Annotated in this window: 35 protein-coding genes and 2 pseudogenes; 24 read left to right on the plus strand and 13 right to left on the minus strand. The window is 39.4% G+C overall.

All coding sequences use genetic code 11. The features are described 5' to 3' along the window. Window positions 1–397: 397 nt before the first annotated feature. The 6 genes from AVJ20_RS12925 to AVJ20_RS12950 all read left to right on the plus strand — a co-directional run bounded on the left by AVJ20_RS12925 (window position 398) and on the right by AVJ20_RS12950 (window position 6,911). Window positions 398–1,624, plus strand: a complete 1,227-nt coding sequence (locus AVJ20_RS12925) for an SfnB family sulfur acquisition oxidoreductase (protein ID WP_171319279.1) — start codon at window positions 398–400, stop codon at window positions 1,622–1,624. A gap of 11 nt (window positions 1,625–1,635) precedes the next feature. Continuing rightward, entirely contained in the window at window positions 1,636–2,859 is a 1,224-nt protein-coding gene (locus tag AVJ20_RS12930) for an SfnB family sulfur acquisition oxidoreductase (RefSeq protein ID WP_111885497.1), read from the plus strand. Then, entirely contained in the window at window positions 2,859–4,295 is a 1,437-nt protein-coding gene (locus AVJ20_RS12935) for an LLM class flavin-dependent oxidoreductase (protein WP_111885498.1), read from the plus strand. The genes AVJ20_RS12930 and AVJ20_RS12935 overlap by 1 nt, the downstream gene beginning before the upstream one ends. 64 nt (window positions 4,296–4,359) lie before the next feature. Continuing rightward, window positions 4,360–5,190, plus strand: a complete 831-nt coding sequence (locus AVJ20_RS12940) for a MetQ/NlpA family ABC transporter substrate-binding protein (protein ID WP_078194065.1) — start codon at window positions 4,360–4,362, stop codon at window positions 5,188–5,190. A 10-nt stretch (window positions 5,191–5,200) separates the two neighbouring features. After that, the gene (locus AVJ20_RS12945; protein WP_111885499.1) at window positions 5,201–6,271 is read left to right on the plus strand and encodes a methionine ABC transporter ATP-binding protein; all 1,071 of its coding nucleotides are present in this window, start codon (window positions 5,201–5,203) and stop codon (window positions 6,269–6,271) included. Next, window positions 6,252–6,911 (plus strand): methionine ABC transporter permease, encoded by a 660-nt coding sequence (locus AVJ20_RS12950; protein ID WP_078191524.1) that lies wholly within the window; start codon window positions 6,252–6,254, stop codon window positions 6,909–6,911. Before AVJ20_RS12945 ends, AVJ20_RS12950 begins: the two co-directional genes overlap by 20 nt. Window positions 6,912–7,054: 143 nt before the next feature. Here AVJ20_RS12950 and AVJ20_RS12955 read toward each other — a convergent pair whose 3' ends face one another. Next, window positions 7,055–8,755, minus strand: a complete 1,701-nt coding sequence (locus tag AVJ20_RS12955) for an NAD-dependent malic enzyme (RefSeq protein ID WP_111885500.1) — start codon at window positions 8,753–8,755, stop codon at window positions 7,055–7,057. 400 nt (window positions 8,756–9,155) lie between these two features. Between AVJ20_RS12955 and mdh the strand changes: the two genes are divergently transcribed. Together mdh and AVJ20_RS12965 are read left to right on the plus strand one after the other, a co-directional pair. Further along, window positions 9,156–10,367 carry an iron-dependent methanol dehydrogenase gene (gene mdh / locus AVJ20_RS12960; RefSeq protein ID WP_111885501.1) on the plus strand — a complete coding sequence of 404 codons (1,212 nt, stop codon included), beginning with the start codon at window positions 9,156–9,158 and terminating at the stop codon, window positions 10,365–10,367. 246 nt (window positions 10,368–10,613) lie between these two features. Next, window positions 10,614–11,576 (plus strand): alpha/beta hydrolase, encoded by a 963-nt coding sequence (locus tag AVJ20_RS12965; protein WP_111885502.1) that lies wholly within the window; start codon window positions 10,614–10,616, stop codon window positions 11,574–11,576. A gap of 21 nt (window positions 11,577–11,597) precedes the next feature. Here AVJ20_RS12965 and AVJ20_RS12970 read toward each other — a convergent pair whose 3' ends face one another. Next, complete coding sequence (locus AVJ20_RS12970) at window positions 11,598–12,779, minus strand: helix-turn-helix domain-containing protein (RefSeq protein WP_111885503.1); 1,182 nt, start codon at window positions 12,777–12,779, stop codon at window positions 11,598–11,600. 221 nt (window positions 12,780–13,000) lie between these two features. On the opposite strand from AVJ20_RS12970, the gene AVJ20_RS12975 reads away from it, so the two are divergent. Next, window positions 13,001–14,512, plus strand: a complete 1,512-nt coding sequence (locus AVJ20_RS12975; RefSeq protein WP_078194071.1) for an aldehyde dehydrogenase family protein — start codon at window positions 13,001–13,003, stop codon at window positions 14,510–14,512. A 242-nt stretch (window positions 14,513–14,754) separates the two neighbouring features. Then, window positions 14,755–15,246 carry a hypothetical protein gene (locus AVJ20_RS12980; RefSeq protein ID WP_162689767.1) on the plus strand — a complete coding sequence of 164 codons (492 nt, stop codon included), beginning with the start codon at window positions 14,755–14,757 and terminating at the stop codon, window positions 15,244–15,246. A gap of 191 nt (window positions 15,247–15,437) precedes the next feature. Here AVJ20_RS12980 and AVJ20_RS12985 read toward each other — a convergent pair whose 3' ends face one another. Together AVJ20_RS12985 and AVJ20_RS12990 are read right to left on the minus strand one after the other, a co-directional pair. Further along, a complete protein-coding gene (locus AVJ20_RS12985; protein WP_111885505.1) occupies window positions 15,438–16,043 on the minus strand; it encodes a 2-hydroxychromene-2-carboxylate isomerase in 606 nt (201 codons plus the stop codon). 50 nt (window positions 16,044–16,093) lie between these two features. Beyond that, complete coding sequence (locus AVJ20_RS12990; RefSeq protein ID WP_111885506.1) at window positions 16,094–16,837, minus strand: SDR family oxidoreductase; 744 nt, start codon at window positions 16,835–16,837, stop codon at window positions 16,094–16,096. Between the two features lie 152 nt (window positions 16,838–16,989). Here AVJ20_RS12990 and AVJ20_RS12995 point away from each other — a divergent pair, with 152 nt between their 5' ends. From AVJ20_RS12995 to AVJ20_RS13060, 14 genes are all read left to right on the plus strand, one after another. Continuing rightward, the gene (locus AVJ20_RS12995) at window positions 16,990–17,562 is read left to right on the plus strand and encodes a TetR/AcrR family transcriptional regulator (protein ID WP_111885507.1); all 573 of its coding nucleotides are present in this window, start codon (window positions 16,990–16,992) and stop codon (window positions 17,560–17,562) included. 314 nt (window positions 17,563–17,876) lie between these two features. Next, complete coding sequence (ribBA, locus tag AVJ20_RS13000; protein WP_111885508.1) at window positions 17,877–18,998, plus strand: bifunctional 3,4-dihydroxy-2-butanone-4-phosphate synthase/GTP cyclohydrolase II; 1,122 nt, start codon at window positions 17,877–17,879, stop codon at window positions 18,996–18,998. Window positions 18,999–19,009: 11 nt separating this feature from the next. Further along, complete coding sequence (ribE, locus tag AVJ20_RS13005; RefSeq protein ID WP_111885509.1) at window positions 19,010–19,480, plus strand: 6,7-dimethyl-8-ribityllumazine synthase; 471 nt, start codon at window positions 19,010–19,012, stop codon at window positions 19,478–19,480. A 4-nt stretch (window positions 19,481–19,484) separates the two neighbouring features. Beyond that, a complete protein-coding gene (nusB, locus tag AVJ20_RS13010) occupies window positions 19,485–19,934 on the plus strand; it encodes a transcription antitermination factor NusB (protein ID WP_111885510.1) in 450 nt (149 codons plus the stop codon). A gap of 20 nt (window positions 19,935–19,954) precedes the next feature. Then, window positions 19,955–20,872: a thiamine-phosphate kinase gene (gene thiL, locus AVJ20_RS13015; RefSeq protein ID WP_111885511.1), complete on the plus strand. Its 918-nt coding sequence runs from the start codon at window positions 19,955–19,957 to the stop codon at window positions 20,870–20,872. A gap of 22 nt (window positions 20,873–20,894) precedes the next feature. Beyond that, window positions 20,895–21,371, plus strand: a complete 477-nt coding sequence (locus AVJ20_RS13020; RefSeq protein WP_078194116.1) for a phosphatidylglycerophosphatase A — start codon at window positions 20,895–20,897, stop codon at window positions 21,369–21,371. A gap of 21 nt (window positions 21,372–21,392) precedes the next feature. Beyond that, complete coding sequence (gene glmU / locus AVJ20_RS13025; RefSeq protein WP_111885512.1) at window positions 21,393–22,757, plus strand: bifunctional UDP-N-acetylglucosamine diphosphorylase/glucosamine-1-phosphate N-acetyltransferase GlmU; 1,365 nt, start codon at window positions 21,393–21,395, stop codon at window positions 22,755–22,757. A 12-nt stretch (window positions 22,758–22,769) separates the two neighbouring features. Continuing rightward, the gene (gene glmS, locus AVJ20_RS13030) at window positions 22,770–24,608 is read left to right on the plus strand and encodes a glutamine--fructose-6-phosphate transaminase (isomerizing) (RefSeq protein ID WP_111885513.1); all 1,839 of its coding nucleotides are present in this window, start codon (window positions 22,770–22,772) and stop codon (window positions 24,606–24,608) included. An 827-nt stretch (window positions 24,609–25,435) separates the two neighbouring features. Then, a complete protein-coding gene (locus AVJ20_RS13035; RefSeq protein WP_228157212.1) occupies window positions 25,436–26,182 on the plus strand; it encodes a TnsA endonuclease C-terminal domain-containing protein in 747 nt (248 codons plus the stop codon). Then, on the plus strand, window positions 26,169–28,289 hold the full coding sequence (locus AVJ20_RS13040) for a Mu transposase C-terminal domain-containing protein (RefSeq protein ID WP_111885514.1): 2,121 nt from the start codon (window positions 26,169–26,171) through the stop codon (window positions 28,287–28,289). Before AVJ20_RS13035 ends, AVJ20_RS13040 begins: the two co-directional genes overlap by 14 nt. After that, window positions 28,286–29,968 (plus strand): AAA family ATPase, encoded by a 1,683-nt coding sequence (locus tag AVJ20_RS13045; RefSeq protein ID WP_111885515.1) that lies wholly within the window; start codon window positions 28,286–28,288, stop codon window positions 29,966–29,968. The genes AVJ20_RS13040 and AVJ20_RS13045 overlap by 4 nt, the downstream gene beginning before the upstream one ends. A gap of 25 nt (window positions 29,969–29,993) precedes the next feature. Next, a complete protein-coding gene (locus AVJ20_RS13050) occupies window positions 29,994–31,541 on the plus strand; it encodes a TnsD family Tn7-like transposition protein (protein WP_111885516.1) in 1,548 nt (515 codons plus the stop codon). After that, the gene (locus AVJ20_RS13055) at window positions 31,541–33,154 is read left to right on the plus strand and encodes a Tn7-like element transposition protein TnsE (protein WP_111885517.1); all 1,614 of its coding nucleotides are present in this window, start codon (window positions 31,541–31,543) and stop codon (window positions 33,152–33,154) included. Before AVJ20_RS13050 ends, AVJ20_RS13055 begins: the two co-directional genes overlap by 1 nt. A 150-nt stretch (window positions 33,155–33,304) precedes the next feature. Next, window positions 33,305–34,675 (plus strand): phosphomannomutase CpsG, encoded by a 1,371-nt coding sequence (locus AVJ20_RS13060; RefSeq protein WP_111885518.1) that lies wholly within the window; start codon window positions 33,305–33,307, stop codon window positions 34,673–34,675. 52 nt (window positions 34,676–34,727) lie between these two features. On the opposite strand, the gene AVJ20_RS13065 is transcribed toward AVJ20_RS13060, so the two are convergent. The 9 genes and pseudogenes from AVJ20_RS13065 to wzy all read right to left on the minus strand — a co-directional run bounded on the left by AVJ20_RS13065 (window position 34,728) and on the right by wzy (window position 45,409). After that, entirely contained in the window at window positions 34,728–36,170 is a 1,443-nt protein-coding gene (locus tag AVJ20_RS13065; protein WP_111885519.1) for a capsule assembly Wzi family protein, read from the minus strand. Window positions 36,171–36,363: 193 nt separating this feature from the next. After that, window positions 36,364–37,377: a UDP-glucose 4-epimerase GalE gene (gene galE / locus AVJ20_RS13070; protein WP_111885520.1), complete on the minus strand. Its 1,014-nt coding sequence runs from the start codon at window positions 37,375–37,377 to the stop codon at window positions 36,364–36,366. Then, window positions 37,370–39,042, minus strand: a pseudogene (pgi, locus tag AVJ20_RS13075) (glucose-6-phosphate isomerase). Before pgi ends, galE begins: the two are co-directional and overlap by 8 nt. Further along, window positions 39,042–40,296, minus strand: a pseudogene (locus tag AVJ20_RS13080) (UDP binding domain-containing protein). Before AVJ20_RS13080 ends, pgi begins: the two co-directional pseudogenes overlap by 1 nt. A gap of 14 nt (window positions 40,297–40,310) precedes the next feature. Beyond that, window positions 40,311–41,186: a UTP--glucose-1-phosphate uridylyltransferase GalU gene (galU, locus tag AVJ20_RS13085; RefSeq protein ID WP_111885521.1), complete on the minus strand. Its 876-nt coding sequence runs from the start codon at window positions 41,184–41,186 to the stop codon at window positions 40,311–40,313. Window positions 41,187–41,209: 23 nt separating this feature from the next. Beyond that, the gene (locus tag AVJ20_RS13090) at window positions 41,210–41,833 is read right to left on the minus strand and encodes a sugar transferase (protein ID WP_171319282.1); all 624 of its coding nucleotides are present in this window, start codon (window positions 41,831–41,833) and stop codon (window positions 41,210–41,212) included. Between the two features lie 105 nt (window positions 41,834–41,938). Next, on the minus strand, window positions 41,939–43,045 hold the full coding sequence (locus tag AVJ20_RS13095) for a glycosyltransferase family 4 protein (protein ID WP_111885522.1): 1,107 nt from the start codon (window positions 43,043–43,045) through the stop codon (window positions 41,939–41,941). Beyond that, window positions 43,042–44,142 carry a glycosyltransferase family 4 protein gene (locus AVJ20_RS13100; RefSeq protein ID WP_111885523.1) on the minus strand — a complete coding sequence of 367 codons (1,101 nt, stop codon included), beginning with the start codon at window positions 44,140–44,142 and terminating at the stop codon, window positions 43,042–43,044. Before AVJ20_RS13100 ends, AVJ20_RS13095 begins: the two co-directional genes overlap by 4 nt. 100 nt (window positions 44,143–44,242) lie before the next feature. Next, on the minus strand, window positions 44,243–45,409 hold the full coding sequence (gene wzy, locus AVJ20_RS13105; protein ID WP_111885524.1) for an oligosaccharide repeat unit polymerase: 1,167 nt from the start codon (window positions 45,407–45,409) through the stop codon (window positions 44,243–44,245). Window positions 45,410–45,618: the final 209 nt, after the last annotated feature.

Consider the following 45,618-nt stretch of genomic DNA (forward strand, 5'->3'; position numbering starts at 1 on the left):
TTCAAAAAGCCCTCATCGAAAGATGGGGGCTTTTTTATTGCAGATTGAAAAACATTTGAATCAATTTATAGCCCTTTTTTAATCTTTGTATAGCTCTATGATATTGAGCATCTATTGGAGTTCAAGCTGATTGATCACCATTAATAAAAAGTATTAAAAAAAACCGCTAAGCCCCTGTCTTAGATATATTATTTTTAAAGTTGAATATCTACAAAGTTGCTAAAACCAAATTTACATCATCAATCCTCTTGTTGTTTTTCCTACATCTATTGTTTTAAATCAAACACTTATTTTATCTAATTTGCATAATTTTTATGCAGATTAAATGCTAAAAAGACATTTTGCTAAGTTAAGAATAATCCATCATTTAAAAAATCCCGGATTTACGAGTAGCGTTTTGATATCTATTAAAGGTGTCATTATGTCTCATTTAATCTCTGAAAATATTCATCTTATTGAAAATGACTTAGAAGCAATCCATGCAGCGTATTACGTTGCAGATTTTGCTTTGGAAGGTCGAAATGAACGTGATCAGAACCGCCTGCTGCCTTTTGCAGAAATCGACTTATTCAGTCAAAAAGGTTTAGGCGGCATTCGTATACCCAAGAAATTTGGCGGTGCCTACGTATCGAACAAGACACTGGCGCAGGTTTTTCGCATTATCAACAAAGCAGATTCTAGCGTGGGCCAAATTCCACAAAACCAAATTGCCTTGCTGTATATGATTGACCTCATGGGAACGGATGAGCAAAAAACCTTTATTTTTAATGAAATTTTACAGGGAAAACGTTTAGCCAATGGTGGCCCAGAGCGCAATACCAAAGATACCAAAACCTTAAATACAACGCTGCGCATTGAAAATGGAAAGTATGTTGTTAATGGTGAAAAGTTCTATTCGACCGGCAGTAGTTTTGCAGATTGGTTGGCGATTAAAGCCGTTCACCCTGAAGGTCATGTTGTCCTGACCATCATTGATCGACATGCTACAGGCGTAGAAGTGATTGATAACTGGAATGGTTTTGGTCAGCGCACAACATCAAGTGGCACCGTCAAACTAAACCATGTGGCAGTAGACCCCCTATTAATTTTTGATGAACGTAAGCTTTCTGCAGGGCCAACGTATCGAGGTGCCTTTTCACAATTGATGCAAGTCGCGATCGATGTCGGGATTGCGGAAGCTGCCTTTGCAGACACCCTTTCTGCGGTACAAAAAGCCCGTCCGATTGTGGATGCACAAGTTGAGAAAGCCAGTTTTGAGCCCTACACCCTACAAGAGGTGGGTAAATCTGCAGTTTTATTGGATGCTGCGATTTTACTTTTAGATGAAGCCGCAGATTACCTCGATGAATTAGATCAGCTTGATCAGGTGAGTGAACAACAAGCCGCTCTAGCTTCGATTCGTGTCGCTGAAGCTAAAATCTATGCCAATGATGCAGCTTTACAGATCTCTGAAAAACTCCTTGAATTAGGCGGCAGCCGTGCAAGTTTGAGTGTCCATAACCTTGATCAACACTGGCGCAATGCCCGAGTACACACCTTACATGATCCTGTGCGCTGGAAGCTGCATACCTTAGGCGACTATTACTTAAATCATAAATTACCTGCACGCCATGCGTGGATTTAAGGAGAATTCTGATGACCTCATTTCCAAATATTAATTCGCTACAGGCCATATCAACAACACCTGCGCATATTATTCAGTCCGATGCAGAAGCACTTGAAATTGCAAAACAATTAGCCGAACAATTTAGAAAAAATGCGGTGCAACGTGATGCCGAACGCATACTGCCGTTTGATGAAATCGAGGCCTATAGTCAATCTGGTCTCTGGGCAATCACGGTTCCCAAGGCATTTGGCGGTGCCGAAGTTTCAAGTTATACCGTGGCGCAAGTGATTGCGCTTATGAGTGGTGTAGATGGCTCAATTGGGCAAATTCCACAAAACCATTTTTATGCATTGGAAGTATTACGAAACACCGGCACAACTGAACAAAAGCAAAAGCTTTATGCCGAAGTGCTTGCTGGCGCTCGTTTTGGCAATGCCTTAGCCGAGTTTAAAACCAAAACCGCTGCGCAAAAACAAACGTCGATTCGCCCTCATGACAATGGTTTTGTGGTGAATGGTGAAAAGTTTTATTGCACCGGCAGTTTATTTGCACATCGTATTCCCACATTGGTCAAAGACCAAGATGGTTGTGAATATTTAGCCTTTATTGCACGTGAAAGTACAGGTTTAGAGCTGATCGATGATTGGACAGGGTTTGGACAGCGCACCACGGGTAGCGGCTCTGTAAAATTTCACCAAGTTGCAGTTCCTGCCATAGATGTCATTCCCTTTGATCGGGCATTTACGGAGCCGACATTGGTTGGGCCATTTGCGCAAATTATGCATGCTGCGATTGAAGTTGGTATAGCCCGCGCAGCCTTTGAAGAAAGTTTGAGCCGCGTACACCAAGCTCGACCATGGATTGATTCAGGTCTTGATCTTGCAAGCGAAGATCCTTTAACCAAATACGAACTCGGTCGCATTGCCGCAGATGTTCGCGCCAGTGAGGTCTTGCTGAAACAAGCTGCTCGCTCCATCGATGCTGCTCGCCCACAGCCCAATGCCGAAAACATCGCAAAAGCCTCATTAAATGTAGCGAAAGTGCGTGCGCATAGTACTGAAACTGCACTGAAAGCGGCTTCAAAATTGATTGAGCTTGCAGGCAGCCGTGGCAGTCAGCGTGAAGATGGTCTAGATCGATTTTGGCGTAATGCACGTGTCCATACCTTGCATGATGCAGGGCGTTGGAAATATTTCTTCATTGCCAATTACCTCCTAAATGGCGTATTGCCCCCACGTCGAGGGACCTTGTAATGAGCCAAATCACCACAGCAGATACCCAATCACATTCTGCCAAGAAAATTTTACTGAATGCCTTCGACATGAACTGTGTCGGCCATATCAATCATGGCTTATGGACCCATCCACGCGATGAGTCACACCGCTTTAATGAACTGAGCTATTGGACGGATCTTGCCAAAACCTTGGAGCAAGGGCTGTTTGACGGGCTATTTATTGCAGATATCACCGGGGTCTATGATGTTTATGAAGACAATATCGATCTCACACTTAAAGAGTCGATCCAACTGCCGAGCCATGACCCCAGCACCCTGATTTCTGCAATGGCTGCGGTCACTGAAAACTTAGGTTTTGGTGTAACAGTCAATTTGAGCTATGAAACGCCTTATCAATTTGCACGTCGATTTGCCAGCCTAGACCACCTGACCCAAGGTCGAATCGGCTGGAATATCGTGACGGGATATTTAGATAGTGCAGAACGCCTCATTGGGCAAAAAGGCTTGAAAGATCATGACCTACGCTATGAACAAGCTGAAGAGTTTTTGCAGCTTTGCTATAAGTTTTGGGAAGGCTCTTGGGAAAATGATGCGGTTCAAAAAGATAAAGCAAATCGCATCTTTAGCGACCCCAAAAAAGTACATGCCATTCAACACCAAGGCAAGTTCTATCAAAGCCAAGGGGTATTTCAAGTTTCTCCATCGATTCAGCGCACCCCTGTGTTGTATCAGGCCGGTGCTTCACCACGTGGTTTAGCTTTTGCGACACAACATGCAGAAGGCATGTTTATCGGTGCGGACAGCGCTGAAAAAGTCAAAAATCAGGTACAAAAAATTCGCAGCCAAACCGCAGCGCAAGGTCGTGACCCACAAGCCGTGAAACTCTTTGTTGGCATTACGGTAGTGACCGCAGAGACCGATGAGCTCGCCCAAGAGAAATTGGCTGAATACATTCGCTATGCCAATCCTGAAGCGGGACTGGCACACTTTTCCAGTTCGATTGGGATGAACCTCGCCAATTTTGCAGAAGATGAAGCCATTCCGTATCAGCAGACCAATAGCATCGCATCGGTCAATCAAAAATTTAAAGAGCAAAAAATTACTCGCCAAGATTTGCGTGCTCAGCACGTTCTAGGTGGGCGTTATCCGCTCTTTGTCGGAAGTGGCACCAACGTTGCAAAGCAGTTGATTGATTATTTGGATGAAACTGGCATCGATGGATTTAATCTGACTCGCACCGTTGCACCTGAGTCACATCAAGATTTTATCCGTTTGGTCATTCCTGAATTACAGCAACGTGGTCGCTATAAAACTGCATATGACACCGGTAGTTTGCGGCAAAAACTGTTTCAACAAGGTGACCATTTAGCCACGACACATCCTGCTCATCGCTACCGATGTCCCACTTCAGACACGTCATCTCAGGCAGCGCTTAAAAACGTTGAAACAGCATAAGCTGCATTTATAAAACAACATGTTAGACAAAAAATTTAATTATTTGGAAATATAGAGGTGTGCTATGGCACAAACAGCAAAATCTAAATTCACACTGATTGGTGTAATCGTGGCCATATTGGTGATTGGCTTAGTTATTTGGAATCAACAAAAGAAAAGTCATCAAAGTGAATTGGTGATTGGGATTAGCCCATCTTTTGCTAAACCCTTACAAGTCGCCGCAGATGAAGCCAAGCAGCAAGGACTGAACGTGAAATTGGTGGAATTTTCGGACTGGAATACCCCGAATATCACCCTAAACCACGGCGATATTGACGCGAACTTTTTCCAACATCAGCCGTTTCTAGACAATGCAAAAAAAGAAACGGATTTTAAAATCAAAGCCTTTGATGTTGGTGCTGCAACCCATGTTGGGCTGTATTCCAAAAAGTATAAAAACTTTGCTGATTTACCCCATAAAGCCAAAGTGGTGATTCCGAATGATCCGGTCAATCAGGGCCGTGCCTTACAACTGTTACAGCAAGCCAAGCTCATTGAACTGAAACAGCCAGATAACTTTTTATCGACTTTAAATGACATTGCAGCGAATCCTAAACAGCTTCAATTTATTGAGGTGGAAGGCCCTCAAACGGCACGTGCGATTGATGATGTCGATCTGGCTTTTGGCTATCCACATTATTTACGTCTAGCAAAAACTGCCGATCCTGAAAATGCCTTACTGTTTGACTCCAATACTGATAAGCGTTTTGCGATCTTATTTGCCGTACGTGATGACTATGTAGATCATGATGATAAACTGCGTAAATTTGTCGATATTTATCAAAACTCACCTAAAGTTAAACAGGCATTGGACGCAGATTTTGGTGCAAAACTGTGGTTCCCTGGTTGGAAATAAGGAGTCACTCATGGTGAGTTTCGGTTCATCGGTTGAATTTGCCGTCCCCCATATCCAAATCAAAAATTTAAATAAATTTTATGATGTGCAAGGACAGCAGGTTCATGCCTTAAAAGATATCAATCTGAATATTCCACAAGGCAAAATATTCGGCATTATTGGGAAAAGCGGCGCGGGTAAATCTTCGCTGATTCGAACGCTGAATGGCTTAGAACAAATCAGTGATGGCAGTATTCACATCCATCAACAGGAATTATCAAGCTTAAATCACGCAGAGTTGATAGCCCTACGTCAGCGTATTGGGATGATTTTTCAGCATTTTAATTTGATGTCTGCCAAAACCGTGTATGACAATATCGCGCTGCCCCTTAAAATCGCCAATTTCAGTCAAGCCGATATTTCTCAGCGAGTGAATGAAGTGCTGAAGTTGGTAGGTCTTGAAAATAAAGCAGCGCACTACCCTTCTCAACTTTCGGGCGGGCAAAAACAACGTGTTGGGATTGCACGAGCGTTAGTTCATCATCCAGAAATTTTACTCTGTGATGAAGCGACTTCTGCACTCGATCCAGAAAGTACTTCTGTTGTGCTGTCTTTGCTTAAAGAAATTAATCAAAAGCTCGGTATTACCATTGTGTTGATTACCCATGAAATGCAGGTCATTCGCGAGATTTGCGATCAGGTTGTAGTGATCGATCAAGGCGAAATTGTAGAAGCAGGACAGGTTTGGAAAGTGTTTTCTACGCCTCAACAGCAGATCACACAAGAGTTACTCAACCTTGAACAACTTGATTTACCAAGCGACATTCAGCCACAACCGTCAGATTCAAATGATCAAATCATTTTAAAATTACGATATGAATCGACACTACAACAGTCGCCTGACTTAAAGTTTATTTTTGATCAATTTCAGGCGCCAGTACATCTGTATCAAAGTCATATCGATAGTATTCAAGGGCATTTAATTGGCTCGTTGATTGTTGCTGTGGACCACAGCCATTTAGAGATCAACGCCTTATCTGAACAACTTAAACACCATATCGCACAGATTGAGGTACTTGGCTATGCACGACCAACTCATTGATTTACTGATTAGTGGAACCATTGATACTTTACTGATGGTCGGCGTTTCAGCTTTTGTGGCCTTTCTGATCGGCCTGCCTTTAGCAGTCGTATTGGTGTGTAGTGCTGAACACGGGATTTATCCTTCAAAAAGCCTAAACCATACGCTAGGTTGGTTGGTCAATATTACCCGTTCGGTGCCTTTTCTGATTTTAATGGTGGCGCTCATTCCGCTCACGCGCTTTATCGTGGGCACCAGTTATGGCGTTTGGGCTGCCGTCGTGCCTTTAACCCTTGCGGCCACGCCTTTTTTTGCACGCATTGCAGAAGTGAGTTTACGTGAAGTCGATCAAGGTCTGATTGAGGCCGCTCAAGCCATCGGCTGTAATCGCAAACAAATCATTTGGCATGTGCTGCTCCCTGAAGCGCTTCCTGGCATCGTCGCGGGCTTTACTGTGACCTTGGTGACCATGATTAATTCTTCTGCCATTGCAGGGGCTATCGGTGCAGGTGGTTTGGGGGATATTGCTTACCGTTACGGTTATCAACGCTTTGATATGCAAATCATGCTGGCAGTGATAGTGGTGTTGGTCGCGATCGTGATGCTGGTTCAAGCCTGTGGAGATCACATTTCCAACCAATTGGATAAACGCAAAATTTAAAGATTTAAAGTGCCCCGCTCGATAATTTTTCGTATTTCTTAAAAAAATATGCCTCTATACATAAAAAATACCCTAATCTGGATTAGGGTAATTTTCGATTAGATGCAAAATCGATTCTGTTCAATCAGCATCTTTAGACCAAATTAATAAGTCACACGGACATAATCACGATATTCAGGTTTCCAGAAATTCGCTTCAATGGCCTGTTCTAGTACTTCAATGCTGACATTTGGCGCAACACCATCAGCAATCGCAGCCAATGCCACTTTCAATGCGATTTTCTTCGAAATATCCTGTAAATAATCCAAACTTGGCAATAAATCCGCATTTGGATCTGCCAATTTTGGTGAACAGTCTGCCAACGCCGTACTCGATGCCATCAGCATATTTTCCGTCACACGTTTCGCCCCAGATGCAATCACACCGAGACCAATCCCCGGGAAAATATAGGAGTTATTACACTGTGAAATCTGATGAATCTTGCCATGATAATTCACTGGTGCAAATGGACTGCCAGTCGCAATCAGGGCCTTACCTTTGGTCCACTCGATAATATCTGCAGGCACCGCTTCGACACGCGATGTTGGATTAGACAGTGGCAACACAATAGGCTGTTCACAATTCGCAGCCATCGTTTCAATGACCTCTTGGCTAAACAGCCCCGGTTGTCCCGAAACGCCAATCAATACAGTCGGTTTAGCATGTGTAACTACATCCAATAGCGAAATGACTGAATCTGCATTTGCCCAATGAGCAACGTTATCCGGTGCTTGCGCAAGTTTGCGTTGGAAATCTAAAAGATTCGGCTGATTTTCAGTAATTAAACCAAAGCGATCGACCATAAACACCCGCGCACGCGCTTGAGCATCGGTTAAACCTTCCGCCACCATTTGCTTGATGATCTGTTCTGCAATCCCGCAACCTGCTGAACCTGCACCTAAGAATGTGACGATTTGATCTTTGAGCTGCTTGCCTGCTGCACGTGATGCCGCAATTAAACTTCCGACAGACACCGCTGCTGTTCCTTGAATATCATCATTAAAGCAGCAAATTTTATCGCGATATTTTTCCAATAAAGGCATCGCATTTTTTTGTGCAAAGTCTTCAAATTGAATCAGCGCTTTTGGCCAACGTTGTTGAATGGCTTTAATCACGTCATCGACAAATTGATAATATTCTTCACCACTGATGCGAGGCTGACTCCAACCCATATAAATCGGGTCATTCAAGAGCTGTTGGTTATTGGTTCCGACATCTAAAGTAATCGGCAGAGTATAGGCTGGACTGATGCCACCACATGCGGTGTACAGTGACAACTTACCAATTGGAATCCCCATCCCGCCAATGCCTTGGTCACCTAGGCCAAGAATACGTTCACCGTCCGTAATAACGATCACTTTCACGTTCTTTTTATTCACATTATGAATAATTTGGTCAATATGATCACGGTCAGGATATGAAATAAAAATCCCACGATGACGACGGTAAATATCTGAAAAGCGCTGACAAGCTTCACCCACTGTTGGTGTATAGATGATCGGCATCATCTCACTGAGGTGGTTTTCAATTAAGTGATAGAACAGCGTCTCGTTGGTGTCTTGAATATTGCGCAGGTAGATATGCTTATTGATATCACTATTAAATGCACAATATTGCTGATAAGAACGCTGACTTTGTTCTTCAATGCTTTCTGTGACATGTGGAATTAAACCGTGCAAATTAAAGCTTTTACGTTCATCTTCATTAAACGCAGAACCCTTATTTAAAAGTGGGAGTTCTAAAAGTGTATTTCCGGCATAAGGAATATATAAAGGTCGTTTCGTTTTCAAATTTTCACTGGGCATTATTTAACTCGTTTAATTAATCTTTTGTTTCGCACTGCAAAAAGCGAAATGCACAAAAGTGACTATCTCGTTATTTGTTATAGCCTATCCTGATTCGAGCGCTTTGGGGCATTTAGTAAATTGATAGTAGTTTTAGTTAGATTTTATAATCTGATAACTCGATCATGCATCCAATCATCGCAACGCCTATTTTGGCTTAAATGTATACGACTTTTAGCGAATCTTAGAAAATAACAAAAATAATTAATGATTAAATTTCAATCAATTAAATAAATTCAAAACAAAGCCATAATTTTGGTAGGTCTTTGGTAGGTGTGAATTTAAAACATCCCTCGCAATACTCAGTTTAGGTGAGTATCACCCATAACAAATGACAATGAATGGTAGAAGGAATCGCACCATGGCTTTTAAAAATATTGCAGATCAAACAAACGGTTTTTACATCCCTTGTGTTTCACTTTTTGGTCCCGGCTGCGCTAAAGAAATTGGCGCAAAGGCGCAAAATCTTGGCGCTAAAAAAGCGCTCATTGTGACCGATGCCGGTCTATACAAATTTGGTGTGGCAGACACCATTGCCGGGTATTTAACTGAAGCTGGCGTAGAAAGTCACATCTTCCCGGGCGCAGAACCCAACCCAACTGACACCAACGTACATAGCGGTGTAGATGCCTACAATGACAATGGCTGTGACTTTATTGTCTCTCTCGGCGGCGGCTCTTCTCATGACTGTGCCAAAGGCATTGGCTTAGTGACTGCGGGTGGTGGCCATATTCGTGACTATGAAGGCATCGATAAAAGTACAGTCCCAATGACTCCACTCATTGCGATTAATACCACCGCAGGTACGGCATCAGAAATGACCCGTTTCTGTATTATTACCAATACCGACACCCACGTTAAAATGGCGATTGTCGATTGGCGTTGTACGCCTCTTATCGCCATTGATGACCCGAAACTAATGATTGCAAAACCTGCGGCGCTCACTGCAGCAACCGGTATGGATGCATTAACGCATGCGGTCGAAGCTTATGTTTCTACAGCAGCTAATCCCATTACCGATGCTTGTGCTGAAAAGGCCATTGCAATGATCAGTGAATGGCTCAGCCCTGCCGTCGCCAATGGCGAAAACCTAGAAGCACGTGATGCGATGAGCTATGCACAGTACTTAGCAGGGATGGCATTTAACAATGCATCTTTAGGTTATGTCCACGCGATGGCGCACCAACTTGGCGGCTTCTACAACTTGCCACATGGCGTATGTAATGCCGTGCTGCTACCACACGTTTGCGAATTTAACCTGATCGCCTGCCCTGACCGCTATGCACGTATCGCACAGCTCATGGGTGTGCCAACCGACGGTTTAACGGTGACTGAAGCCGCTTATGCAGCGATTGCAGCAATCCGTGAACTCTCTGCTTCGATTGGCATTCCATCGAGCCTTTCTGAACTCGGTGTGAAAGAACAAGACCTCAGCATCATGTCTGAAAATGCACAAAAAGATGCCTGTATGCTCACCAACCCACGTAAAGCAACTCATGCTCAAGTGGTTGATATTTTCAAGGCAGCGCTTAAAGCCAATGCCTCTGTGGTCGACTTCAAAGCGGCCGTTTAAGTTAAGCCCTTAAAGGTCTTCATGTTTAAGTGACCTAAGTGCCTACATTATCCTTTGAGTCTGGTGATGTAGGCTCAACTGAATCCATTTCACCTTTTATTTCAGGAAAGCGACTATAGATTGGTCGCTTTCATACTGAGGTCACTCTTTTTTAGTCCGCATAACAGCATCGATTATTCATTTGACAAAAGCTTATGGCTCATCAAGGATAAAGCATAATGTCCAATAATATTGATGAGTATAATAATGAGCCATTCACATATTCAGTATCAGCCTGACATTTTGGGCGCAGGCTATGAACAAGCCACGCTGACCTTCCCGGATGATTATGAAGGCCCAGTGGTTGCCACACTGGTTCGCAAAAAAGCCACGGCTCCTACCTCCAAAGCGGTGCTCTATATCCATGGTTTTATCGATTATTTTTTCCAAACCGAAATGGCGGAACGCTTCAATCAGCACGGTTTCGACTTTTATGCCTTAGATTTAAGAAAATATGGTCGCTCAATCCGCCCGCATCAAAAATACTATAATGTGCATGCACTGTCTGAATACGATGCCGAAATAGATCAAGCCCTAACGATCATTGCTGATGAAGGTCATGATGCCTTGCTGCTCTGTGGTCATTCTACCGGTGGCTTAACCACCACTTTGTATGCAGCCCATCATCCAAATCATCCTTTAATTCAAGCCCTTTGGGTTAATAGCCCATTTTATGATTTCAACATGAATCCGGTGAAACGCGCACTGGGTATTCCACAGCTGAGTAAATTGGCAAAGACTTTTCCAAATTTAAAATTCCCAAGTGAACTAAATAAATGGTACACCGCCAGCTTACACCGTGAACTCAAGGGTGAATGGGACTTCAATTTAGACTGGAAAAAGACCCGCTATCCAATGGTGTATTTAAGTTTTGTACGGACAATTTATGAGGCTCAAAAGGAAATTCATCAAGGTGTGACGATTGATGTACCGGTATTAGTGATGCATTCACATCAAACTAAAAATCCCAAAAAATGGGGTAAAGCAGTGCAGACCAGTGATGTGATTTTGGGTGTAAAAGATATCCAAAAATATGCCAAGAAAATTCAAGGCGATGTCACCATTCAAAGCATTCACAATGGCTTGCATGATTTAGTACTTTCGGAAAAAACCGCGCGAGAACAAGTCTATACCCAGCTCTTTCAATGGCTGGCCAATAAAGGTCTTTAATAGCCTGAATTACATTGCAACTTACTGTTTTAATTTCAACAAGGTCTGATGTACGGGATGCGATCTCGGCATCAGCTCAATCAGGCGTTCAACCGCATCAATGGCTTCAGGAAAACGCGCGACATGCTTGAGCAGAACATCTGTTTCCTTGGCATTAAAAATCGCTTGGCTTAATCGTGACTCAAGACAATCACGCCATGCCCCTAAAAATGGGCTTTCAGTTTTAGCCAAGAAAACCCCTGAACACAGTTTTAATGCAGAATCGAGATAACCTGCATCTAAAGCTTGCTCGGCTTGTAAAAAGTCGGCTTCGACTTGCGCCAATAAGCGATAGGGTCTTGAGCCTAACATGCCACCCAAAATATCGCGTAGCTGCGACATTTCCGCTTTTAAAGTCCCAACACTCACCTTACGTTCACCATATAAGGCTTGATGCAAAGTATCTAAGGTCATGCCTTGCGGACATAGCGCCAAGATGGTCAAAATTTCTATTTGCCGCGGGGTCAGCACCATCACTTTGCCATTAAATAACACTTGTGGCACAGCAAAGGCCCGAATATACAAATGCTGTTTTTGAAAATCGAGTAAAGCCGATTGAATAATCGAAGCGCAGCGTTCAGCCGCAAGTAGCCCTAAACTATTGTGGTTTTTCCACACGGTGGATAAATCAACCACGCCCAAAATTTGCTGCGTATGTGGATCGATAATCGGTGCTGCATAGCAGACCCATTCATGTACTGATGGCATGTAATGTTCATTTGAAAACACACAACTCGACTGTTGGGTTTTTAAAGACAACGCTAATGCATTGGTTCCGACCAATTCTTCGCGCCATTGCCCACCTGCAATAAAATGCACACTTTCCGCAGCACTTTGCATTTGCCGACTCGACGCACTCCAAATAATCGTGCTCCCCACATCGCCTACGGCAAGTACCATCGACGATTGTTCGGCAATGTGTTTTAAATCTTCGGCACAATGTTGCAACGCGTGATGCAATGCCGACTGCTGTTGACTCTGAGGACTTAAATTCACCAAAGGCGCAGCACTCCGGTTTTCCGGAATTTCCGCCTGCGCCGATCGCTGCCAAGAACTCGCAATGCTCTCATTCAATTGCGATGTTTGCTGCTTTGACAGACTCATGCCCTGCCTTAACCGTTCGACATTCTGTCGTTTTTCAGATAAATCCTTCTGTATTATCATTCATTATTCTCACAACAATTCATGACTAAAAATCCGTTTCCCGGCTTTTGTTTTTAAGACTGAAAAAAAATATTGTAAACCTTCTTGTCTCCAACCTTTTTCCAACCTTATACAGGCTATGCTAATCAAATAATGTACAAAAGTACCTTATACCAAAGCTGTAGATTGCCACAGATGGGCAGCCCAACAAGATCATAATAAACAAGCAAAGGAAAATTCATATGCGTTATGTCGATCCTAATCAACCCGGTTCAAAAGTTCAGTTTAAAGCTCAGTATGAAAACCTGATTGGTGGCCAATGGGTCGCGCCAGTGAAAGGTGAATACTTTGAAAATATCTCCCCTGTAGACGGTAAAGTTTTTACCAAAGTGCCACGTTCTTCTGCTGAAGATATTGAATTGGCTTTGGATGCAGCGCATAAAGCCAAAGCCCAATGGAACGCCTCTTCCCCAACCACACGCTCAAATATTTTATTAAAAATTGCCGATCGACTTGAAGAAAACCTAGAGCTCCTTGCGGTCGCAGAAACCTGGGACAACGGTAAACCGATTCGTGAAACCTTAGCCGCTGATATTCCACTGTGTATTGATCATTTCCGTTATTTTGCCGGCTGTATCCGTGCCCAAGAAGGCGGCATTTCTGAAATTGATGAAAATACTATTGCTTACCATTTCCATGAACCACTTGGTGTGGTCGGTCAAATTATTCCGTGGAATTTCCCAATCTTGATGGCGGCTTGGAAACTTGCTCCAGCATTGGCTGCGGGAAACTGCATCGTGTTGAAACCTGCGGAGCAAACGCCTGTCAGCATCTTGGTCTTGGCTGAACTCATTCAAGACCTACTCCCACCGGGCGTGCTGAATATTGTGAATGGTTATGGTGTTGAAGTCGGTCGCCCATTGGCGACCAATCCACGCATCTCAAAAATCGCCTTCACAGGTTCAACCGCTGTCGGTCAAATGATCATGCAATATGCGACTGAAAATATCATTCCTGTGACTTTAGAACTTGGTGGAAAATCACCAAATATCTTCTTTGAAGACATCATGGACAAAGACGATGAGTTCTTAGATAAAACACTCGAAGGTTTTGCCATGTTTGCGCTCAACCAAGGTGAAATTTGCACATGTCCATCACGTGCATTGGTACAAGAAAGCATTGCAGATCGATTCTTGGAAATGGCTGTCGAACGTGTCAAACGTATTAAGACCGGTCATCCTTTAGACACCGATACCATGATTGGTGCACAGGCATCGCAAGAGCAGCAAGACAAAATTTTAGGTTGTATCGCTACAGGTAAAAATGAAGGTGCACAGCTCATTACTGGTGGTGATCCACGCAATGAAGTCGGTACAGGTTTCTATATTGAACCAACCATTTTCAAAGGCACCAATGACATGAAGATTTTCCAAGAAGAAATCTTCGGCCCTGTGCTTTCAGTAGCAACCTTTAAAGACTTTGATGATGCCATTAAAATTGCCAATGACACGATTTATGGTCTAGGTGCAGGGGTTTGGTCGCGTTCAGCACATACTTCATATCGTGCGGGTCGTGCCATTCAGGCGGGCCGTGTATGGACCAACTGTTATCACATCTATCCTGCACACGCTGCATTCGGCGGCTACAAAAAATCAGGGATCGGCCGTGAAAATCACAAAATGATGCTTGATCATTATCAACAAACCAAAAACCTCTTGGTGAGCTATGACACCAAGCCAATGGGCTTCTTCTAAGCAGCGTTGAACAATACATGAGATAAAAAGCGAACTTCGGTTCGCTTTTTTGTTAGAAGCCTCTTCAAAGAATTCATTAAAATTTCTTTTAAAAAGCTGCAAATTTTCTTATGCTTGCTAAACAAATAACTTTATTAATTAAAAATATTTAAATAGCTATGAAATATTGTGTCTCCTGTGGAGAAAAAGCATTAGTACAACATCACTTTTGTAGTGCCTGTGGTCATTCATTTGGTGATCAAGTGTCAGACAAACCTAAGCAAGCACGTTATCCCGCATTTGTGCCCAACCAAGATGATATTTCGACCTATGAACATCATCTCAAATACTTAAACAAATTAAGCTCTTTCCAAAGCAAAGTATTCTATCTTTTCTTCTTTGGTGCTTTCGCGGTCATGTTTTTTACTTTCACAAGTGTATTTTCAGGTTGGGCGTCTGTTTCCAAAGCATTTGAATCTATATGGCTATTTCCTTTTTGTATCATCAGTTGTATTGCCATAAAATTTACAAGTTTGGACTATTGGCTTGCTAAACAAATTTATGGTCGAGATTATCGTTATAAAGACAATGGATTAAGACTCGTTTACCAAGAACTACCAAGCGCTAAAAATCATAAAGATGAATTTATCTGTATCTTTTGCGGCAATAAACGATTCTTTCGTAAAGGTATTTATGCAAGCGATTCATGCACCGTAAATTGCACCAAATGTCAGCATTATTTATATACGGAATAAAGCTTAAGTTTTTTAAGTTAGTACCCCAAAAATAAGACTCAATACAAATGAAAGCTGAGTAAAAGTAGATGTAAGTAAGACAATCAGCCATGATCCATTCTATAATTTTACTTACATCTACAATGACTTCTGCATTCCCGTCCTAAAACTGGTGCTCATATTCAGTAGCATTCACTCAAGTATTCGTCCAATTAGGCTGATCGTGATGAAGCCTGTAAAGCCGCCTCAACAAAATGTAAATGATCAACACCCCAATATAACTCATCATCGACAAACCAACTTGGCGCCCCAAACACACCACGTTCAATAGCTTCTTCGGTCACCACTTTCAGCTCAGATTTGACTTTTTCATCATCCAACCACTGTTTCACTTGTTCTGCACCTAGCCCCAGTTCTTGCAAGAGTTGCATGAAGGTGGTGAGATCATTTAAATTGCGTGGCTGACCAAACATTGCGTTAAAAATACCCGTCAGTACATTGAGAAATACTTCAGGCTGAAATAATTGGACTGCGGTTATCAAACGCATCAACTGCAAAGTATTGATTGGAAAATACGGATTCATCTGTACTGGTATCTGCCATAACTTTCCCCAACGTTGAAGATCAATCATGGAATAACGTGCCTTCGCAGGTACCGCCATTGGGCTACTATTGCCTGTGGCTTTAAACACACCACCCAATAACATCGGTTTCCAGATAATTTCTGCCTGATATTGCTCAGCAATGTGCTGAATACGGTGAAATCCAATGTAGCTATATGGACTGCCGACATCAAAATAAAATTCAATGACTTTCATTTTTTTCGTCCTTTTTTTGCTTGTTTGTCCTAATATTTTTAAATCAGTGCTTACCAGCGTTCCATCCACGGTCGCAGATCTAATTCATGCGTCCATGCATCTCGTGGTTGCTGTGAGAGATGCCAATAATTTTCTGCAATATGTACTGGATTTAAAATACCATCTTGCTCTTTTTTAGCATAAAGATCAGGGAATGTATCTTTGATAAAATCGGTATCAATTGCACCATCAACCACCACATGCGCAACATGAATATTACGTGGACCTAGTTCCCGTGCCATACTTTGTGCCAATGCCCGCAGCGCATGTTTTGCCCCTGCAAATGCTGCAAATCCTGACGCACCACGTGTCCCAGCTGTTGCTCCTGTGAAAATAATCGTGCCTCGTTCACGTGTCACCATGCGTTTTGCCACTTCCCGACCAGTTAAAAAAGCCGAGAAACATGCCATCTCCCATATTTTGAAATATTTACGTGCGGTTTCTTCCAAAATACTACAAGGGACGTTGGCACCAATATTAAAGACCATGACCTCAATCGGGCCAATGTTTGATTCGATATGCTCGATGAGTTCAATCACTTGCTCTTCTTTTCGAGCATCAGAACCAAACCCAAAAGCAGTCCCTCCCTGTGTTTGAATTTCAGCAATTAAAGGCTTTAATTTGTCTGCATTTCGTCGTGTCATACAAGCAATATAACCCTCCCGGGCAAAACGTTTGGCTATTTCACCACCAGTTGCATCACCTGCACCAATCACTAAAGCGACTTTCGACGAAATCCGATTGAGTTGTTGCATAGTCTCACTCCATTGCTGTTTTATTTTTATTCCACGCTCATTTTATTTACGCGTCGGTTTTAAACCACACATTATTAAATAACGATCGTTACTATAACGAATACTATGTTATGGTTAATTTATCGTCAATATTATTTTCAAGGGGGTTGCAGATGCGCTACAAACCCGAATACAAACAACAAAAACGACAAGAATTACTCAACATTACGGGGCAAATTGCGAAAAAAAATGGCTTTGCTGCAACAGGTGTTGACGGATTAATGAAAGCTGCAGGTGTAACTAGTGGCGCATTCTATTCACATTTTTCGTCAAAACAGGATTTACTCAAAGCATTGGTTGAATATGAATTGCAACAAAGCTTTAACATGTGGCAAAGCAACCCGCATCATAATGCAGCCGACTGGATTAATTTTGAATTAGACCGTTACTTAACCCCTTCCCACCTTGAACATCCTGAACAAGGCTGTGTTTTGCCGACACTTGCGACCGAAGTAGCTCGTGCAGATGACACGATTAAACAGGCCTATGAAAAGGAATTACTGCGCGGTCATGCTTTATTTAGCGCACATTTGGCGAGTGAAGAAAAAGCTTGGGCCATGATGTCCCAATTGGTCGGTGCGGTTTTAATTGCACGGGCAATGCATGATCCCGAATTACAAAAAAGCATTTTGCAGGCCAATAAAATGATCATTCAAGATTATTTAGCTGCACACCCAGCTGCATAAGTGACGATTATTTTATGTGATCCTTCATGTAGTTATGCGATTAAATGCTTCCGATAAACTGTCAGCTCCCTATGGCTTAATTATTCAATATCCGTATAAGGTTGCCAATTTTTATGCTTTTCAATCGCTTAAAGATTGGGCATAAATGGCACAATTCAAATAAAGTCCTCTTTTCAAGGTTCTGACGACTGTGTATAACAATGAGCCATTAAAGGAAAATGATAAGCATAGGCAAAGAACGCAAAAAAACGTTAGACTATGCAACAATCAATGCAAGTAAATGTCATTCGAGACAAACAAAAAGGTGAAGATTGATGCCGCTCAATACTGTTGAAGAGCTCGTAGCTGATATTCGTGCAGGTAAAATGGTCATCCTCATGGATGATGAAGATCGTGAAAATGAAGGCGACCTTGTTATCGCTGCGACCCACGTACGCCCTGAAGATATCAACTTCATGATTACGCATGCGCGTGGTCTTGTGTGCTTAACGCTCAGCAAAGAGCGTTGCCAGCAGTTAAATTTACCTTTAATGGTCGATGCAAACGGTGCACAGCACGGTACAAACTTCACATTGTCGATTGAAGCAGCAAATGGCATTTCAACAGGTATTTCTCCTGCTGAACGTGCACATACCATTCAAACTGCTGTTGCAGCACATGCAAAACCAGCTGACATCGTACAGCCAGGCCATATTTTCCCGCTGATGGCGCAGCCTGGTGGTGTCCTTCACCGTGCCGGTCATACTGAAGCCGGTTGTGACTTATCTCGTTTAGCTGGCCTAGAACCCGCATCTGTGATTTGTGAAATCATCAATGAAGACGGCACTATGGCACGTCGCCCTGATCTTGAAGTGTTTGCTGAAAAGCATGGCTTAAAAATGGGGACGATTGCGGACTTAATTCACTACCGCATGACCAATGAGCAAACCGTTGAGCGCATTGATCAACAAACTTTAGATACTGAATATGGTACTTTTGAATTGTTCCGTTACCGTGAAATTGGTAACCCAGACATTCATTTAGCACTGGTTAAAGGCGAACCGAAACAAGGCGTAACCACAGTCCGTGTACACGGTTTCAATCCCGTTCGCGACTTACTAAAACTGAATAAACAAGATGGCGCTCCGGCGTGGAATCTCGATAAAGCACTCAAAGAAATCGCATCCAGCGATCGTGGTGTTTTAGTGTGGATTGGTCAGCGTCATTTACAGGACTTAGGCCCTGCTTTAGAAAATTTAACAGCTCCAAAAAATGTAAAATCCAATGCAGCACTGTCACAGCAGTACCAAACCATTGGTGTCGGCGCACAAATTTTACGTGATTTAGGCGTGGAAAAAATGAAGCTTCTTAGCTCGCCATTACGCTTTAATGCACTATCAGGTTTTAACTTAGAAGTGGTGGAATACATCACCGCAAATCAAACATCAGAGAAATAATCGAGGTTGCTATGGCAGTTCGCCGTATTGAAGGTATGTTACATCTCGCGAACGAAGACCGTTATGCGATTTTAGTTGGTCGTTTTAATAGCTTTGTTGTTGAACATTTGCTAGAAGGTGCCGTTGATACATTGAAACGTCATGGCGTATCAGAGGATAATATCACTATTGTTCATGCACCGGGTGCTTGGGAACTTCCAGTGGTTGCAAAGAAACTTGCAGCTTCAGATCGTTTCGATGCCATCATCGCGCTTGGCGCAGTGATTCGTGGTAGCACGCCTCACTTCGATTTTGTTGCTGGCGAATGTGCCAAAGGTTTAGGCGTTGTTGGTTTAGACACTGGCTTACCAGTAATTAATGGTGTATTGACTACGGATAGTATTGAACAAGCGATTGAACGCTCAGGTACAAAAGCAGGCAATAAAGGTAGTGAAGCTGCCTTGACTGCTATTGAAATGGTTAACTTGTTAAAGGCTATTTAACGCTATGTCGCAAACACTTCAAGCAACTTATGCAGCAAAACGTAAAGCACGTCGCTTTGCTGTACAAGGAATTTATGAATGGCAAATGAGCCGCAATCCTGTGCATGAGATTGAAGCACGTACACGTGTGGATAATGCCATGCACAAGGTCGACCTCGGCTATTACCACGAGTTATTGACCGAGGTTGTTGCCAATCATGAAGCATTGGATGCGCTTTTAATCCCTGTACTCGATCGCGAAGTTGAAGCCTTAGATGGCGTTGAACTTGCAACCCTTCGTTTAGGCTCGTATGAACTCAAAGAACACCTTGAGATTCCTTACCGTGTCGTACTCGATGAAGCGATCGAGTTAGCTAAACATTTTGGCGGTGCAGACAGCCATAAGTACATCAATGGTGTATTGGATCGTTTAGCGACTAAATTGCGTGCAGCAGAAAAGCAACAAGCTAATTAATTTATTAAGTAGTATGTTGTATGGCTGAGTTCTCTATCATTGATACCTATTTTAATCGTCACAGCAGTAGTGCTGTCGATTTAGGGGTCGGTGATGACTCAGCCTTGCTCACCCCTCCTCCACAGCAACAATTGGTCATCTGTGCCGATACTCTCGTTGCTGGACGTCACTTCCCTCTCGACACCAACCCACATGCTATTGGCTGGAAATCTGTAGCCGTCAACCTTTCTGACATTGCTGCAATGGGCGCCAAACCACACAGTATTTTATTGGCATTGAGCCTACCCCAAATTGATCATGACTGGCTCAAAGGCTTTAGTCATGGTTTATATGATTGTTGCGATCAATTTGGTGTGAGTTTAATCGGTGGGGATACCACACAAAGTCCACATCTGACGATTTCAGTTACAGCCCTCGGCTGGGTAGAATCAGGACAAGCTGTCCCACGTTCAGGTGCCCAAGTCGGTGATTATATCTGCGTCAGCGGACAAGTCGGTGATGCTGCATTTGGCTTAAACCATTTAGGTCATCGCTTACAACGCCGTTTAGATTATCCCACACCACGTTGCTTATTGGGCCAACAGCTCAAAGGCTTAGCCAACAGTATGATTGATGTCTCTGATGGGCTCGCACAAGATTTAGGACATATCCTCGCTGCTTCACACGTCGGTGCAGAAATTGAATTAGATCAACTTCCTATCGATCACGATGTAAAACAATTACAACAAGAAAAGCAGTGGCAATACGCCCTCGCGGGTGGAGATGACTATGAGTTATGCTTTACAATAAGTCCGCAGAATTATCAAAAACTTCTGCAACTAAAATTAGATGTAAACATTAGTAAAATCGGTCAAATCACCCCAAATTTGGGAATCCGTTATAACAACCACGGTGTGGACCAAGTCATAAAATTTAAGGGATACCAGCATTTTGCATAAGCCAGCCATTAACTTTAAATCCATGTCTTGGTTTAACCGAGTCATCGCCTTTTGTGGCGTGGGATTTGGCTCGGGTCTTGCACCCAAAGCACCGGGCACCTTTGGCTCTGCTTTTGCTTTGTTGTTTATTCCAGGTTGGCTTGCAATCGGCTTTTTCAACTCCATTATAGTCATGATCATCATGTCGATTATTGGGATCTATATTTGCGGTCAAACCGCCAAAGTCATGGGCGTGCATGATGATGGGCGCATTGTATGGGATGAATTTGCCGGTCAGTCCATTACCTTCCTCCCAATTTTATATCTTGGGCAAATGAGCTGGACTTGGGCATTGATTGGTTTTGCTTTATTCCGTTTATTTGATGTCTGGAAACCGTGGCCTATTCGTGTCATTGACCGTCAAGTCGGTGGTGGCTTTGGCATCATGTTTGACGACATTATTGCAGGTCTTTGGGCCGCGCTTTGCATCTGTATTTATTTTTATATTTTGTCTATGTAATAGAAACACCTAGGATTAAACATGTCTACTAGCGTTATTATTCTTGCTGCAGGTAAAGGGACACGTATGCGTTCTCGTTTACCCAAAGTATTACAACCACTCGCAGGACAACCTTTACTCGGCCATGTCATCAACACTGCGAAAAAATTAAATGCAGAAGAAATAATTACCATCTATGGGCATGGCGGTGAATTGGTTCAAAACGCGTTTGCACATGAAAATGTCAAATGGGTTGAACAAGCAGAACAATTGGGTACAGGCCATGCAGTCAAAGTGACTCTCCCTGTCCTAGCAAAAACTGGGATTTCTTTGATTCTCTCAGGTGATGTGCCTTGTATCACTGAAGCAACATTACAAAAACTATTAGATGCATCTACTCAAACAGGTATTGGCTTAGTAACTTTAACGGTTAATGATGCGACAGGTTACGGGCGTATTGTACGTGAAAATGGCAAGATTCAAGCCATTGTTGAACATAAAGATGCTTCTGAAGAACAACGTAAAATCAAAGAGTTTAATACCGGTATTTATGCAGTGAGCAATGCCAAATTGCATGAATGGCTGCCAAAATTAAGCAATAATAATGCACAAGGTGAATATTACCTGACCGATATCGTTGCCATGGCAATTGCTGACGGTCTCGAAGTTGCATCTGTTGAACCTGAACGTGCGTTCGAAGTGGAAGGTGTCAATGACCGCGTACAATTGGCTGCCCTTGAACGTGAATTTCAAGCATTCCAAGCTAAACAACTGATGCAACAAGGCGTTCACCTGATTGATCCTGCCCGTTTCGACTTACGTGGCACACTGACTGTCGGTCAAGATGTCCGTATCGATATCAACGTAATTATTGAGGGTGATGTTGAACTCGGTGATAACGTTGAAATTGGTGCAGGTTGTGTGATTAAAAACACCAAGATTGCAGCAGGCACTAAAGTTCAACCATATAGCGTTTTTGACAGCGCCATTGTTGGTGAAGAAGCTCAAATCGGTCCATTTGCACGTTTACGCCCAGGCGCAAAATTAGCTGCAGAAGTACATATTGGAAACTTTGTTGAAGTTAAAAATTCAAGCATTGGCGTCGGCTCAAAAGCCAACCACTTTACCTATTTAGGTGATGCAGAAGTCGGTGCAGGTTCAAACATTGGCGCAGGCACCATTACCTGCAACTATGATGGCGCAAATAAATTTAAAACCATTATCGGTGACTCAGCCTTTATCGGCTCAAATAGCTCATTAGTCGCTCCTGTCACCATTGGTCATGGTGCAACAGTGGGTGCTGGCTCAACCATTACACGTGACGTGGCAGACAATAGCCTTGCGGTAGAACGTTCGAAGCAATTTGCCAAAGAAAACTATCAACGTCCCCAAAAATTGAAGAAATAAGAGGATTAAATTATGTGCGGTATTGTCGGTGGCGTTGCAGAACGTAGTATTACCAATATTTTAATTGAAGGCTTAAAGCGTCTTGAATATCGTGGCTATGACTCTGCAGGTTTAGCGCTGATTAATAAAGGCCATGTTCTACGTGAACGTCGCGTAGGTAAAGTTGCAAATCTTGAACAAGCCGTTGAAGAAGCAGATATCGCAGGTTCGGTCGGTATTGCACATACGCGCTGGGCAACCCATGGTAAACCGACTGAAAATAATGCCCATCCGCATATTTCAGGTAATGTTGCTGTTGTTCACAATGGTATTATTGAAAACTATCAAGAGCTTAAAGATGATCTTGAAGCGATTGGTTATGTCTTTACCTCACAAACAGATACAGAAGTTGTCGCACATTTAGTCAATGACGCTTTAAAAAGCACCCCGAGTCTTTTAGAAGCGGTTAAAAGTGTGGTGCCTCAACTCAAAGGTGCTTATGCACTGGGTATCGTACATACCGACCATCCTGATGAATTAATCACGGTGCGTGAAGGTTCACCTCTCGTGATTGGTGTCGGTATTGGCGAGAACTTTATTAGCTCGGATCAATTGGCACTTTTACCAATTACCAACCGTTTTATCTACCTTGAAGAAGGTGATATTGCACGTTTGACACGTAATACTATTGAAGTATTCGTCGATGGTAAATTGGTGAATCGCCCAATCAAAGAGCTTGATGCGACTGTCAGCAATGCTTCAAAAGGTGAATATAAACACTATATGCTCAAAGAAATTTATGAGCAGCCGGAAGCGATTAAACAAACGATTTCACAAGCCTTAAATGGTAATGCGCTTCGTGATGATTTCCTTGCCAATGCAGCTCAAGATTTCAGCCAAATTCAACAAGTGCAAATCATCGCTTGTGGTACCAGCTACCATGCCGGCATGATTGCCAAATATTGGTTTGAGCAACTCATTGACGTGCCTTGCCAAGTCGAAATTGCCAGTGAATTCCGTTATCGCTCGCCTGTGATTGTGAATAACACACTGTATGTTTGTATTTCTCAATCAGGTGAAACAGCCGATACTTTAGCTGCACTGCGTGATACGCAAAAACGTGCAGCAGCGAAAAGCTTGAATATCACCACCATGACCATTTGCAACGTCGCAACTTCGTCAATGGTACGTGAAACCAACTATAGTTTGTTAACACTCGCAGGCCCTGAAATTGGTGTTGCTTCGACTAAAGCATTTACCACACAGCTTGCGGCATTGATGCTATTGGTATTGAAAATTGGTCAAATTAAGCAAAGCATTTCAACTGACCGTGTTTCTGAAATTATTGCAGCGCTTTGGCATACACCAAAAGTGATTTTAGATACTTTACAAAATAATGCTGAGATTCTACGTCTATCAGAATTATTTGTTGAAAAAAATCACTGCCTATTCTTGGGTCGTGGAACTGAGTTCCCTATCGCTCTTGAAGGTGCTTTGAAACTTAAAGAAATTTCATATATCCATGCAGAAGGCTATGCGGCTGGTGAGTTAAAACATGGTCCATTGGCACTGGTTGATAATGATATGCCTGTGGTGATTCTAGCTCCACAGGATGACATGTTGGACAAACTCAAATCGAACATGGAAGAAGTGCAAGCACGTGGTGGTGAGTTATTTGTTTTCGCTGATGAAAATAGCGGGATCAAAGCCAAAGATCGTCAACATGTTGTGTATGTGCCAAGTGTGAATGAAATCTTGGCGCCGATTGTGTATAGCATTCCAGTACAACTGCTCTCTTATCATGTTGCAGTATTACGTGGTACTGATGTCGATCAGCCACGTAACTTGGCGAAGTCTGTGACGGTGGAATAATAATTTTTGATCAAGGGCTGGAATTGTATTCATATAATTAAGTTTGTATGAAATAATTAAGTTTGGATTTAATTATTTTAGTTTATACAAAAATTAAATAAACGAACACATATTCTAACCTGCAAATCTGGTGATACCTCACTAGATTTGTAGGTTTTTTAATATACTTGAATTCAATTTAACATTCATATAAAAAAAATTATTAATATACAGAATATTCAATAAGCTACAACTCTAGTTTCACACTTGAGTAGCCTAACTTTTTTAAAATTATCTTTTTAAAATACCAATCATTCTTAAGATGATTTCTACCTCCCTGAGCAAAATCACGCTTTTAAAAAGAAATAAGCATACAAACTTAATTGCACTCAATATTTGATATAGAAATATATATACAAACTTAATTTTCAAAATTATAAAAGCAAAACAATCAATATCAATAACTTAAGTATAAAAATAAAACAAACTTAATTAAATACCAATATTTAAGCCTTCTTTTAGGTATAAAAGGTAAAAAATGACCTTAAGATTTATTCATGAAAAATTACTATGAGCGATTTTGCCTATCTTCAACGTTTTTCAAACTTATAAATTGAGTGTTACAATACCCAGTAAAAACATAAATATTTGATTTACATAAACAATATCAATAAAATTATAAAATTTTATTTGTATTTAAATATATTTAAGTTTGTATAATTATGCCAAATACAAAATCTAGCCTCATTAGATATGATTAATTATCAACCACAACCTCTTGGTCTTCGTTATGGCAAAAATTATAAAAAACTACGAAGAATTGATAACTCAAGGATATGGTCAAGGTCATGGACGTGATTATAAACCGTGTAAAACTGTTCATAACTTTAGCTCAATTGGTCGCTCTCACAGAGTACAAGGCCGAGTCAGCAAACGCCTCCATCACTTTTTTTTCTGATCTAGAACTATCCACTTTTTTGCTACTTGATTGGAATCAAAACGTTACAGATATTCGCGAACATTATCCTTTGGATATTTATGATCTTAACTCCATCTGTTCTCGTTATCAGATGAAAAAGGTATCGATTGATTATATACCTTTTACCCTATCTTCAGATTTTTTAGTTGATTTCGGCAAGTTTTCTATAGCCCTTGACACTCTTTACAGCAAGGATCTGAATAAAGCTCATATTATTGAGTCATTAGAAATTAAACGTCGTTACTGGGAGGAAGAGCATAATACCCCGTTCAAGCTGATTACTGAAAAAGACATCCCTGCTACGGTACTAGAAAATATTAAATGGCTGTATGTAGAAAAAAATGATCTTGAAATAACGAATCACATGATTGATCAAGCAGTTTATTTTATGGAAGAAATTAGCCAGTATCCTCAAAGCTCCTTAATCACCTTCTGTAAGCATATTGACCAAACTCAAAAACTGGATATCGGAACGACGCTCGCGTTGTTCAGAAAACTATTTGCACTGCGAATACTGCAATTTAATCTAGAAATTTCGTACTTGGAGCTTAAACTCTCTGATATTCATGCAAGTAATTTGCTCCAGAATGAGAATACAGTACATGCAACTAATTAATTCAGTTTACGTCTTGAATTCAACACAATACCGGATACTCAAATTCTTACCGCAATATACGGTATGGATTGCGATTGATAATAAAAATGCTTTCCCTGAACTCATTTTGTCCGAGGAACTTAAAACTCTATCAGATAATCAAAGCCTGATACCAGTACAAGATCCTTATGAATATTTAAAACTATTAAATTTGGGTGAAAACTCGATTCAACTCAAAAAAAGAGATGACAACTTTTTAATTATTCAAGATTTAATTAATGATGAACAAGTTCTTATCAATGCAAAAATCAGGACTGCAAAAATTAAAACTACACATCTAGAAAAAGAAGTATCAATTAATAAAATTCTACGACTCCTAAGACGCTACTGGCAGCGTGGTCAAACTATAAATGCTTTGGTACCGGACTATGAAAACTCAGGTGGAAAAGGCCAAAAAAGAGCCATAGGTGATAAAAAAATTGGCAGACCACGCATCTATGAATCGAATGAAGGTAAGAATGTCACTGAACAGGTTGAATTATATTTTAAGAAAGCCATCGAAGAGTATTTAGTTCCTGTCAAAAAACAATCCATTAACGAAACTTATCTTCGGTTTAAAAATTTGTTTTCCAAGCACTTTCATCAAGTGCAAGCTGCCGATATTCCAACTTATGCTCAATTTTATTATTTTTATAATACGCGATACAGAAATAAGACCAATTCCAAGGCAATTCTGACGAATCAGAAAACCCTGAAAGATCACAAACCTTTGACTTCAACAGCGACCAAGCAAGCAAATGGTCCTGGTGCACGTTATGAGATAGATTCAACTGTTGCTGACATCTACCTTGTATCATCACGAGATCCATCACAGATTATTGGCAGACCTACCGTATATATTGTTATCGATGTATTCAGCCGGATGATTACTGGGCTTTATGTCGGTATGGAAAACAGTTCATTTAACATAGCCATACAATGCCTTAGCGTCGCAATCCAAGATAAAGTGACATTCTGTCAGAGTTACGGCTTGCAAATCCAACCGGAAGACTGGCCTATTTATGGTTTACCTGGTGCCATACTTGCAGACCGCGGTGAACTAATTGGATATCAAATTGAACTTCTTGAAAAAAACTTTTCTGTTCGAATTGAAAATGCGCCACCGTATCGAAGCGATGCCAAAGGTATTGTGGAAAGGGCTTTCGGAATTATTCAGTCACGCTTTAAATCCTACGAGAATATCGGTGTTGTTTCTGGATTCAAGGAAAAAAAGAAAGGCGGACATGATTATCGGCTAGAAGCTTGTCTGACTCTGGAAGAATTCAGAAAAATCATATTAAGCTGCGTCTTATTACGCAATAATTTTGACATTTTGACAAAATATGATCGCAGTGCCGATATGCCAACTGACCTGCCTTCTATCCCTCTTAAGCTCTGGCAGTGGGGCCTACAGCACCGTACTGGGATGTTGAGACAAGTGGATAACAAATCACTATATGTTGGCTTGCTACCTAGGATCGATGCTTCCTTAAGTGACCACGGACTTAAAGTCAAAGGATTAGTCTATCAATGTGTAGAAATGCATAAACTAGGCTGGTTTGTAAGGAATACTACAAAATCTCGCCCAAAAAAATTACAGATTGGTTTTGACCCATATTCAGTAAATACTATTTATGTTTTCTTTGATGAAAATAAATTGGAATACTGGGAAGCCCATTTAAGTGATGCCTCGCGTCAATATCAGCATCTAACCTGGTGGGAAGCTGAACTCATTCAAAAAGCCATCAAAACTGTTGAAAAACAACATTCACAGCTCAAGTCTGTAGCCGTCAGCGAATTACAGGATTTTACTGACAAAATCATACAGACAGCACGGAGTCGGCAAGCTCAATCTGGCATTTATCAGCTTTCTAAAGCACAGCGTACCCGGAATATCCGCCAGAACAAACAAGAGGCAATTCAGGTAGAACGTGAGGAACACATCCAGAACAGAGTTGGCCATTCTATCCAGACGATCTATCCAAAACAGAACACCACTCAAACACCCCAAACTCAAAGTGACAATCTGGATTTAACAAATCAACCAGATTTAATGAGACAATTATTTGAAGAGGATGATGAAGAATGAATAATAATGAACACAAGCTCAATACCTCCATAGAAGACATCTATGGGAATAATCCTCTCATTACTCAATTACCACCTATCCTTGACACTAAGTCAGTCATTAAGCACCTACGTGGGAAATTGAAATTTATTCCAGAACAACGTTTTTTACCTCAGCCGGAAAGAATCCATCTGATTGCCCAACTGCCCCATGATTTTTTTCAACCATTGACTAAGCACCTATCTCTTGAACAAAAAATTTCTATTATGATTCGGCAAGGTTATGTGAGTAGAAACATCACTAATGGGGATAGACAGCGACATTTAAATGCCGCTTTTCAGCAACTAGAACTTTCAAATGAAAGCTCTTACCGCTATGCACCTCCAGAGTCAACCGCAACCAGCATGTCAATTATAGGATGTTCGGGAAGCGGTAAAACAACAACAATAAACAAGATTTTGCGTTATTACCCACAAGTGATTGAACATAGAGAGCTAGGATTAAAACAAATTGTTTACCTTAAAATTGATTGTCCGCATGACAGCTCTTTAAAAAACTTATGCTCAAACTTTTTTAGAGCAGTAGATTTAGCATTAGGAGATACGAACTTTGAGCATCGCTTTACTAGAAGCCGCTTAAATGTGAATGCAATGCTCCAGCAGATGAAAATCATCGCAAACAATTATTCCATTGGACTTTTAATCATCGATGAAATCCAGCATTTAAATACAAAAAAATCTGGTGGGGCTGAGATCATTCTTAATTTCTTTGTCACACTAGTGAATGTAGCATCTATCCCAATCGTAATGATTGGGACACCTAAAGCTAATGAAATTCTACAAGAAGACTTGAGGTCAGCTAGACGCAGTGCGGGATTAGGCTCTTTAATCTGGGAGCCTATGCGTAATGAAGTACCGACACCCGATCCTAGTACTACTGATCAAATGATCATTTCTGAATGGTATGCTTTTACCAACAAATTATGGCAATACCAGTGGGTTCAACAACCTACTGAACTGACCGATGAGTTAAGAACCACTTGGTATTATTTTACACAGGGTATTCCAGATCTAGTGGTTAAGTTGTTCTGTCTAGTGCAAATTCATGCGATCACTATCGGTCTAGAAAAAATCACCTCAGAATTATTTAAAAAAGTCTACGAAGAACAATTGCAGCCAGTTCATGACATTCTAGATGCCTTGCGTTCAGGCAATCCTACACGTATTGCACGATATTCTGACCTCACTATTCCTCAAGTTCAAATTGAGAAATATATTGAACAGCACCATGTTAAAGCGGTATTAAAAACAGAAAAACAGCATAAAGATCTAGGACCACATTATTCCGTCCTTATTGGTATGCTCACGACCTTAGGCCACTCCGCAGCGACAATAGAATCACATGTCACATCTACATTAAAAAAATACCCAAACGAAAACTTACAAGTATTACTCCAACATATTTTGGAAGTATTAGATAACTCTGTAGTAATTGATAAGGTTGGCCAATCTCAATCCACTACTACAGTAAGAAAGCCACGAAAATCTCGTAAAGTCATGAAAGCAGAGGAATGGAAGAATACTGAAGCGAATGACTTACGAAACTTTTTCAGTCAAGCACAAGAACAGGAAGTAGATGTTTATGAATTATTAAAATCATCTCACTATTTGTTTGATCCTACCTGTCCTGTTTTGCATTAAGTAAAAAATAGAGAGTAGGGGTATTATGATTTCAAATTTTCCAACACCATATCCAGATGAGTTAATTTACAGTGTGATTGCACGTTATGCCATTCACAATGGAATTTTAAGCCCCAAATACCTTACTGAAGAATTATTCAAAAACAGGAACCTAACTCCGACTTACGATTTACCTTCGCATATAGATACTTTGGCCAGTTATTTACCAGACCAATATAATGCGCTTACTTTGATCAGCCAGCACACTCTATTACCCATTTATCTACCATTTCAGACTGATACAGTAATGCATTATGCAGTGGAGGCATTACGGAGTGAGAAACACTATCCCTTGCATACTAAATTAGGGAAAAATGCATCGCTGATCAAATCAGTGAGTTTTTTTCGATTTTGCCCGCATTGCTGGCAAGAACATATCGAGCAATATGGTGAAGTTTACTGGAAACGCAGCTGGCAGATTACAGGATATGAATATTGTACAAAACATAAGTCTGCCCTTTTTATAAGCTCGATCCCATGTAATGGACTAGACCGAAAATTTTATGCTGCTCATTTAAATGCTCTTCAGCATTCTTCACAACTTATAATTAATGCACATGACTTAGATCGCCATATCGAACTTGCAGAATTAATCGAAGAATTACTCAGTCATTCCCCCCACATCAGTGTGCGAAATTTTCCGATGTTATCGAATGCCTATTTCAATCTCTTAAAAGACAGTGATTTACTGTTAGGTCACAAAAATATCAACTATGAAAAAGTTCGTCAGCTTGTCGTCGATTATTGGGGTGAAAGTTTTCTTCAATACTATCACTTAGGTGATCTACTATCTGAGAACTGCTGGCTCAAGAATATATGCCGAAAACATCGTAAAGCATTTTCTTATCTTGAACATTTCATTGTATTAAAAGCTCTTGTTCCAGAGCAAAAACCGATTGATATATATGAGCAATATATTCGCCAAGCATCAATCGAACTAACCGACTTGGATCAAGCGGACGAAGCTCCACCTATATGGGTTAATAATAAAGTAGATAAGATTTTATCTGAAGATCAAAAACAATGGACAAAATTAATTCAGAAAAATTCTGCTAAGCAGGCGCGTCAGTGTGACCCGGCACTTTATGCTCGTTTATATCGCAATCATAAGGACTGGCTATTACTGACAAATCAATCTGCTGTGATATTGCCTTCTGCTATTACCAAGACACGTGTAGATTGGAAAAAGAGAGATCTACAGTTTATTCAACAGCTCATCAAAATCCGGGATCAATTATTAGAAGATCTCGACTCTCCACAATGGACAAAAAAGTTTTTTATTAAACAACTTGGTTCGGTGAGTATGATTGAAAAAAACTGGAATTTTCTCCCATTGACTGCCGCCTTTCTAGATCGTTACGCTGAATCTGTAGATTGTTATCAAATACGACGTCTTACACGAACATTTATTCGTCAACACATTGAAAGCCTGTCCTATCCACCGAGTGTCTTTCTTCGACTATCCGGATTAAGCCTTGAACGTTTAACACCAGAAGCGCATCGTTTTTTTGAAAATATTAAGGGAAATAAATAGTGGCTAATCTTCCATTCATATGTTTACCAGAATCAACAGAATACTACAGTGCAACAAAGATAACTCATCGTGGTGAGACTCGTTTCAATATTCATACTACTATGTACAATCCTCAGGAAAAACACTTTTTTCCGTCTAAAAGGCCAATAGAAAGTATCCTGTTATATCACCACAAAACACCTATGAGCAGTTCTCATCCTGTACCTTTAGTCAACCATAAGCTCACTCAGATTGATTTGGGAATATTGAATAATACCAATACTGAACATCCCGAGGTGAACGCTCTTCATACCTATAGAGGTCGTCCATGCTTTAGTTTTCCATATAGCGATACCAACGTATTTAACGATGGCTGGATCATCCAATTACCTAAACTGATACTCGCACGAGATCTTTTTTTCTCTCATCCATACCTATTGCGGGCTGCATTATTTTCTGAAAGATATACAACTGATGTCCTAGTTGATCATGATGATACTAGAGCGTTTCATATTTTTGTTGCTCCAAACAGAAAAATCACAGCAAAAGATCTGAAGGATCCTGTTTTTCTAAAAAAACTAGCATTAATTTTATTACACCCTGAACTAAACCAATCTTTTTTAAGCATTTATGAAAAGACTATTAGAAATCAAGCTCCGTCTAAAGACTATGACTTTGATATGAATGTACCCATACTAAAAAACATTCAACTCGATGTTGATGGATGTATTTATCCGGATAAAAAAATATTTCGGATCGAACGTATTAATTCATTTGGAAATTTGGAAACTGGAATACATAAGCCTGTTCAATTTCATTTTGTCTCTAAAAAAAGCCTAGGACAGGCTAAAAACATATTGGATACAAAAAAGTCTAATAAAAAACAGGCAAGTCAGGATAAGTCTAAACTTGATGATGAAGCTAATGCTGATATTGACTCACAAATTGCTCAATTACGAAATATTGTAGGGCAAATTTATACTGTAGAAGATCTACAAATTTCACTAAATACGTCATGTTCAGAAATTAATATACAAAGACAACACGTCAATGGGGAAACTCATCAAATGGACCAACCATTTTCTGGTGGAGAAGGAGAAGATGAAGGTACACTACCAGGATTTACTATAGAATCAGAAACCGAATTTGAAAGCTCCAGCTATCAAGATTTCAGTAAAATGCTAGAAGAGATACGAAAAAAAGGATATAAGATCAATTATACTCACAATCAGCCTTTCATAAAATATGGCCGATTCAGGGGGCATAAATTGACTAATGGTCAAGATCGCCGATTTTATGTAACCCTCATACTCGACCAAGAAGATAATAAGCTTTTTTATTTATGTGAAATTGATACTTCTGATGAAAAAAAGAATATTTCCACATTACTCGTACCATATGATATTAATACAAGTAAAATCTTTCTGGAAAAGACTTTAGAATCTTTCAAAATTGCAATTTTGTCGCAGTCTTTAAGCTGGCCTAAGGCCTTTATTACTGAAGTGCACAATATCAAATCACATATAATGATTAATCATCCTTCAAAACAATACCTTGCAATTAGTACCCAATACTATTCAGACTGGGCACAACGTATTTTAGAAAAATGGAAATATAGATCGAACTTACTATGAATCCTAAATTCATGCTCAAACCAAATACCGTGGCTAAGAAAAATGTAATTTTTGACTCAAAAAATTAAGAATGAAAGTAACAAGATCGCATATTTTTAGCCTTATACTATGACCATATCTTATATATTTTCAGGGATCTTGAGAACTTACATGACAAAACTCACATGCTTTAAAGCCTATGACATTCGTGGCAAGCTTGGTACAGAACTCAACGAAGACATTGCTTATAAAGTGGGACGTGCTTATGGCCAAATCTATCAGCCTAAAACTATTGTCGTCGGTTGTGATATTCGTCTCAGCAGCGAAGGCCTGAAACAAGCGACCATGCGTGGTTTAAATGATGCCGGTGTGAATGTTTTAGATTTGGGTATGACAGGCACAGAAGAAATTTATTTCGGTGCTTTCCATCTCGATGTTCAAGGCGGCATTGAAATCACTGCAAGTCATAATCCGATGGATTACAACGGCATGAAGTTGGTCCGTGAAAATGCACGACCTATTGGCGCTGACTCCGGATTGAAAGACATTCAAGCTTTAGCAGAATCAGGGAGTTTTGTAGAGGTCGCTCAAAAAGGGAAAATTCAATCCTATAATATTTTGCCTGAATTCATCAATCATCTGATGACCTACATTAATCCGACAAAAATCCGTCCGCTTAAACTGGTTGTGAATGCAGGCAATGGTGCCGCAGGTCATGTCATTGATGCGATTGAAGCAAAGTTTAAAGAACTGAATGTGCCTATCGAATTTATCAAGATTCATCATGAAGCCGATGGCACATTTCCAAATGGCATCCCCAACCCGATTTTAGTTGAAAATCGTGATAGTACTCGCAATGCTGTACTTGAGTATGGCGCTGACATGGGCATTGCTTGGGATGGCGACTTTGACCGTTGTTTCCTTTTTGATGAAAAAGGTCAATTTATTGAAGGTTATTATATTGTTGGCTTATTAGCCCAAGCCTTCTTACTGAAACAATCAGGCGAAAAAATTGTGCATGATCCTCGTTTGGTTTGGAATACCTTTGATGTGATCGAGCAATATCAAGGCCAAGCGATTCAATCTAAATCGGGTCATTCCTACATTAAAGAAAAAATGCGTGAGCATAATGCAGTGTATGGCGGTGAGATGTCAGCACATCATTATTTCCGTGATTTTTCTTATTGTGACAGCGGCATGATTCCGTGGTTGCTAGCCGTTTCTGTACTTTCAGAAACACAGCAAACACTTTCTTCACTGGTTGAAGATATGATTGCCAAATTCCCCTGCTCCGGTGAAATTAACTTTAAAGTCGCTGATACCCAAGCCACCATTCAAAAGATCTTTGATCATTTTGCCAATCAAAATCCAGTAATTGATTATACAGATGGCGTGAGTTTAGATTTTGGGGCTTGGCGCTTCAATGTCCGTGCATCCAATACAGAGCCATTATTACGTCTGAACATTGAAAGTCGTGCAGACCAAAATGCCAAACCAATGCAAAGCTATGTCGATGAACTGACCCAACTTATTCTTGGTTAATAAAAAAGCCGAATAATTTGTTATTCGGCTTTTTTTTCATTTTTGCTTTCAATTAAAACAAAGATCGATCCAAAGGCAGCTCTAAGCCGACCGAAACACCACTATCCTTTCCACTACGATCCGAATCTGCAATCCAACCACTCAATTTTAATGGTATATCGCGGCGTAGTTGATGCGTCCATGTTAAATCAATCCCTTTCAGCTCATCATTTACCGGAAAAGCGTGATTCATGCTTTTATTTGACTGATTCACCTTAGCAACAAAAGCACGTCCATTTAGACGATTCATTGCATCAAAACGAATATCCCCACCGATACTATACATTTGACCATCGCCACCCATAGCATGCCCTAAAGGGAAACCATGCTGGTAATAACCATCTTGATAAATATAGTGGTTATATGAAATACCTTTTGTCTCACCATTGGTTCGCGTATCTGCCCACTCTGCATAAACTTGGTATGGCATATTATTGAATTGGGAAGAGTAATCTACGCCAGCCAAATACATTTTCTTAGAAGGCAAAAGTCCTGCCTCATCTTCACCTACATATTGAGCATACATACTCATCGGAATGCCCGTGAAATGATTGATATTTAGACGTGCATCTAATCCTGCAATTTGATTGGACTTATCTAAATCACCATCATAGAAGTTATCATTGCCTTTAATGGCATTCCATAATGAATCCCAACTCTCTGAACGCCCTTCTCCGCCCCATTGAAGAACCCGAGACGCACCCAATTCTAAATAAGGCAAAGGCTGAGCAGTAAGACGAAGACCTAATAGTTTTGCATCAGGAATTGCAGCATAATCATCTAACTGCCCACCAAAAGCTTGATATTGCCAAGGCCCAATCCAAGACAGCCATTTAGTTTCAAAGGCTTTTTGGTCTGCTCTTTGCATAGTAAAGCCATATACAGGGCGACTCGCATCACCTCGGATTAAACTACCCTCATGTCCAGGTCCCCAATAAGTTGGAATTTGACCAGCAATCAACCACTGATTCCACAGTTTTCCTGCAATATAGGAACCTTCGACATTCACATCTTGCCCATGATCAATAATTGGGTCTTTTTCTGCATTCACACGCAGTCGTGCATCCCATTGTGCACCACCAGCATTTAACTCAAGAGCTGCTTGATATTGTGACTTTTGCTCATCCGCAAATTTTTGTGGGATATTTTGTGGATCAGTTTCGGCAAATAATGCGAGTTTGACAGGTGCATTTTCTGTTTCTAGATGAGTACGGACTTGATCGATTAGTTTTCGTTGAACTGAATTTTCAATTTGAGCATTCGATAAAGCCCGTTGTATTTCTTCGCTACTCAATGGCCAAGTTGATGTGCTAATTTGAATCACACCTTGTTGATTCAGCCAATTTAGATCTGTACGTAAATCTTCATTATTTAAGACAATTCCTTGCGCCATGGCAGGTAATGAAAAAGCTGACAAAACAGCCAAAGACATTAATTTTAAATATTTATCTTTCATCTACGTTTAAAATCCTAGCTATTTTGTCAAACATCATAACGATATTTTTCATTTTTAAAGCATATGTATATCAATATTTGCAGAATTGATACACGAAAGAAAGTGATGAACAAACAAGATAATCAACTGAAATCATCGTGCTCTTCTTCGCTCATCTCCTATCTATGTTTTTAAGCTTAATTAGACCGATACGTTAAAAACCATTCGGATTTTTCTTTTGCCAGTTCCAGCTATCTAACAGCATATCTGCTAAGCCAAACTGAGGTTGCCAACCTAACTCTGCTACAGCACGGGTATTATCGGCAAATGATGTCGCAACATCTCCAGCACGACGTGGTGCAAATTCAAAAGGAATTTGAATACCATTCACTTTTTCAAATGCAGTGGCAATTTCAAGTACAGAACAACCATTCCCAGTACCAATATTCCATGCACGGCAGCCCTGCGCATTTAGCCGATTATTTAAGGCACATAAATGTGCGTTGGCTAAATCTACAACATGAATATAATCACGAACGCCTGTGCCATCTATTGTCTCGTAATCATTGCCAAAAATAGACAATTTTTCACGTCGCCCTACCGCAACTTGGGTGACATAAGGCATTAAATTATTTGGAATCCCTTGCGGATCCTCACCAATTTGACCGCTTTTATGAGCACCAACTGGATTAAAATAACGTAATAAAGCAATGGACCAACGCGTATCTGATTCTGCCATTTTTTCCAATAACTGCTCGACAATCAACTTGGTGTAACCATAGTTATTGCTTGGCATACCTGTTGGCATCGTTTCATTTAAGGGTGAAACATTGGATTCATCATAAACGGTTGCAGATGAACTAAAGACCAGATTAAAGACATCTGCGCGTTCCATCGCTTTGATCAAGCTAATAGAACCCGAAATATTATTTTCAAAATACTTCAGTGGAAATTCTTGGCTTTCACCCACTGCTTTTAGACCAGAAAAATGAATAACAGCGTCAATATTATGGCTGTTAAAAATCTGATCTAGAATTTGTTGATCTAAAATATCACCTTCAATGAAGTCTAATGTTTTAGAGGTTAGCGTTTGTACACGCTTTAAAGATTCTGCTGAACTATTCGATAAGTTATCGAGTACAACCACCTCATGGCCAGCATTTAAAAGCTCTAGACAGGTGTGCGAACCAATAAAACCTGCACCACCTGTAACTAATACTTTAGACATGTTCCTTTCCCATTAAAATATTGATGAGCCCTTGTGTCGACGCATCTAAACTGGATAAATCGCTCTGTTCACCATTCAAAATAGGCAGTAGCTGATTGGCAATTTCTTTGCCTTTTTCTACACCCCATTGATCGAAGGGATTGATATTCCATAGTACAGACTGAACAAAGACTTTATGTTCATACATCGCAATCAACATACCTAGACTATATGGGTTAAGTTCTTGTAACAGTATCGTTGTACTTGGCTGGTTGCCTTCGTATTGCTTATAGCTTTCTAATGTAGCAACTTCGGCTGGATCTAAAGCTTGATTACCAAAAGCCAACAGCCGAGACTGTGCCAAACAGTTTGAAAGTGCCAAATGATGTTGTTCAATTAAGGACTCGGCATTGTCCACATAGGTAAATTGCTGCGCCTTATAACGTTGTACAGGTGCGATAAAATCACTACTAACGGATTGTGTACCTTGATGTAACAACTGGTAGAAAGCATGTTGTGCATTCGGTCCAACTTCCCCCCAAATAATCGGGCAGGTATCCCATTGTACTTTTTGATCATTACGCTGGATCGATTTACCATTCGACTCCATTTCAAGTTGTTGTAAATAGGCAGAAAAATACTTTAAGCGGCCATCATAAGGTAAGACTGCATGGGTCTGTATATCTAAGAAATTATTATTCCAAGCTCCTAACAAACCCATCAGCACAGGAATATTTTTTTCAAAGGCGCATTTTGAAAATGCTGATCAAGCGCATGCGCACCCGCTAAAAATTGCTTAAATCCGTCTACGCCAATGGTGAGCGCAATGGGCAAACCAATGCAAGACCACAATGAATAACGACCACCGACCCAATCCCACAATAAGAATTGGTTTTCAGCAGCGATACCCCAAGCAGTCATTTTTTCAGGCTTAGTCGATACCCCAATAAAATGATGTTTCAAAATTTGTGGTTCTTGCCCCAAAGCTTTTTCCAACCAAATACGAACTGTTTGTGCATTGGATAAAGTATCAATCGTACCAAAGGATTTGGATGAAATCACAAATAACGTTGTTTCTGGACGTAACTGATGTAATAAGTCTGAAAGCTGAGTCCCATCAATGGTTGAGACAAAATGAATATTTAAAGGCTTTTCAGTGGTTTTTTTAAAATCAGATAAGGCATGACTAACCATCAACGGACCTAAATCTGAACCGCCTACCCCAATATTCACCACATTTTGTATGACTTCACCTGTGGCACCCCGACATTGCCCAGCATGGATTTTATCCACCAAGGCATACATACGTTCAAGTTGAGTATGTACCAACGCTGCAACATCTGCATGCTGCGGTGTATCTTTCGGTAAACGTAGTGCCCAATGCATGGCTGCACGTTGTTCAGTATAATTAATACTTTCAGATGAAAATAATCGTTTAATCCACGGTTTTAAATTTTGCGCATCTGCCCACTGTACTAAGTGCTGCAATACTTTTTGATTAATACGATGCTTACTAAAATCAAATAAAATTGGCGCTAAAGACACGCTGAATCGATCAAATCGTTGCGGATCTTCAGCGAATAATTGTGTTAAATGCTTTAAATTAAACTCTACTTTTAACTCATTCAAACCTGAAATTACAGTATCTAAGTTTTCAACAGGATAGGGATAAATTGGCGCAGCCATTAGCGTCCTACTCCCATATAAGCAAAGCCTTGTGATTTGACATAGGCAGGATCATAAATATTTCGACCATCCAAAATTAGTGGATGCTGCATGGTTTTAAGCAATGCAGGATAATCTGGGCTCCAATATTGCTTCCACCCTGTCAGTAGGCACAATGCATGTGCATCTTGAGTCGCTTCGTACTGGTCCTTGCAATAGATTAGATCTGTACGTTGTCCATATTCTTTTTCGATTTCAGGCAAGGCTTGAGGATCATGTAATTTTACAATCACACCCTGCGCCCACAGGGCATTTAACATCGCATGAATCGGCGATTGTTGAATACGACCCGTATTTTCCTTAAAGGCAGCGCCCCAAATCGCAACCGTTTTCCCTGCTAAGTTGCCTTGATAGTAATTCCACAACTTGCGGAACAAGATTTCTTTTTGCTGTTCGTTAATGTCCCAAACTTGTGCCAACAATTGGCTATTGGCACCGCTACCCAATACGGTATGCGTTAAAGTCTGAATATCATGGGAAAAATTTTCCCACCAAACCCGCGCCAGGCGACAAATATGATCCACCGATTCGACTATCTGCAGCCATACCTTGACGGACATATTCGATATCAATGCCAAGCTTTTCTGCAACAACAGCAAGGTCATTAATATAACTAATTCGCGTTGCCAACATACCGGAAATACTCAGTTTTGTGAACTCAGCATCTAATACAGGCATAAATAGATATTGATTGTCTCTTGGGAATAAAGGCCGCAGTAATTCCTTTATTTTGATTTGAGTTTTCTCATCACTACACCCCACAATGAGTGGCTCTGCCTGAGTCATACTGGATAGTGCATTACCTTCTTGGATCATATCGGGTAAATAAACCCACTGATCATGAGGCAAATGACCTTGAAATTTATCCGTACCGTGTAGCCCCAAGGTAGAAGCATTGATCATCAGTTTTGGATGGATGATTGGGCGCAATTTTAATTGTTTTAAAATTTCAACACCCTGATATTCTTCTGTTGGTAGAAAACTGAAAAAATACGCATCAATATCAAATGGAATTTGATCAAAATTGCAGTAACTTAAAAAACCCTTTTCTAGTTGCTTATCCAGAAGATGTTTCACTGCATCATCTTGTGTATAAAATTGTTCAGAATTTGTTTTTTTAAGGACATTGCACCAAAATATGTGATGCCCACACTCCGCCAACAATGCAGCCAACACACCTGCATAAAGGGTTTGTCCAAAGACTGCAACTTTCATCAATTTACCTTTATTTATAATTTGAGTTCTTGAATCAAATTCTTAAACGCGTCACCCAATTTTGGATGATCAATACCATAATGTAGTACTGCTTTTAAATAGCCTAGTTTACTTCCGCAATCGAAAGTCTGGCCTTTCATACGATAGGCTTCAACTACATCTGTTTGCTGTAGCATCGCTATTGCATCCGTTAATTGAATTTCGTTACCCGTACCTTTGGGGGTTTGCTCAAGTAAAGTCATAATTTGAGCAGGGAGAATATAACGCCCCACCACTGATAAATTTGATGGTGCGGTACCGACAGCAGGTTTTTCGACAATGCCTTGCATTTGAATGCTATGCCCTTCAGTAGGTATTTTAGCAACATCAACAATACCGTATTGATCCACCAAATGATCAAGTACAGCTTCCACCATAATTTGTGCTGCTTGAGTCTCGTTAAAGCGTTGGATCATCAAACTGAGATCATTCTCTGCTTCAACATCTTTAACCAATACATCAGGCAGTAATACCGCAAAATCCTCTTCACCAACAACTGCTTTTGCACACAGTACAGCATGTCCTAAACCGAGTGGATGTGGTTGACGTACGCTAATCACACTGACATGCGGTGGAAGAATTTCTGTAATTTCTTTAAGCAAATCAAATTTTTTCTTATTTTCTAAAGTTGTTTCAAGTTCAAAGTTGCGATCAAAGTAGTTTTCAATTGATGATTTTGAACTATGTGTCACCAAAATAATCTGTTCAATACCTGCTGCGACGGCTTCACGTACCACATATTCAATAGCCGGACGATCAACAACAGTGACCATTTCTTTAGGAATAGATTTACTTGCAGGAAGAAAACGAGTGCCAAGGCCTGCGACTGGGAGAATAGCTTTTTTGATCATTGCATTTTACACAAAATAAGATGTTATTTACGAAGAGAATCAGCTTGAGAATTGTGCTGATTAGAGAAGCGCACTGCACCAACTTCTTGATCTGGTGCATTAATTCCTTCTTTTTTCAGCATTACTTTAACTGTTTTAAACATAATTTTAAAATCTAGCCAAATTGAATGGGTATCCACATATTCGACATCTAAATCAAACTTTTCTTCCCAAGATAAATTATTACGACCACTAACTTGAGCGAGTCCTGTCATACCAGGCTTCACCTCATGACGGCGCATTTGATGTTCAGAGTAATGTTCTAAGAAATCTTTCATTTGTGGTCGAGGACCAACAATACTCATTTCACCCTTTAATACATTTAAAAGCTGTGGCATTTCATCTAGAGTAGTTGCACGCAATTTATGCCCAAATGGCGTAATTCTTTGATCATCAGGTAAAGGATTGCCTTCCTTATCAAAGGCATCTTTCATCGATCTAAACTTAATCATCTTAAAAATTTTAGCGTCTTTTCCTGGTCGTTCTTGCAGAAAAAAAATAGGAGAACCTAAATTTTGACGAACTTTATACGCTACTAAGAGGAAAACTGGGAATAAAATAATTAAAGCTATGCAAGCAATTAAAAAATCTAAAATTCTTTTAATCATTGTTTCAACCACTTTTCTTAAAGAGAAAATTATACTAAGCACAGTATATATAATCCCATAAGTTTGTTAATTAAAAATTACCAGATTGTACAACCATAATTCGATTTAGTTTTCAAAATATATTTGATGGTATTTTTTTACCATCTCTTGCATACTAAATTTCTCTAATGCACGTTTGCGAGCTTTAGAACCCAACTCAATAACAAGCTCTCTATTGAAAATAAATTTTTTTATACATTCTTTCAAACCTTCAGCATCACCATCATATAGCAAACCAGTTTGACCATCTAAAACCACTTCAGGTATTCCTTCAACTTTTGTAGATATAGCAGGAATTCTGAAAAATGCAGCTTCAACAAAATTAAGGCCAAAAGCCTCCCATTTAGATGGTTGACATATCACATCCACTGAGTTTAAAAATTTATTTTTATCATAAATCCACCCCACAATATTTATAGTTGATTCCAACTGTAATTCTTTTATCATACTTTCACATTTAGATTTTAATTCTCCATTACCTGCTAATGTAAATCTTACATCAGGATTAGAATCAAGAACACCTTCTACTTTCAAAAGATATATAGCATTGATAAATTCTATTGGATTTTTTTGATCATCTAATCTAGCAAAAAAAGCAAAATTCAAACCTGAATTGGGACTAGATGAATTATCTGATACTTGGAATTTCGAAAAATCCACACCGTTATATATAGTTTTAGTATTAGCAATAGGATAATATTTTTTATAAAAATCATTAACAGTAATATTATAATGACCAAAATATAAAGAAAACAATTCCGCAAAATAGAAAATAATTCTTTTAAAAAAAAGGATATGGCTATGAAATGCAATACCATGAACTGTATGCACAATTTTCTTACATCCTGCCAATCGAGCAGATATTCTTGCTATAATACCTGGTTTAGTTGAATTAGTATGAATAATATCAAAATTATAAAGTTTAAAAATTTTATATAAATCTTTAAACGCATAATAATCATGCTTGCCTATTTCCCTTTTTAGATTAGGCACTTCAATAATAGTAACACCAATTTCATTAAATTGATTAATAAAATCTTCACTAAAGTCTTCAAGTTTAGCACATATCATATATAGATCATGATTTTTACAATCCAAGCTAGACATAATATCCAAAGAAACCTGCTGAGCTCCGGATAACTGAGGTACAACTTGGACATGAGCGATTTTCACTTTAAATCCTTACTAATAATTTGGTTTTCATAAACTTTTATATACTTTTCAACCATAATTTTCATATCAAAATTTTTGGATCGGTTATATGTATATTTTGCACACTCATCATAAAAAAACTTATCATTATAAAGTTTTAAAATCAATTTGCCCAAACTCTCAGTATTATTATTAAATAAATATTGAGGATTATTAACAACAAAATCTAACCCATCAACATTGGAAGCTACAAACGGCTTACCTGTTGACATAGCCTCTAAAGCAGCTAAAGAAAGACCCTCAAAATTTGATGCTAATATATTAACATCAGCCATATGCATCAAATTAAAAATATCTCCTCTAGAGCCAAGAAAAAAAACTCTATCTGATAGATTATTCTCTTTAACTAACAACTCAATATCATTTTTCCCTGTTCCCTCTCCAGCAAATAAAACTTTAATATTGGATGGCAAATTTTTAAGCGTATCAACAATAACTTTATGATTTTTTTGAGATGTAAATCTTGCAGACATTAAAAGTAAAAAGTCATTTTCATTAAGTTTGTATTGGGTTCTCTTAGAAGGTAATGCACAATTAATAGCATTAACATCAATAGCATTCTCAATAATTGTTAATTTATCAGCCTTTACAGTTAAATTTGAATAAACAAAATCAAATACCTGCTGAGACAAGCAAACGATATGTGAAAATTTTTTATATATAAAATTTTCAATATATTTAAACAAAAAATTTGATGCTCTTCGATTGAAAGAATTATGTTCTGTAAAAACAATAGGTGCTGAATTCTTATTCAGAATTCGTCCCAATGCAACTTGATAAGAACTAGGAAAAATATGTACATGTACAACATCATACTTATCTAAATACTTGGATATTTTATAAGCAAAATAAGGATTAAATCTATTCGCATTTTTTGACAACTTAATTACATGAATATTTGATTCCTCAAGCTCACGTAAAAAATGTGATTCATGTCCATCTATTAACAGCACATCAACATTTATATTTTTTTCCAGTAATGCTTTAGATAAATTAACTACAAATCTTGCACCACCACTAGTTTCTGGTAAAAAATCAATAACCTGCAATATATTCACAAAAACCTCAACAATTAAATCAGATATAACATTGATATACTTATAATTAAAATATCGTAAAATACGACTGAAATTACTTCAACATATTTATTTTTCATATTTAGACTCTAAATTTTACTTTTGATATTATAGTAAAAAATAACAAATAAGTAATCATTGTAACATATGCGCCAATCCAACCATGAAATAAATAAAAAACTGAAAATACTCCTACCAAAAGTAGCATTTTATTACCATAAAATTTCTTAGCTATAAAAAAACCTAGTGATAATATAATCACAATATAAAGAATATAAAAAATGAAACTTTCTTGAAGTATAATTAACCAACCAGCCAATCCTGGATTTGAATTCCAATCACCACGTGAGGAAAACAACATGTAAACCATAGCTTGGGCTAGAGTTGGAGTATCTTGGGTACCAAATATTTTTAAAAAAATTGTTTGTATAACACCCTCCCCCCAATATGGTAAAATTCTATTAGAATTATAAGCTTGGATCAGTTTCTCTGAATTCTCCCATATTAAAGCAATGTGATAATTATGTTGAAACCTATTAAAGATAAAATATAAACTTTCATCCAATAGTGTAATATAACTATTTTTATCAACTACTTCAAAAATTGAAAAAATACTATCATTTGATCTCATAGCCCATTTCATTAAGACTAAATATGGAACCAAAAATAATACTAATACGAAAAAAAACAAATATACAATAAGATTCTTTAAAGAAACTCTTAAAAACTCTTTTCTACAAGCATAAATAAAGAAAACTAATAACACGCCCCCCATCCATCCTCGAAGTGTACTAGAAACAATAAATAAAATACTATTCAAAGAAAATAACTTATTAGATTTAATAAAAGGAGAAAACAATATGTAAAATAAGTCAGCTGGAAGTAGCACAAAAAATGTATTCAAAATTGGATTAGTAGCTTTTACCGAAACTCCTGCTATATTAGTACCATAGTATGCATTGTATAACAAAAATAAAAGTTGAAATGAGAATAAAACAAATGCCCCTTTATTATATATATAAAATTCATTTCTTATACCTTTTACTTGTTTAAAAATAAAAAATACAATAAAAATAATACAACAAGCTAACAACTGAAAAATAAAAGCCACAAAGAAACTTGAAGACTTTAAATTAAACAAAGTAAGTTCTATATCAACCCTATTGCTATTAAAACCAATAATTGCAAATATAAAATTAACAATCAAATAAAACAACATTAACAAATAGAAAGGATTAATTTTCAGCATAAAAAATTCTCATATCACAATCTACTAACATAACGCATCAACATACATTTATAAGTAGCAATAATCAATCCAACCAGAAAAACGGAATACCACATATACAATTTAATCAATGCAGCCCATATTTTAATTTACTTCTCAACCTTACTAAAACAAAAAAAGTGTTAGGCATATATGTTGCTATCTTAAATAAAACTTGTGGGATACCAATG

Origin of the sequence: Acinetobacter sp. CFCC 11171 (assembly GCF_003268405.1) — a bacterium.
GTDB lineage: Bacteria > Pseudomonadota > Gammaproteobacteria > Pseudomonadales > Moraxellaceae > Acinetobacter > Acinetobacter amyesii.

Bases quoted from the DNA above. Each gene is read 5' to 3' on its own strand.
- AVJ20_RS12930 (WP_111885497.1), top strand. From the start codon at position 1,636: ATGACCTCATTTCCAAATATTAATTCGCTACAGGCCATATCAACAACA.
- AVJ20_RS12935 (WP_111885498.1), top strand. From the start codon at position 2,859: ATGAGCCAAATCACCACAGCAGATACCCAATCACATTCTGCCAAGAAA.
- AVJ20_RS12940 (WP_078194065.1), top strand. From the start codon at position 4,360: ATGGCACAAACAGCAAAATCTAAATTCACACTGATTGGTGTAATCGTG.
- AVJ20_RS12945 (WP_111885499.1), top strand. From the start codon at position 5,201: ATGGTGAGTTTCGGTTCATCGGTTGAATTTGCCGTCCCCCATATCCAA.
- AVJ20_RS12950 (WP_078191524.1), top strand. From the start codon at position 6,252: ATGCACGACCAACTCATTGATTTACTGATTAGTGGAACCATTGATACT.
- AVJ20_RS12955 (WP_111885500.1), bottom strand. From the start codon at position 8,755: ATGCCCAGTGAAAATTTGAAAACGAAACGACCTTTATATATTCCTTAT.
- mdh (WP_111885501.1), top strand. From the start codon at position 9,156: ATGGCTTTTAAAAATATTGCAGATCAAACAAACGGTTTTTACATCCCT.
- AVJ20_RS12965 (WP_111885502.1), top strand. From the start codon at position 10,614: ATGAGCCATTCACATATTCAGTATCAGCCTGACATTTTGGGCGCAGGC.
- AVJ20_RS12970 (WP_111885503.1), bottom strand. From the start codon at position 12,779: ATGATAATACAGAAGGATTTATCTGAAAAACGACAGAATGTCGAACGG.
- AVJ20_RS12975 (WP_078194071.1), top strand. From the start codon at position 13,001: ATGCGTTATGTCGATCCTAATCAACCCGGTTCAAAAGTTCAGTTTAAA.
- AVJ20_RS12985 (WP_111885505.1), bottom strand. From the start codon at position 16,043: ATGAAAGTCATTGAATTTTATTTTGATGTCGGCAGTCCATATAGCTAC.
- AVJ20_RS12990 (WP_111885506.1), bottom strand. From the start codon at position 16,837: ATGCAACAACTCAATCGGATTTCGTCGAAAGTCGCTTTAGTGATTGGT.
- AVJ20_RS12995 (WP_111885507.1), top strand. From the start codon at position 16,990: ATGCGCTACAAACCCGAATACAAACAACAAAAACGACAAGAATTACTC.
- ribBA (WP_111885508.1), top strand. From the start codon at position 17,877: ATGCCGCTCAATACTGTTGAAGAGCTCGTAGCTGATATTCGTGCAGGT.
- ribE (WP_111885509.1), top strand. From the start codon at position 19,010: ATGGCAGTTCGCCGTATTGAAGGTATGTTACATCTCGCGAACGAAGAC.
- nusB (WP_111885510.1), top strand. From the start codon at position 19,485: ATGTCGCAAACACTTCAAGCAACTTATGCAGCAAAACGTAAAGCACGT.
- thiL (WP_111885511.1), top strand. From the start codon at position 19,955: ATGGCTGAGTTCTCTATCATTGATACCTATTTTAATCGTCACAGCAGT.
- AVJ20_RS13020 (WP_078194116.1), top strand. From the start codon at position 20,895: ATGTCTTGGTTTAACCGAGTCATCGCCTTTTGTGGCGTGGGATTTGGC.
- glmU (WP_111885512.1), top strand. From the start codon at position 21,393: ATGTCTACTAGCGTTATTATTCTTGCTGCAGGTAAAGGGACACGTATG.
- glmS (WP_111885513.1), top strand. From the start codon at position 22,770: ATGTGCGGTATTGTCGGTGGCGTTGCAGAACGTAGTATTACCAATATT.
- AVJ20_RS13035 (WP_228157212.1), top strand. From the start codon at position 25,436: ATGGACGTGATTATAAACCGTGTAAAACTGTTCATAACTTTAGCTCAA.
- AVJ20_RS13040 (WP_111885514.1), top strand. From the start codon at position 26,169: ATGCAACTAATTAATTCAGTTTACGTCTTGAATTCAACACAATACCGG.
- AVJ20_RS13045 (WP_111885515.1), top strand. From the start codon at position 28,286: ATGAATAATAATGAACACAAGCTCAATACCTCCATAGAAGACATCTAT.
- AVJ20_RS13050 (WP_111885516.1), top strand. From the start codon at position 29,994: ATGATTTCAAATTTTCCAACACCATATCCAGATGAGTTAATTTACAGT.
- AVJ20_RS13060 (WP_111885518.1), top strand. From the start codon at position 33,305: ATGACAAAACTCACATGCTTTAAAGCCTATGACATTCGTGGCAAGCTT.
- AVJ20_RS13065 (WP_111885519.1), bottom strand. From the start codon at position 36,170: ATGAAAGATAAATATTTAAAATTAATGTCTTTGGCTGTTTTGTCAGCT.
- galE (WP_111885520.1), bottom strand. From the start codon at position 37,377: ATGTCTAAAGTATTAGTTACAGGTGGTGCAGGTTTTATTGGTTCGCAC.
- galU (WP_111885521.1), bottom strand. From the start codon at position 41,186: ATGATCAAAAAAGCTATTCTCCCAGTCGCAGGCCTTGGCACTCGTTTT.
- AVJ20_RS13090 (WP_171319282.1), bottom strand. From the start codon at position 41,833: ATGATTAAAAGAATTTTAGATTTTTTAATTGCTTGCATAGCTTTAATT.
- wzy (WP_111885524.1), bottom strand. From the start codon at position 45,409: ATGCTGAAAATTAATCCTTTCTATTTGTTAATGTTGTTTTATTTGATT.